We start from the raw sequence: 56,873 nt of genomic DNA on the forward strand, positions 1-56,873 counted from the left end.
CGGAGCCGCGGTCGGGCTGCTCTGCGGGCGCGGGGTCGGGGTCGGGCCGGGGCCCTGCTGCGCCTGCTGCCCGTCACCGGTCAGGGCCTCGGCGGCGTTGCGCACCATCGAGCGCCAGTCGGTGCCGCCCTGCGAGCCGGAACCATTCGCACCGGAACCGCCCGATGACGTCGTCTTGTCGAGAGCCTTCTGGGCCATCCCGAGCAGTCGCGAGAAGCCGCTCATCGGTGATCCTCCTTCGTGTCGGTGGTGCGGGTGTGGGTCGCATCGGTATCCGGAGCACCGAGTGCCTGCCCCTTGCGGGCGTCGCCGCGGGTCTTCGCGAGACTCGCGACCGTGGCCACCGTGATCGTGGCGCCGATGAACAGCAGCGAGAACCAGATCGGGATCTCGGGCACCCACTCCACGTGCTGCCCGCCGTTGATGAACGGCAGCTCGTTCACGTGCAGGGCGTGGAACACGAGCTTCACCCCGATGAAGGCGAGGATGACGGCGAGGCCCTGCGAGAGGTACACGAGGCGTTCGAGCAGTCCGCCGATGAGGAAGAACAGCTGCCGCAGGCCCATCAGTGCGAAGGCGTTCGCGGTGAACACGATGTACGCCTCGTTGGTGAGCCCGTAGATGGCCGGGATGGAGTCGACCGCGAAGATCAGGTCGATGAAGCCGATCGCGATGATCGTGAGGAACATCGGCGTCACGAAGCGCTTGCCGCTCTTCACGACGGTCAGCTTGTCTTTGTTGTACTCATCCGAGACCGGCAGGATGCGGCGCACGAGCTTCATGAAGCGCCCGTTGGCCGGGTCGGACTCGTGCGAGCTGAACGCCTGGCGGTAGGCCAGGAACAGCAGCAGCGCGCCGAAGAGGTAGAAGATCCAGCTGAGGTTCTCGATCAGCGTGGCGCCCACGGCGATGAACCCGCCGCGCAGGATGAGCGCGATCACGATGCCGATCATCAGCACCTTCTGCTGGTAGGCCTTGGGCACCGCGAAGGCGCCCATCACCAGGAGGAAGACGAAGAGGTTGTCGATCGACAGCGCCTTCTCGGTGAGGTAGCCGGCGAAGTACTCGCCGCCGTAGGTCCATCCGGAGACCACGCCGATACCCACGCCGAACAGCAGCGCGAGACCGATATAGAACGCCGACCAGCGGGCCGACTCGGCAATGGTGGGCTCGTGCGGCTTTCGCACGTGCGCAAAGAACTCGTAGACGAAGAACGCGATGGTGACGGCGATCGTGATGATCCACGTCAGGAAGGTGACCTGCACAGGGTGCTCCAAAGGGGTTGGCGAAACGATGACGCCAAGGTCTCCTCCGTTCTGACTTTCATCAGAACCGGCGGCCCGGGATGCGACTTCACATCCGTATTGACGGGCCGGCCGCAGCCGGGAGTACTCCCCTTGTTGCCGACAAGTCTACCAGACGGATCAGTAGCGGATGGCGTCGATCACCTTCACGCGCACGGCCACGAGTGCCGGCAGGAGGCCTGCGAGCGCCCCCACCACGGTCGCCGCGAGCAGCCCGAGCAGTGCGGCCTCCGCGGGGAACGGCGGGAAGTCGCTCACCATCCCCTGGCCCACGAACTCCATCGTGACCGGGTTCTGCACCAGCAGGACGGCGGCCACGACCCCCACGGCGCCGGCCGCGATGGTGGCCACCACGCTCTCCATCATCACGGCGAAGAACACCCGCCCCGCGGTCGCCCCGAAACTGCGCCGGATGCCGATCTCCCGCACTCGCTGCTTCACCGTCACGAGCGCGATGTTCACCAACCCCAGGGCTCCGAGCAGCAGCACGAGCACGGCGATCCCGCCGACCACGAGCTTCGTGACGAGGAACGGGTCGTCGCCGAACTGCGCGTAGTCCTGCCGGAACACGTCGACCTGCGCCCCGTCGCCGAGCGCCGCCGTGAAGTCGCGCTTCAGCACCTCCGTCAGCTGGTCGGAGATCTCGGGCGGAACCCACATCTCGTACTGCGTCTGCCCGCCGCCGAAGCCCGAGGGGTCGACCGCGCTGCCTGCCGGATCCGCCTCCCGCATCGCCTGGTAGTCGCCGGCGAGCAGGTACATGGCGGGCTCGGTCTCCCAGCCGGCAGCGGGATACACGCCGACGACGACCGCGGTCGTGCCGTCCTCCCCGCCGAGCCTGACCACCGGATGCGTCTGCAGATCCGGGCGCCCCAGCCTGTCCCAGAACACCTCGTTCACCACCAGCGGTGGGGCGAGCAGCTCCTCGTCGCCGGGCGCGAACCACGAGCCCTCGCTCACCTTCACGCGGTGCATGTCGCCGTAGGGCTGATCGACCGCCTGCACACCAACATTCGCGGCGCCGGTGACGAAGGGCACGAGCTCGCCGCCCTGCATCACGCGGCTGCCGTAGCGGATGTCGTAGCGGGCGAGCGTCTCGGCCCAGGTGGAGTCCATCGTCTCGGCGTCCACGGCCGATCCGTCGTTCGTGTACGCCGAGAGGTAGAGGGTGGCCGGCCGCCCGCTCGAACGCTCGCTGAGCTCTTCGTTGGCCTGCTGCACGATGCCGCCGAGCGCCACCACCGTGGTGAGCGAGCACACGGCCACCGCTACGCCGATCAGCGAGAGCAGCACCCGCGTGCGGTGCACGCGCAGCTCCTGCCAGGCCTCGAGCACCGCGCCGACGAAGCCGGTGAGCATCCGCTTCATGCCAGCACCTCCGCCCGGGTCAGCACGCCCCGGTCGAGCCGGAAGTGGTCGCGGGCGCGCCGGGCGATCGCCGGGTCGTGCGTGATCGTCACCAGCGCCGCGCCCGTTCCCGTCGCCACCTCGTCGATCAGTTCCATCACACTCTGCCCCGTGTCGAGATCGAGCGCGCCGGTGGGCTCGTCGGCGAGGATGAGCCGCGGACCGCGCACGAGCGACCGGGCGATCGCCACGCGCTGCTGCTCGCCGCCGGAGAGCCGGTCGGGCATGCTGTCGACCCGGTGTCCGAGACCCACCTGTTCGAGCATCCCGGCCGCCAGCGCCCGGCGACGCCAGAACTGCCGGCCCTCGGCGTAGAGCAGCGGCATGGCCACGTTCTCGAGCGCGGTGCGCCCGGGCAGCAGGTTGAACTGCTGGAAGATGAAGCCGATCTGCGCCCCGCGCACGCGGTCGCGGGCGGCTCCCGAGTACGACTTCACGGGCTTGCCGTCGAAGCTGAGCAGCCCGCTGGTGGGCACGTCGAGCAGGCCCATCAGGTTGAGCAGGGTCGACTTGCCCGATCCGGAGCGCCCCACGATCGAGATGCGGTCGCCCGGCTCCACGGTGAGGTCGACGCCGTTCAGGATGGTGAGGGCCGGCTGATCCGGCGGAAGCACCGTGCGGGTCACGTCTTCGAGCTGCAGCAGGCTCACGCGCAGGCCATCGAGCCGTCGGGGAACGTGGTGCAGCCGTCGGCGCCCGGGGTCACGGCGAGCGCGCCGGGCGCGAACTGCAGGATCTCCTCGCCCTCGGCCAGGCCGCCGGTCACCTCCACCTGGCTGCCGTCGCTGAGGCCGAGGCCCACCGCGCGCTCCTCGGTCGCGCCATCCGCGGTGCTCACCCAGACGGTGCCGCTCTGCGCCGCTCCGCGCACGGCGGTGGTGGGCACCACGAGCACGTTCTCGGCCTTTCCGCCGGCGATCGTCATTTCGGCCGCGAGGCCCGAGAACACGGTGACGCCGTCGGGCACCGGGCAGCTGACGGTCGTGGTCGAGCCGCCCGATCCGCCGCCGCCGGTCGCGCCGAGACCGGATGCGCCGCCCTCCGTGCCGCCTCCGCCCGATCCGCCGTCGCTGCCGGGCAGCGGGGTCACGATCCGTAGCCCGGTGCAGGTGAACGGCGCGGGCCCACCGGTGATGGCGATCGAGGCCTCGGTGGGCTGGTCGATCAGCCGGTACTGCTGCTCGGGCAGCAGCGATCCCGAGACCGAGAAGGTGGGCGGCGCGACCTGGCCGGCCACCATGCCGATGGTCACGTCCTGTCCGGCGATCACGCCGAGGGCGCTGAGGGTTCCGGATGCCGGCGCCAGCACCTGCTCGTAGCGGAAGATCGCCGGCAGCGGCTTGCCTTCGGCGTCGACGGTCTCGGTGGGATCGCGCTCGATCTGCACCTTCACGTCGAACACCACGTCGCCGGCCGCGACGGGAGCGCCCTGGGCCACGAAGATCTCGTCGACCGTGCCGGCCGCGGTCGATTTCACCGGGATCGCGGGATCGGCCGACACGGTGGCCTTCACCAGCACGTCGTTCACGATGGTGCCGAGCGTCGCAGCGGTGCGGGGCTCCACGATCTCGCCGGTCGGCACGGCCGGATCGGCCTCCACCGCCTGATCGGGGAAGAAGGCCAGCTTGGCGAGGGCCACGGCGATCACCGCGATGATGACGATCCTGAGGATCGGGAACACCCATTTCCGGACGACGCCCACGTGACTCCTCATCGCTCTACGACAGTGGTAGATCTACTCTCGCAGACCGATCGAACGCGTTCCCCTGGGCTCTGCAAAGGTGCCCCCGCTATGATCGGTCGCCATCCTAGACTCGGACGATGAACGAGGATGCAACCCGCCCCGCCTCCGATGCCGGCCGGCCGGCAGCTGCCGGGCCGGGCCGTGGGTTCATCGTGCGGCGCACCGTCGAGGCCGACTGGCCCGAGGTGCGGGCGCTGCGTCTGGAGATGCTGGCCGATACGCCGATCGCCTACCTCGAGACCCGCGCTCAGGCGCTGCGGCGGCCGGAGGCGCAGTGGCGGGCCTGGGCGCGCGACGGCTCCTCGCAGGCCTCCATCACGGTGGTCGCGATCACCGACGAGGGGCGCTGGGTGGCCACCATGATGTCGAAGGTGCCGCTCGGCGCATCCGGGGCCTACCTCTACGGCGTGTACGTGGCGCCCTCGCACCGCGGCCGGGCGATCGGCGTGACGGATGATCTGCTCGGCGTGATCGAGGAATGGGCGGCGACCCGGGGCGGCTCGCTCAGCCTCGAGGTGAACGAGGACAACGCGCGCGCCGTGGCCGCCTACCGCTCCCGCGGCTTCGTGGAGACGGGCGTCACCCGCCCCTACCCGCTCGACCCCGCCCAGCGCGAGCTCGAGATGCGCAAACCGCTCACCCTCGCCTCCCCGCCCGGTTCCCGGTGAGGTGCGGGCGGGGAGGCGCGGGCTACGCGAGGTGCTCGGCCGCGTAGGCGGCGAGCGCGTCGCGCACGAAGGCGCCTCCGGTGAGGCCGCCGTAGTGGGCGGCGAAGCGCTCGTCGGTGGCGTAGAGGTCGCCGAGGCCCACGAAGTAGTCCCTCGCGGGGCCACCTGTGGGGGCGGTGGGTGTGCCGGGCACACCGGCGAGCCAGTCGTACTGGCGCTGGGCCAGCTGCTGCGCTTCGGCTCCCGACGGGTCGGCGCCGCGGGCGGCGGCCTCGCGCCAGTCGCTCTGCAGCGCCTCGAGGCGCTGCTGCCACCGGGCCTTCTCGGCCGGCGACTTCGCGCGCCACCAGGCGTCGCTCGTCGCGTACGCGTCGGCACCCCAGCGCTCGGTCACCTCTTCTTTGTGAGCAGTGTGGTCGAAGCCGTCGAACATGGTGTCTGCCATCAGATCATCACCTCCTTCCATCATCTCGATCGTGGACTGCACGGAGGCGATCCGCCGTCCGAGCCGCTGCTGCTCGTCGCGCAGCAGCTCGAGGTGCCGGCGGAGCGCGGCCGGAGCATCCGTGTGCTTCTCGAGCACCTCGGCGATCGCCGGCAGCCCGAGGCCGAGTCCGCGCAGCAGCAGCACGCGCTGCAGCCGCACGAGCGCGGTCTGGTCGTAGTAGCGGTAGCCGTTCGCGCCGATCCGGCTGGGCTCCACGAGCCCGAGTTGGCCGTAGTGGCGCAGCGTGCGGCTCGTGACACCGGTAAGCCGGGCCACCTCCTGGATCGGCCAGTCGGTCGTCATGGTCATCATCTCCTCCACAGGCGAGACTACGAGTTGACGTCGCGTCAATGTCAAGGCCGGCCTGCGGGCTCGTAGTAACGTCGATCGAAAGCGCAACACCGGCGAAGTGCAGTACCGACGAATTCAGGAGACCGCCATGGCACGCATCGGATCGAGCGACCTCGAGGTGTTCCCGCTGTCACTCGGCGGAAATGTGTTCGGCTGGACGGCCGACCGTGACACCTCGTTCGACATCCTCGACGCCCACGCGGCCGGTGGCGGCAACTTCATCGACACCGCCGACACCTACATGGCCAGCGCCCCCGGCAACGTCGGCGGCGAGTCCGAGACGATCCTCGGCGAGTGGTTCACCCGCCGGGGGTCGCGCGACGCGACCGTGATCGCCACGAAGGTGGCGAAGCATCCGCAGTTCAAGGGACTGTCGGCCGCGAACATCGCCGCGGCGGCGGATGCCTCGCTGGGCCGCCTGCAGACCGACCGCATCGACCTGTACTACGCGCACGCCGAAGACCCCGAGACGCCGCTGGAGGAGACCGCCGCGGCGTTCGACGCCCTGGTGCGGGCGGGCAAGGTGCGCTACCTCGGCCTGTCGAACTTCTCGCCCGAGAACACCGTGCGCTACCTCGAGATCGCCGACGCGAACGGCTTCGCGCGGCCCGTCGCCCTGCAGCCGCACTACAACCTCGTGCACCGCAACGACGTCGAAGACCACCTCGTGCCCATCGCGCTGCGCGAGAGCCTCGGCATCATGCCGTACTTCGCACTGGCGAGCGGATTCCTCACGGGCAAGTACCGCTCGAAGAGCGACTTCGAGGGCAGCACCCGGGCGGCGTCGGCCTCGAAGTACGTCAGCTCGCAGGGTCTCGCCATCATCGACGCGCTGGAGCAGATCGGCACGGCGCACGGCGTCTCGATCGCCACCACCGCTCTGGCCTGGCTGGTCGCCAAGCCCGGCGTCACGGCTCCGATCGCGAGCGCCAGCCGTCTCGATCAGGTCGCCGACCTTCTCGCCGTCGGCTCGACGCAGCTCACCGCCGACGAGGTGGCCCGGCTCGACGAGGTCTCCGCGTGGAATCCGGGCGGCACCGCATGACTCCACCGTTCGGTCGCAAGAAGGTCGAGCCCACTCCGGCGGCTCCGGATGCCGCGGGGGCGGTGGCCTCGAGGCGCGCGTTCCTGAAGGCCGCCGCCGTCGGCGCGGCGGGAGCTGCCGCGGGCGGCGTGGCCGGTGCGGCCATCGGCGCGGGCGTCTACGCGCAGGAGTCCTCGCTCGACTTCGCACCCGAGACGCCGGAGGCCGAGCCCGGCTTCGAGCACCTCGTCGTGGTGATGTACGAGAACCGCTCCTTCGACAACCTGCTCGGCTGGCTCTACAAGAACGAAGAACTGAAAGACGGCCAGAGCTTCGAGGGGCTGCACCAGGGCGACCACTCGAACCCGGTGCCCGGCACCGACGAGGTGATCAAGGCGCACGCCTACACCGGCTCGACCGACGAGATCATGGGGAGCCCCAACCCCGATCCGGGCGAGGAGTACTCGCACGTGAACACGCAGCTGTTCCAGAAGGTCGACCCCGAAGGCAACAGCGACCTGCACGCCAACGGCCTGCAGTACCCCTACAACGCGCCCGGTCCGAACGAGAGCCCCACCATGAAGGGCTTCGTGCAGGACTACATCATCAACTACAAGCGGCTCACCAAGAACAAGAAGGAGCCCTCGCGCAAGGAGTACGAGCTGGCGATGGGCGGCTTCACGCCCGACATGCTGCCCGTGTTCAGCACGCTGGCCAAGAACTTCGCGGTCTACGACCACTGGTTCAGCGCGGTGCCCTCGCAGACCTTCTGCAACCGGGTGTTCTTCCACGCCTCCACCTCGCACGGCTACGTCACCAACAAGGGCGACGGCGGCTACGACAAGTGGCTCGACGCCGCGAACGATGCGCCCACCATCTTCAACCGCCTCGAAGAGGCCGGCCTCAGCTGGCGGGTCTACTACGACGCCGCGCAGCTGGTGTCGATGACGGGCGTGCTGCACGCACCGGTGCTCGAGCCGTACTGGAAGACGAACTTCCGGGTGATGGAGCAGTTCTACGACGACGTGGCGAACGGCGACCTGCCCGACTACTGCTTCATCGAACCGCGGATGATCTACAACCACAACGACATGCATCCGCCGCACGGCACCCTGCGGGAGAGCGACGACGCGACGGATGACGGCGATGTCGTGATCGACGGTGCGGTGTCGGATGCGCGCGCCGGCGATGCGCTGCTGCACGCCATCTACTCGGCCGTGCGCTCCAGCGACAGCCCGACCGGATCGAACGCGATGAACACCATGCTGCTCGTCACCTTCGACGAGCACGGCGGCACCTACGATCACGTGCCGCCGCCTTCCGCCACGCCACCCCGAACCGGCGAGGCGGGCGAGATGGACTTCACCTTCGACCGCCTGGGCTGCCGCGTGCCGGCGATCGCGATCTCGGCCTACACCGCGAAGAACACCATCATCAACGAGCAGATGGACCACGGATCGGTGATCGCCACGCTCACCAAGCTGCATGGGCTCAAGCCACTGACGCACCGTGACGTGAATTCGCGCGACATGTTCGACGCGGTGAACCTGAAGAAGCCGCGCCCCGCATCCGAGTGGCCGCAGACGCTGCCGCAGTACACGCCGCCGAACCCCGAGGTGAGCTTCGACGCCACCTCCGAAGACCAGCGGGCGAAGCCGATCAGCAACCCGGCGAAGGGCCTGCTGGGTCTGGTCATCGCCAAGTACGGGGTGAAGGGCGAACCCGAACCCGACACCTACGGCGAGGCCTACGCAGCGCTGATGGAGACGCAGAACGTCAACGGCCAGCTCTTCGGCACGCTCGACTCGATCGACGGCACCCCGACGCCGAAGGCCACTCCCGATCCTTCGCACTCCCCGACGCCCGGCGCCTGAGAGTCCTGCTCAGCACTCCGGAACGTTCACGGCGAGGCCGCCGCGGGAGGTCTCGCGGTACTTGTCGCTCATGTCGGCGCCGGTCTGGCGCATCGTCTCCACCACCTGGTCGAAGCTCACGTGGTGGGCGCCGTCGCCGCTGACCGCCAGCTTGGCCGCCGTGATGGCGGTGACCGCGGCCACGCCGTTGCGTTCGATGCACGGGATCTGCACGAGGCCGCCGATCGGGTCGCAGGTGAGGCCGAGGTGGTGCTCCATCGCGACCTCGGCCGCGTTCTCGACTTGGGCGGCGTTCGCGCCGAGCAGTGCCGCGAGGCCCGCAGCGGCCATCGCCGAGGCGGATCCCACTTCTCCCTGGCAGCCGACGTCCGCTCCGGAGATGGAGGCGCGCTGCTTGATGATGCCGCCGATGGCCGCAGCCGTGAGCAGGTAGACCTCGACGTCGCGTCGCGCGTCTGCCGAATCGAACGCATCCGGATGGCGGCGCCCGAGGGCGTGGTAGAGCGCGGCCGGCACGATTCCCGCGGCCCCGTTGGTGGGGGCGGTCACCACGCGGTTGCCCGCGGCATTCTCCTCGTTCACGGCCATGGCCGCGATGGTGGCCCACTCGGGCGAGTTACCGGCGCCGTCGGCCACGAGCGCCCGCGCCAGCCGGGCCGCGCGCCGCGGAACCCGCAGCCCGCCCGGCAGTTCGCCCTCGGTCGACAGCCCTGCCTCGATGCACTCGCGCATCACCGACCAGATGCGCTGCAGCCCCTCACTCACACCCTCGGCGCCCTGCTGATGCCGTGCGGCCTCGTTCGCGAGCACCACCCCGGCCACGCTCAGCCCGCTCTCCCGGCACACCGCGAGCAGCTCAGCGCCCGAGGCGAACGGATGCGGCTCGGCGGCGGGCGGCACGGCGGCGGGTGACGGGTCGGCGCCCTCGCGGAGGATGAAGCCGCCGCCGATCGAGAAGAAGGTCGCCGCCTGCACGGTGTCGCCGAAGCGCGCCGAGAAGGCGATCTCGTTCGCGAAGCGGCCTCGAACGACCAGCGGATGCTTCGCGATGTCGACGGTGCCGAACCGGATGCCGGCCGCCGGCGAACCGGCCAGCCGCAGGGGCGCGCCGGCGTCGATCTCGTCCACGCGCATCCGCCCGGCCTCGGGATCGATGCTCTCGGGTTCACCGCCCTCCAGGCCGAGCAGCACCGCCCCGAACGTGTTGTGCCCCTTACCGGTCGCGGCGAGCGACCCGTAGACGGCGACGCTCAGCGCGTCGGGAGCGACCCCCGGATGCGCCGCCGCGCACTCGAGGGCGAACTCGCGCGCCGCCCGCATCGGTCCCACGGTGTGCGAGCTCGAGGGCCCGATCCCGATCGAGAACAGCTCGAACACTCCCGCGATCCGCTCTCCGGAGGCGTCGGCGGCAGGAGCGGAGCGGGACGACAACGTCATCCCGCCACCCTAATCCGCTCGCATTCCGCCTCTGGAGCATCCTCCCGAACACGCAAGAACTCCTCGCGATCCGTCGATTTCGGCCCTGAAAACCAGGGTTTAGGGCTGAAATCGACGGGTCGCGAGGAGGAGGAAGAGAAGAGAGGAAGGGGAAGGGGCGTCAGGCTCCGACGAGCTTCTCGGCGAGGTAGCCGGTGAGGCGATCGAGCGAGATGCGCTCCTGCGCCATGGAGTCGCGCTCGCGCACGGTCACCGCGTTGTCGTCGAGCGAGTCGAAGTCGACCGTGATGCAGAACGGGGTGCCGATCTCATCCTGCCGGCGGTAGCGACGGCCGATGGCGCCGGCGTCGTCGAAGTCGACGTTCCAGTTCTTGCGCAGGTCGGCGGCCAGTGTCTTGGCCAGCGGCGAGAGCGCCTCGTTCCGCGACAGCGGCAGCACGGCGGCCTTCACCGGCGACAGGCGCGGGTCGAGCTTCAGCACGGTGCGCTTGTCGACGCCGCCCTTGGTGTTCGGGGCTTCGTCTTCATGGAACGCGTCGACCAGGAACGCCATCAGCGAGCGGGTGAGTCCGGCCGCGGGCTCGATCACGTACGGCGTCCACCGCTCGTTCGTGGTCTGGTCGAAGTACGACAGGTCGGTGCCGGAGGCCTTCGAGTGCGTGGTGAGGTCGAAGTCGCCGCGGTTGGCGACGCCCTCGAGTTCGCCGAAGGCCGATCCGGTGAACCCGAACTTGTACTCGATGTCGACGGTGCGCTTGGAGTAGTGCGACAGCTTCTCGGCGGGGTGCTCGTAGAGCCGCAGGTTCGACGGGTCGATGCCGAGGTCGACGTACCAGTTGAAGCGCTCGTCGATCCAGTACTGGTGCCACTCTTCGTCTTCACCGGGCTTGACGAAGAACTCCATCTCCATCTGCTCGAACTCGCGGGTGCGGAAGATGAAGTTGCCGGGCGTGATCTCGTTGCGGAAGCTCTTGCCGATCTGGCCGATGCCGAACGGCGGCTTCTGCCGCGAGCTGTTCAGCACCGCGTTGAAGTCGACGAAGATGCCCTGAGCGGTCTCGGGGCGCAGGTACGCCATCCCGCCCTCGTCGTCGACCGCGCCGAGGTAGGTCTTCATCAGGCCGGAGAAGTTCTTGGGCTCGGTCCACGAACCGGGCTGCCCGGTCTCGGGGTCGCGGATGTCGGCGAGGCCGTTGACCGGCGGATGCCCGTGCTTCTCTTCGTACTGCTCGAGCAGGTGGTCGGCCCGGTAGCGCTTGTGCGTGTGCAGCGACTCGACCAGCGGGTCGGAGAACACCTCGACGTGGCCGGAGGCCTCCCACACCGTGCGCGGCAGGATGACGGCCGAGTCGAGGCCCACGACGTTGTCGCGGCCCTGCACCATGGACTTCCACCACTGGCGCTTGATGTTCTCTTTGAGCTCGACGCCGAGTGGCCCGTAGTCCCAGGCCGACCGGGTACCGCCGTAGATCTCTCCTGTCGGGAAGACGAAGCCGCGGCGTTTGGCCAGGGCGATGACGGAATCGAGACGGGATGCAGGCATGGTGTGATCTCCGGTTGTTCCGCGCGGCCGGCTGCTCGTGCGGGATCAGCCACAACTCTACCGGGGCGGGCTGAAGCGCTCAGACGCCGTCGGTGCTCAGACGCCCTTCAGCTGGCCGGTGTGAGGATGGCGGCAGGCCCGGTCGACGCCGGCTCGCACCCAGCAGGAGGGGAATGGACGTACCCGTCTGGCTACTCGCCATCCGCATCGACCACGGCCCCGCGATCTGGGCCATCCGTCTGATCGCCGTCGCGTTCGTGCTGGTGCTCGTCATCCGACGCCCCACCCGCCGCTGGCTGCTCACGGCTCCGCTCGCCCTGCTCGGCGGCGCGCTGCTGGCCCTCGCCGCCACCTGGCTGCTGCAAGACGTGCTCGACGTCTTCGACTCGCCGATGGAGCGTGACGTGCGCCTATGGATCGCCGCGACCGGCGCGGCCGTCGGCCTCGCGATCGCGAACCTGTGGCTCTCCCGGTGGTGGCGCAAACTCGTGGCCGTGTTCGCCATCGCCGTCTTCGCCCTCTGCGGTGCGCTCGGCGTCGCCTCGGCCTCTGGCATCGCCAAGAACGTCGGCGACCTACTGGACATGCCCGTGGAGCAGCCGCTGAACGTCTCGTCGCTAGCCCCGCACTCCACGAACCCGCCCGGCGCGCTCGCCGCATCCTGGACCGCCCCGCCCGGCATGCCCACCACCGGCACCGAGGGCACGGTGACCATACCGGCCACCGCATCCGGCTTCCCGGCCCGCGACGCCATCGTCTACCTCCCGCCCGCCGCCCGGTTGCCGGATGCGCCGGCGCTTCCGGTGGTGGTCTTCATGAGCGGCCAGCCGGGAGCGCCCGACGTCTCCGACATCGGCGCGAGCCTGGACTCCTTCGCCGCCGAGCACGGCGGGCTCGCCCCCATCGTGGTGTCGGTCGACCAGCTCGGCGGAGACGGCGACGACAACCCGCTCTGCATCGACGGCTACGAGGGCAACGCGCAGACCTACGTCAACGTCGACGTGCCCGCCTACATCGCCAAGACCTTCAACGTGCTGACCGGGCCGGCGAACTGGACCATCGCGGGCTTCTCGAACGGCGGGGGCTGCGCTATCCGCTTCGCCGCCGCCTTCCCTGAGCTCTGGGGGAACGTGATCGACATCGCCGGCGAGCTCGGACCCGACCTCGGCAGCCCCGAGGAGACGATCGACGAGGGCTTCGGCGGCGACGTCAAGGCCTACGACCACGCGCAGGCCGGAGCGATGCTGGCCGCCGGGGCGCCCTTCGCCGACACCGACGCGATCTTCGCCGACGGCACCGACGACGAGCCCTTCCTCTCGGCCTCCCGCAGCGTCTCCGCGGCCGCCGCAGAGGCCGGCATGCGCACCTCGCTCTTCATCTCGCCCGGCACCGGGCACGACGTCGACACCATCGCCTACGGCTTCGATCACGCCTTCCCCCTGCTCTATCCGCGCTGGGGGCTCGCATCGACGGGCTGAAACGGCCGAGATCGGGTAGCTTCGTGCCATGGGGACGCACGAGATGACAGGACACCTCGGATGACAGGCCACCAACGATGACGCCCGACGAGATCTCCATCACCAACCTGCCGCTGGCCGGCATCGGGCTGGCCATCCTCGCCGCCGCCCTGCTGGCCATCGGCAACGAGCTGCAGTCACGCGGGGTGGCGAAGGTGCAGGCGCGCTCGGGTGCGGATGCCGCGCTCGGCGCCCGCCAGTTCACCCGGCTCCTGCGCAACCGGATCTGGCTGCTCGGCAGCGTCGCCTTCGCCCTCTCGATCATCGTGCAGCTGGCCAGCCTCTCGCTCGCGCCGCTGATCGTGGTGCAGCCCGTGGGCGTGACGGCGCTGGTGTTCGCGGCGCTGCTCACGGCGATCCTCACCCGGCACCGGCCCTCGCGGCGGGTGGCGCGCGCGATCCTGGTGAGCATCGTGGGCGTGGGCGTGTTCGTCACGGTGGCGGCGATCGTGGCCGAGCAGCACCCGATCGTCGAGACGCAGCTGGTCGCCATCCTGATCGTGCTCGCCGTGGTGCTTCTGCTGCTGGCCGGGGTCTTCGTGCTCTCGCGGGTGCGCGACCGCCCGGTGCATCCGATGGTCTACGTGCTCGCCGGCGGGCTGCTCACAGGGTTCGTGGCGACCCTCGGCAAGACCGTCATCCTGCGCGTGCAGACGGTGTTGAGCACGGAGTTCCACTTCGACGCCGCGACGGTGCTCACGCTGTTCTGCGTGCTGGGCATCCTGGTGGCCGGCGGGCTCTCGGTCTACTTCGTGCAGGTGGCGCACGCCTCGAACAACCCCGAGCTGGTCGTGGCGGGACTCACCGTGATCGACCCCGTGGTGGCGGTGGCGCTCGGCATCACGATCCTCGGCGAGGCCGCGGGCGCCCCGATCTGGGCGGTGATCGCGTTCGTGCTGGCCGGTGCGGTGGCCGTGGGCGGAGTCTTCCTGCTCTCGGCCGCGCAGAACAAGGACGCGGTGGAGGCCTCCGCCGAAGCTCACTGATCCAGCGGCAGCAGGATGCCCTTCACCGTCGGGTCGGTCGCCAGGAACTCCTGCACGGCCGGGTCTTGGAACGCGGCGATCAGGTTCTTGATGTTCGGGGTGTCGAGGTAGTCGGTGCCCACGGTGAGCTGGCCGGCGAAGTCGTCGGGCGCGGTGGGGGCGAAGATCTGCTGCTCGATCGGGATGCCGGCAGCGAGGTAGTACTCGGTGTAGCCGACGGCCGCGTCGAGGTCGGGCAGCGCGCGCGACTGGGCGGCGAAGTCCAGCAGCACGAACTGCAGGTTCTTCGGATTCTCGGCGATGTCATCCTGAGTCGCGTACGACTTGTCGATGCCGTCCTTCAGCGTGATCAGGCCGGCGTTCTCGAGGATCTGCAGGCCCTGCGCCTCGTTGGCCGGGTCGGAGTAGAGCGAGACCGTGCCGCCATCCGGAATCTGCGAGACGTCGGTGTACTTCTGCGACCACAGTCCGAAGCCCCAGCGGAAGACGGGCGTCGCCGCCGTCTCCTTGAAGTCGGGGTTGGCCTCGAGAACCTGGCTCAGCCAGAGCTTGTGCTGGTAGATGGTGCCGGCGACCTCGCCCGAGCTGACCGCGCTGTTCAGGGTGGTGCTGTCGGAGAGGCCGCGGAACTCGACTTTGATGCCGTACTTGGGCGCGACCTTCTCGGCCACGAACTCCACCAGCGCCTCCTCGGCCGCGTTGCCCTCGGCGGTGACGACGGTGAGGGTGGCGCCCTCGACCTCGTTGGCCGAGGTGGCGGGGCTCACCAGCGGGATCGTGATGGCGGCGGCGACACCGATCACCACGACCGCGCCGCCCGCGATCCAGGGCCAGCGGCGGCGCTTCTTCAGTTCGAAGCCGTGATCGGTCTCGGGCGAGGAGGAGGGAGGAGGGGTGGATGCGGACATGGCTGTGCTGTGCCTTTCGGTGGGTGGGAGTGATTTACGCCTGGACGGCGGTCTTGGTGCGGAGGGTGGTGGCGCGGCGGGAGCCGGCGCGGGTGGAGGTGCGCAGCTGGGGCGTGGTGAAGCGCACCAGGCGGTCACCGATCAGCTGCACCGCGGCGACGGTGGCGACCAGGATGACGATCGTCACGCCCATCACGGTGTTGTCGAAGCGCTGGTAGCCGTAGGTCACGGCGACGTAGCCGATGCCTCCGGCGCCGATCGTGCCCGCGATGGCCGAGTACTCGATCATCGCGATGGTGTTGATGGTGAGGCCACCGATGATCGAGGGCACCGCCTCGTTCAGCTGCGCGGTGCGGATCACCTGCAGGTTCGAGGCGCCGGATGCTTTGGCCACCCGGGCGTAGGAGGGCGGGATGCTCCGCAGCGAGTTCTCGACGATCCGGGTGAAGAACGCGATGCCCGCGATCGACATCGGCACGACGGCGGCCGGGATGCCGATGTTCGTGCCCGTCACGAAGCGGGTGAACGGGATGATCGCGGCCATCAGGATCAGGAACGGCAGCGAGCGCCCGATGCTGATCACCCAGCTGAGCACGGTGTGCAGCGAGCGGTTCTCGAACAGGCCTCCCGGTGCGAGATTGAAGATGATCGAGCCGAGCGGGATGCCCACGATCACGACGATGGCCATGGTGATGCCCACCATGATCAGCGTCTCGCCGAGGGCCGGGAACACCAGCGCGGGTATCTCGTTCAGCGGCACGGTCTGGTTGGCGAGAACCCCGAACCCGGCGAGCGCGCTCACGCGACCCGCTCCAGTTCGTCGATCTCGTCGCCGGCGCCCGCGCTCGCGCGCTCCGCTGCGAGCCCCAGTTCTTCGGCGGCGGCGACGACCCGGTGCGCCTCGATCGCCGGCAGGCCCACGGTCGCGTGGCCGACAGTGGCGCCGTTGATCGTCTCGATCGAGGCGCCGAGAAGCGAGACGGGCACGCCGAGGCGCTCGGAGAGCTGCGTGATCCAGTCGGTCGGAACCGCTTTCGCGGCGTAGGCGAGCTGCCACGCGGTCTCGCCGGTCTCGGGCTCGGTGTGGCCCCGCCACGGGCGGAGTGCGCGGCCGAGATCGGAGGCCGGATCCTGCAGCAGGTCCACGATGCGGCCCGACTCCACGATGTGGCCGTGGTCGAGGCGCGCGACCGAGTCGGCCACCTTCAGGACGGTGTCCATCTCGTGCGTGATGAACAGGATCGACAGTCCCAGGTCGTCGCGCAGCTCTTTCAGCAGCGACACGATGGCCTCGGTCGACTGCGGGTCCAGGCCCGAGGTGGCCTCGTCGGAGAGCAGCACGGAGGGCTTCAGGGCGAGCGCGCGGGCGATGCCGACGCGCTGGCGCTGGCCGCCGGAGAGCTGGTGCGGGTAGTGGCCGGCCCGATCCGCCAGTCCGACCCGGTCGAGCAGCTCGGCGACACGGCGCCTGGTCTCGGCGGCGGTGACGCCGAGGTACTGCAGCGGCAGGGCCACGTTCTGTGCGGCGGTGCGGCGGGCGAACAGGCCGTCGGACTGGAAGATCGTGCCGATCCGGCGCCGGGCGACCTGGAGCTCGGCCTCGGAGAGATCGGAGAGCACCTCGCCGTTCACCACGACGGAGCCGGAGGTGGGGCGTTCCAGCAGGTTCACGCAGGCGGCGAGGGTGCTCTTGCCGGCACCGCTCGGCCCGACCACCGCGAAGATCTCGGCGGTGTCGACGCGGAAGTCGAGGTGGTCGAGCACCACGGTCGCGTCGGCGCCGTGGCCGTAGACCTTGGTGAGCTGCTGGAGGCCGATCATGTCGTGATCGCCTCGCCGATGGTGAAGCGGGCGCCGTGGTGCTCCGCGGGCAGGCGGTCGCCGCGGCCGTGCAGCTTGTTGCGCAGGGTGCCGGGCGCGTAGCCCTCGGGGTAGGCGCCGCGGCGGCGCAGCTCGGGGATGATGAACTCCACCACGTCTTCGAAGGTGCCGGGCGTGATGGCGTAGGCCAGGTTGAAGCCGTCCACATCCGTCTCCTCGACCCAGGCCTGCAGGTCGTCGGCGATCTCGCTGGGCGAGCCGACGATGAACGGGCCGAGCCCGCCGATCGCGCCCAGCTTGGCGATGTCGCGCACCTTCCATTCGCCGCCGTCGTCGTTCGCGGCCTGGAAGTTCGAGACCGCCGACTGGATGGCGTTGCTCTTGACGTTGCCGATCGGCTCGTCGAGGTCGTACTGCGAGAGGTCGACGCCCATCCAGCCCGACATGAACACCAGGGCGCCCTCCTCGCTGGCGTAGCTGAGGTAGTCGGCGTGCTTGGCGTGGGCCTTCTCGGTGGTCTCGTCGGTGATGATCGTGATCAGCGTGTAGATCTTCGCCGAGTAGCGGTCGCGCCCGGCTTCTTCGAGGGCGTCGCGGATGTTCTTCACTACGCCCTTCAGCACCGTCTTGGTGGGCGCGGCCACGAAGATCGCCTCGGCGTTGCCGGCGGCGAAGGCGATGCCGCGGGGGCTCGCGCCGGCCTGGTAGATCACCGGGGTGCGCTGCGGCGAGGGCTCGGCGAGGTGGATGCCGGGAACCGTGTAGTGCTTGCCGTAGTGGCCGATCTCGTGCACCTTCGCGGGATCGGTGAACACGCCCGACACGCGGTCGCGGATGACGGCGTCGTCCTCCCACGAGCCCTCCCAGAGCTTGTAGAGCACCTCGAGGTACTCGTCCGCCACGTCGTAGCGCTCGTCGTGCTCGAGCTGGTCGTCGTGGCCCATGTTGCGGGCGGCGCTCGGCAGGTAGCCGGTCACGACGTTCCAGCCCACGCGGCCGCCGGTGAGGTGGTCGAGCGTCGACATCCGCCGGGCGAACGGGTAGGGGTGCTCGTACGCGGTGCCCGCGGTCACGCCGAATCCGAGGTTCTCGGTCACGGCGGCCATGGCCGAGATGAGCAGGATCGGGTCGTTCACGGGCACCTGGGCGCCGTGCCGGATCGCGGCCTCGTTCGAGCCGCCGTACACGTCGTAGGTGCCCAGCACGTCGGCGATGAAGATGCCGTCGAACGAGCCGCGCTCGAGCAGTTTCGCGAGGCCCGTCCAGTACGAGAGCTCCTTGTACCGCCACGACTGGTCGTCGGGGTGGCGCCACATGCCGGAGGACTGATGGGCGACGCAGTTCATGTCGAAGGCGTTGAATCGGATCTGCTTGGTCACGCCCGCCATGATTGCCGCCGCCTGCGGCCACGAAGGCGCTTATGACAGTTTGCGACGAAATCTCTCGTCGGATGAGGGCGACAGTGGAGGGCGTGGTGTTCGACGTGCGTCAAGGGGCGGGGGCGATGGCGGGCCAGCGGTCGGCGGCGTTAACGATGCCGGACGGGGCTGCAGAGGCGGACGGGGCCGTGACGGCGATCGCGGCGGCGGCCAGCCGGTGTGGTCGAGCACGGAGACTGCGACGGAGGCGAGGCCAGCCACGACGTCGCCGTCCTCCTCGGCGTAACCGCGGCGGCGAACGTCGTCGAGCAGGCGCTTCAGCGATCCGTAGTTCTGGGGACCGGTGTCGGTGCGGTGCGCGAAGGCGGTGCGGTCAAGGAAGAGCGCCCACAACTGCTTCGGGGGCAGGGCCGCGAGCATCGCGCGGCCAGTCGCCGTTGGGGGGCTAACATTTTCCTTCTGAAAGGGAGTCAATGACCGACAAGCGAGGATTCTGGCTAGCAGTCGGCGTCGCCTCCTTAGCCGCACTCGGATTCATAGCAATTCAATTCGTACGATCGACAATGGCGGGCGAATCTGAAACATTGATCCTTCCAGCATTGATGGCGATTTCGTTCGTGCCAATCGTCTTTCTTATCGCTTTCGTCCTTAAGACGATGTCCGGATGGGGCGGCCGGGCTGACGCACTCCGGGCCAGGGGAACATTCGATGTAGTCGCACCCGTGATCAGGACTGAGCAAACGCTGCAGGAACTGAGAAGAGTCAGCCCCGGAGGTCAACGGACCATGCCGAGGACACTCACTCTTACCGCCGACAGTTCGGGTGTGGGATTTTGGTCTGGCCGGAAAACCCCAGTCCTGGAAGTTTGGTTTCCGTGGAGCGACATCGTACAAATTCGGCCCACTATCACCAAGGACGTCTTCGAACGATACCGAGGGCTGGCTGTCACATCTCGATGGGGCGAAGCCACTGTCGAACTACCGTTCGCCGTAACCGGATCCTTTCCGTTCGGGACGCGGATAGCGACGTCTTCGGCGATCCAGGAGTTGATTGCCGATATCGAAAAGACCAATTCCGAAACCGGGTCAGCTGAAGGAACACCATAGAGGAACCGCACGAGTTTTTAGAGCCCAGAGAGTGACACAGCCTCTCCGTTTGCGAGGAGAGACTCTCATCACTCACAGTCAGGACGCCCCTCTGACTGGTTCGCGCTCTCAGGGGCGCTCTCCATCGCGCGCCGCATCGAGGATGACCACCTCGGGGTCGAGACGGACGGCTGCCGGCTGAGCCCTGCGGATGACAGCCGCGACAACCGAAGTGCCTGGGATCCCGAAGCTGCTCAAGTGGGCCAGAACCCGCCCGAACGCTCCCGCTGCTACGGTTCGCGCGCGTCCGGGTCGCTCATCGGGCCGCGGATGCGGCGGCTGAGTTCGCGGGCCGAGGTGGCGATCTCGTGGGCGATGGTGGGCCAGCGATCGGCGGCGACCGCATCGGCCGGGGAGGTGACCGCGATTGCGGCAGCGGGCCAGCCGGTGTGGTCGAGCACGGCGACCGAGACCGAGACGAGACCCTCCACCACGTCGCCGTCCTCCTCGGCGTAGCCGCGGCGGCGGACGTCGTCGAGCAGGCGCTTCAGCGATCCGTAGTCCTGCGGGCCGGAGTGGGGGCCGGCGTCGGTGCGGTGCGCGAAGGCGGTGCTGTCGGGGAAGAGCGCCCGCAGCTGCTTCGGGGGCAGCGCCGCGAGCATCGCGCGGCCGCTCGCCGTGAGGTGGCTCGGCAGGCGCACACCGACCTCGGTGACCAGCGCCGGGCGGTGCGGCGCGCGCTCGTCGACGAGGTAGAGCACGTCGCGGCCGTGCAGGATGGCGAGGTGGGCGCTCTCACCGATGCGGTCGACCAGCGTGGCGAGCAGGGGCGCTCCCAGGCGGGCCAACGGGGTCTGACGGGAGTAGCCCGAGCTCAGCTCGAAAGCCGAGACGCCGAGCCCGAAGCGGCGCGCCTCGGGGAGGTGCAGTACGAAGCCCTCCTCCTCGAGCACGGCGAGGATCTTGTAGGTGCTGGAGCGCGGGAGGCCCAGCGCGGTGGCGATCGTGGAGGCGGCGACCGGGCCGCGCTGGGCGGAGAGGAAGCGCAGCACCTGCAGGGTGCGCCGTGCGGCGGGCACCTCGTCGGCGACGAATGCCGTGGTCGCGCCGAGAGCAGTAGGCGCGGGCCCGATGGACAGCGCCTCGGTCGCGGGCAGCTCGGCGGGTGAGGGCGCCGCTTCGCCCGATCCGTTCGCCATGGGGGCCGCCTCTCGCGTCTCGTATACGAGACACTAACCGCGCGGGCGGCCTGTTCGCCCGATCGAACGGGCGATTGCATGGGTGCATGCCTGAATCCACCTCTGCAAGCACTGCTGCTGCCACTGCCGTTGCCACTGCGCCCGACCTCACGGCGGTCGTCGTCGGGGAGGGGCCTGTCTCGATCGACGAGGTCGTCGCAGTGGCCCGGAGAGGCGCGGCCATCACGATCGATCCCGCCGCCCTTGAGGCCGCAGCCCGCAGCCGTGCGGTGATCGAGGCACTGGCCGACGACCGCGATCCGCACTACGGCGTCTCGACCGGGTTCGGCGCGCTGGCGACCACATTCATCGAGCCCGAGCAGCGCATCCGGCTGCAGCAGAGCCTCGTGCGCTCGCACGCCGCCGGATCCGGGCCCGAGGTCGAGCGCGAAGTCGTGCGCGCCCTGATGCTGCTGCGCATCTCGACGCTCGCCACCGGCCGCACGGGCATCCGCCCGTCGACCCTGCAGAGCTACGCCGCCCTCCTGAACGCCGGCATCACGCCGATTGTGCAGGAGTACGGCTCGCTCGGCTGCTCGGGCGACCTCTCGCCGCTGGCCCAGTGCGCCCTCGCGCTGATGGGCGAAGGGATGGTGCGGGATGCCGCCGGCGAGGAGATGCCCGCGGCGACCGCCCTCGATGCGGCCGGCCTCGAGCCCGTGCTGCTGGCCGAGAAGGAAGGCCTCGCGCTCATCAACGGCACCGACGGCATGCTCGGCATGCTCTGCCTCGCCCTGCACGACCTCGACCTGCTACTGCGCACCGCCGACGTCTCCGCCGCGATGTCGGTCGAGGCCCTGCTGGGAACGGATGCCGCCTTCGCCGCCGATCTCGCCGCCCTGCGACCCCAGGAGGGGCAGGCGCAGAGCGCCGCCAACCTGCGCCGGCTGCTCGCAGGGTCACCGATCGTGGCGAGCCACAAGGGCCCCGATCACACCGTGGTCCAGGATGCGTACTCCCTGCGCTGCGCGCCCCAGGTGCACGGCGCGGCCCGCGACACGGTGTCGCACGCGCGGATGATCGCCGGGCGCGAACTGCGCTCGGCCGTCGACAACCCGGTGGTGCTCGCCGACGGGCGGGTGGAGTCGAACGGCAACTTCCACGGGGCGCCGGTGGGGTACGTGCTCGACTTCCTGGCGATCGCCGCCGCCGACGTGGCGAGCATGGCGGAGCGGCGCACCGATCGGATGCTCGACCGGGCCCGCAACCACGGCCTCCCGGCATTCCTCGCACACGACGCCGGCGTCGACAGCGGCCTGATGATCGCGCAGTACACCGCCGCCGGGATCGTCTCGAACCTGAAGCGGCTGGCCGTGCCGGCATCCGTCGACTCCATCCCGTCGTCGGCGATGCAGGAGGACCACGTGTCGATGGGGTGGCACGCCGCCCGCAAGCTGCGCTCGGCGATCGACGGGCTCGCGCGCGTGATCGCGATCGAGGCCATGACGGCGGGCCGGGCGCTCGACCTGCGAGCGCCGCTGCAGCCGGGGCCGGCCACCGGCGCGGTGCTCGAGCGGCTTCGCGTCGATGTCGCGGGGCCGGGGCCCGACCGGCACCTCTCCCCCGAGATCGAGGCGAGCGTGGCGCTCGTGCAGAGCGGGGAGCTGGCCGCGGCGGCGGAGTCGCGGGTCGGCGCACTCGACTGAGCTGACCGGCGGCCCGGCCGCATCCGTCGGCCTAGGAGGCTTTCGACGTCGCGGCCGGGGCCTTCTCGGCGATCACCCGGGTCGCTGACCGAAGACGCACCTGCGCGTCGACGGTCACGCGCCCGGAACCTCCGGGACGAGGGACACGACGAGCTTCGTCGAGGAGACGCCGCCGCGAAGCGCATCGAGCGCGCCCTGAACCGCGGGCAGGCCGCCCGGGATGACATGCGGTTCGGGGTAGAGCTGGTGGGTACCGGTGGCGAGCGCTTCGGGAAGGTAGGAGCGCCATACAGCCGGTCCGACGGGGGAACTCGCAATGGCGCTGCCCCAGATGAACGACGATCGCACCCCGGTGATGGGACTGCGCAGCTGCAGGAGCGCCGAACGGATTCCCAGCCGCAGGAACAGTCCGGTGCGTTCGAGGGAGAATCCCGCCCGGCGCGGCTGGTCGTAGAACGACACCGGCGGGCTCGCCATGGCCACCTTCTTCGCGCCGGTGGCGCGCGCGATCTTCACGCTCGGGACTCCCGAGCCGACCGCGAGGGCGAGGACACCGGCGACCGGTGCCGCGTCCACCGCCCGCACGACCTGATCCACGACATCGGGGTCGTGGTAGTCGAACACTGATTCCGCTCCCAGGCGACGCATCCGGTCGTGGTTCCGGGCCGAGGCCGTCGTGATCACGCGGTACCCGGCGGCGCGGGCGAGCTGGATGGCGTTGCCGCCGACGGATGTGGCGCCGCCCCAGATCACAACGATCTCAGCCCGTGGCTCGGCGTGCCCCAGTCGGCCGTAGTCCAAGCCGAGCTGCCGGGCCTCGAACAGGCCGGCGGCCGCCGTCGTGATCGCGAGTGGCAACACCGCCGCCTCCTCGAAGGCCACCCCGTGCGGCAGCGGCGAGGCCAGCGCAGCGTCGACCGCCACGTAGTTCTGGAAACCGCTCTCCGTGACCGCGTCGCGCCCCTTCTCCAGACCGATCGCGTAGGCCACCACCCGGTCACCGACGGCGAACCCCGCCACACCGGTTCCGGTCTCGACCACGATCCCCGCGACGTCCTCACCGAGCACGACGGGGTAGGGCAGCCAGCCGTACATCACCCGTCCGTTGGACTGGATGATCGCATCCAGGGGGTTCACGGCCACCGCGCGGACCTCGATCACGAGCTGCTCCGATTTCGCCGTCGGCATCGGCGCGTCCCGAACGGTCACGTTTGCGTACGGCGCATCGATCCACGCTGCGCTGTTGTCCACCATCATGACTCCGTCTCCCCGTGCGTGATGACACGCCGTGTCGTCACTGTACACGTCACGGCACGACGTGTCATCATGGCTCCATGCCCAGATGGTCTCCTGATGCGGCGCTCCGCCTGGAGGCGGCAGCGCTGGACTCATTCGAGGAGCACGGTTTTACCGACACCACCGTGCCGCAGATCGCGGCCAGGGCAGGCTTGACGACGCGCACGTTCTTCCGGCACTTCGCCGACAAACGCGACTCGCTGTTCCTGAGGGACCGGGAGTTCCCGCAGGCGGTGCGCGACTTCCTCCGGTCCGTGCCGGCGGAGAGCACTCCCGTGGCCACGGTGCAGCTGGGCCTGGCCTCGGCGTGCCGCGGCGTGCAGGGATGGCGCCCGCAGATCGCCCGGCGGCAAGCCATCATCCGCAGCGAGCCCGCACTGCAAGAACGCGACCTGCTCCGAAGTCACCGGCTCGGTCTCGCGATCGAGCAATCCCTGGTCGAGAGGGATGTGGCTCAGCCGCAGGCTCACACCCTGGCGGCCATCGCCGTCACCTGCTTCGATCTGGCGATCGCGCGATGGCTGGACGAACCACCGGACACCGACCTCGAAGAGAATCTCCTCGCCGTCTGGGACGATGTACGAGCGGTCATGGAGGAAGGGGCCGGTGACGGCCGAGGGCGCTAGGACGCGCGCGTGGCCTTCTTCGCCGGAGCCTTCGAGGTCGTCGACTCGGCAGCCGGAGCCTTCTTCGCCGCCGGCTTCTTCGCAGCGGGCTTCTTGGCAGCGGGCTTCTTCGCCGGAGCGGACGGTTCCTTGACCTTGGAGGTCACCCCGCCCGCGTCTTCGTCTTCGCCGTCGTCGTCGTCTTCCTTCTTCGAAGCCTTCGACTTCGAGCCCGAACCCGATCCGCCGCTCTTGCTCTTGTCGACCGAGCGCCGCAGCGCCTCCATCAGGTCGAGCACCTCCCCGCCGCCCTCGCCCTCGCCGGGCTCGCGGCCGAAGGTCTCGTCGGTGTCGATCGTGTCGCCCTGCTCGAGCTTGGCCTCGATCAGGGTGCGCAGCTGCTCCTGGTAGTCGTCGCTGAACTTCTCGGGGGCGAAGTCGGTGGCGAACTGGTCGACCAGCGAGAGCGCCATCTCGAGCTCCTGCGAGGAGACGCGCACCGGCTCGTCGAGGGCGGGGAAGGATGCCTCGCGCACCTCGTCGTCCCAGAGCAACGCCTGCAGCACCAGCACGTCGCCGCGCACGCGCAGGGCGCCGAGGCGGGTCTTCTGCCGCAACGCGTAGTGCACGATCGCGGTGCGATCGGTGGTCTCGAGGGTCTTGCGCAGCAGCGCGTAGGCCTTCGGCGACTTCGAGTCGGGTTCGAGGTAGTAGCTCTTGTCGAGCATGATCGGGTCGATCTGCTCGCTCGGCACGAACTCCACCACCTCGATCTCGCGGCTGCGCTCCTCGGGCAGCGACGCCAGATCCTCCTTGGTCAGGACGACCGTGCGCTCACCGTCGTCGTAGGCCCGCGCGATGTCCTGGTAGTCGACGATGTCGCCGTCGATCTCGCAGCGGCGCTGGTACCGGATGCGCCCGCCGTCTTTCTCGTGCACCTGGTGCAGCGAGATGTCGTGGTCCTCCGTGGCGCCGTAGACCTTCACGGGCACGTTGACGAGCCCGAAGGTGATCGCGCCTTTCCAGATGGATCGCATGCCCCATTCAACCGCGAAATCTCGCCGCCAGGGCAGAAACTTGCGGCCGATCGGCGGATGGCGCGCCCGCCCGACCGTCGGATGCCCCACTCGCCCGCCCGCGGATGATCTGGCCGCCCGCCCCGCGGGTGGACTATCGAACGGATGGAGTTCTGGGCCAGGTGCGCGTGCGGATGGACTCAGCCTCCGTCGCTGCGTATCGGCTCCATCCGTTCGGCGGTCGGCGGGCGGCGGGCGGCAGCGCGGCGACTCGCGGATCGACCGCACCCGTGGCGCACGCCGGCTGCTCGCGGGAGGATGAGGGCGGGCGAGGAGGACCGGATGGCCGGCACGAGCAGCAGCAGAGGCAAGGGCACAAGCAGCGAGCAGACCGTCACGGTCGGCGGGCATCGCCTGCGCATCTCGAACCTCGAGAAGGTGATCTATCCCGCCACCGGCACCACGAAGGCCGACATCCTGCGCTACTACGCCGAGATCGCACCCTTCCTCATCCCGCACGCGCGCAACCGGCCGGCCACCCGCAAGCGGTGGGTGCACGGTGTGGGTGACGACGAGCATCCGGGCGAGGTGTTCTTTCAGAAGAACCTCGGCGAGGGTACGCCGGAGTGGGTGCGGCGGGTGGAGATCCAGCACTCCGACCACGTGAACGTGTATCCGCTGGTCAACAACCAGGCCACGCTCGCCTGGCTGGCGCAGATCGCCGCGCTCGAGATCCACGTGCCGCAGTGGCGGGTGGATGCGCACGGCCGCCCCAAGAACCCCGATCGCTTCGTGATCGACCTCGATCCGGGCGAGGGCGCAGGGCTGCCCGAGTGCGTGGAGGTGGCGAACGCGGCGCGCGAGATCCTTACCGGTATGGGCCTGGAGCCGGTGCCCGTCACGAGCGGCAGCAAAGGCATCCACCTCTATGCAGCGCTGGACGGCAAGCAGACCTCCGACGAGGTGTCGGCCGTGGCGCACGAGCTGGCGCGCATCCTCGAGGCCGACCATCCGGATCTCGTCGTCTCCGACATGAAGAAGGCCCTGCGCACCGGAAAGGTGCTGGTCGATTGGAGCCAGAACAGCGCCAACAAGACCACCATCTGCCCGTACTCGCTGCGGGGGCGGTCGCACCCGACGGTCGCGGTGCCGCGCACCTGGCGGGAGCTCTCGGCGAAGAACCTGCGGCAGCTCGAGCTCGACGAGGTGCTCTCACGGATGCGCACGCGCGACGATCCGCTGGCCGTGAGTGCCGAAGCGCCCGGATCGGTCGAGGCGCCGGGCGGCGAGTGGCACTCGAACCGCGGGCCGCACGACCAGCCCGACCGCAACAGAGAGCCCGCAGCATCCGGCGGATCCGGCGAGCGCGACCGCCTCACCGTCTACCGCTCCAAGCGCGACCAGGCGAAGACGCCCGAGCCGGTTCCGGATGCCACGCCGCCCGCGTCGGACGGACGCTCCTTCGTCATCCAGGAGCACCACGCGTCGAGTCTGCACTGGGACTTCCGGCTCGAGCACGACGGCGTGCTCGTCTCCTGGGCGCTGCCGAAGGGCTTCCCGGTCGACGCGGGCAAGAACCATCTGGCCGTGCAGACCGAAGACCATCCGATGGAGTACGGCACCTTCGAGGGACATATTCCCAAAGGCGAATACGGAGCCGGCGCGGTCACGATCTGGGACTTCGGCAGCTATCAGCTCGAGAAGTGGCGCGACGGCGAGGAGATCATCGCGACGCTGCACGGGCAGCAGTCGGGTGGTCTGGGCGAGGGCCGGCGCTTCGCGCTCATCCATACCGGTGGCAAGAACGGCAAGGGCGCGAACCAGTGGCTGATCCACCTGATGAAGGATCAGGCGCCGGTCGACTGGTCGGCCGAGCCGGGTTCGCCGGGCGGGCCGCCGCTGAAGAAGGCGAAGGTGCGCGCCTCGAACCCGCCGCAGCCCGTCAAGCCCGCAGAGCCCTCCACCCGCGTGCCCAAGGCGATGCTCGCCACGCTCTCCGAGGCCGACACCCTGCCGGATCAGGAGGACTGGGCCTTCGAGATGAAGTGGGACGGCATCCGCGCGCTCGTGCGGGCGACCGCCGGCACCGTGACCCTCTTCACCCGCAACGGCAACGACGTGACCGCGGGCTACCCGGAGCTGGTCGAGGCGTTGGAGGAGGCATCCGAGGGCCGGGAGATGGTGCTCGACAGCGAGATCGTGGCTCTGGATGCCCGCGGCCGCCCGAACTTCGGCCGTCTGCAACAGCGGATGGGCCTCACCCGCCCGCGCGACGTCGAGGCGGCGCAGCGCCAGGTGAAGGTCGATCTGATGGTGTTCGACGTGCTCGAGCTCGACGGGGCATCGCTGGAGAAGTCGTCGTACGACGACCGGCGCGCGGTGCTCGACGAGCTGCTGCCGGCCTCGCGGGGCCCGCTGCACGTGCCGCCGGCGTTCGAGGGCGACCTCGCGCACGCGGTGCGGGCGAGCCGGGAGCTGGGCCTGGAGGGCGTGATGGCCAAGCGCCGTTCGAGCGGCTACGCGCCGGGCCGTCGCACGGGGTCGTGGCTGAAGATCAAGCACCATCTCACGCAGGAGGTCGTGATCGGCGGCTGGCGCCCCGGCAAGGGTGCCCGCGCGCGGCAGATCGGCTCGCTGCTGATGGGAGTTCCGGATGCCGACGGCCGGCTCGTCTACGTCGGTCGCGTCGGCACGGGCTTCAGCGACCGCGAACTCGACGCCATCACGAGCCGCCTAGCAGCCCTCGAGCGCAAGACGTCTCCGCTCGAGGACGTTCCGGCCGCCGACGCCCGCGACGCCCGCTGGGTGACCCCGAAGCTCGTCGCCGAGGTCGAGTTCGCCGAGTGGACGGGGCCCGGCCGCCTCCGCCAGCCCTCCTGGCGGGGCTGGCGCCCCGACAAGTCCCCCGCCGAGGTCACCCGCGAGGGCTGACGGTGACGGCGGCGGTCGCTACGCTATTGAGATGTTCTCAATTAAGCGTAGCGGTGCGGCTTTAGTAGCCGCGGTGGTTGTCAGCGTCGGGGTGATATCGCCTCTGGCCGCGCCGATTGCGTCGGCCTCCACCTTCGTCACCGCTACGATCCCGATCACATCGTCGACAAGACCAGATCCTGCTCCGGTCGATGTCGAGGTCGATCCCGCATCACGTCAGGCCTATGTCGCAAGCACGTTCGACGGGACGGTTTCGGTGATCGACACAGAGTCGAACCGCGTTACGGAGGTCATCCCGAATGGACCGACGAGCATCGGGGCCGGCCCATCCGGCGTTGCTCTGGACTCGGTGCACCATCAGGTCTTCGTCACCAACTACAACTCAGACACCGTCTCCGTGGTCGAAACAACGACCAACGACGTGACGGCGGTCATCCCGCACGACAGCGCAACGGGTATCGGATCAGGACCCGATGGGATCGGTGTCGATCCCGATCGGCACCGTGCATACGTGGCGAATGTCAAGGCCGGCACCGTCTCGGTGATCGACACCGACACGAACTCCGTCACGACCGTGCTCCCGCACGATTCCGCACACGGCATTGGGAAGTTCCCCCTCGGCGTCGCGGTCGATACCGCGTTGCACCGGGCCTACGTCACGAACCTCGACGACGGCACCGTCTCGGTGATCGACACCTCCAGCGACTCGGTCATTGCAGTCATCGCTCATGACAGCGCGACGGGCATCGGCAAAGCGCCGCGCCGGCTCGCGGTCGACAGCGTCGCACATCGCGCCTTCGTCACGAATGAGGGCGACAGCACGGTGTCGGTGGTCGACACCAACCGCAATTCTGTCATTGCGGTGATTCCGCACGACAACGTGAACGGCATCGGCGACGGCCCGGATGGCGTGGAAGTCGATCTGGCCAGCCACCAGGTCTACGTCGGAACGGAGCTCACGATCACCGCGATCAACACCGTCACTCTCTCTGTGACTCGCATCATCCGCAAGGCGGACGTCGACTACGGCAGCGGCCTGCAGGGGATCGCGATGGACGCTGATCACCGTCAGGCCTTCATCACCGGCACGACCTCGAACACGATCTCCGTGATCGATCTCGACAGCACTGCGCCGCTGTCTCGCAGGGGCGGAGCCGACCGGTTCGAGGTGTCGGCCCGGAATTCTGCGGCCGAGTTCGCCCCCGCGGTACCGGTCGCGTACGTCGCGTCCGGCACCGCCTTCGCCGATGCGCTGTCCGGATCAGCGGCAGCGGGATCGCGCGGCGCGCCCGTGCTGCTGACCGCCTCAGACAGCATCCCCACCACCATCGGGGCCGAACTCGCGCGACTCAAGCCCAAGCGGATCATCATCCTCGGCGGCACCACATCCGTCAGCAACTCCGTTCAGCGCGCGCTCGCCGGCTACGCGCCGACGGTCGACAGGCTGGGCGGCGCCGACCGGTATGCCGTCGCGGCCGCGGTGTCCCGGGACAACTTCTCACCCGGCATCCCGGTCGCCTACCTCGCCTCCGGGGCCGTGTTTCCTGACGCCCTCTCCGGATCGGCCGTCGCTGCCAACAACGGCGGGCCCGTGCTGCTCGCCACCCGAGACGCCATCCCACAGCCGACACTGGACGAGCTCGCCCGACTCAAGCCCGGCCGGATCGTCGTCCTCGGCGGCACCGACACCATTTCGGCCGCGGTCGAGAACCAGCTCAGGGCGTCGGTGCCCACCACGCGCATCGGCGGCGCCGACCGGTTCGAGGTCTCGGCCAACGCATCTGCGAGCAACTTCACCGGCGGCGTGAACATCGCGTACGTGGCATCCGGTCAGGTATTCGCCGACGCGCTGTCCGGCTCACCGGCCGCAGCTGCCAACGGAGCCCCGGTGCTGTTGGTGGCGGCCGACTCGATTCCCGCCTCCGTCGCGCGCGAACTCGATCGGCTCAATCCCGTGCAGATCGTCGTGCTCGGCGGCCCGAACACCGTCAGCGATAACGTCTACGAGCAGTTGCGCAGCTACCTGCGATGAAGCGGGGTCGCTGAGTGTGCTCGGTTCGGCCGTGCGAGCCTCTTACGACGGCGCGGGTGAGCAGCGGGGGGGGGCGCAGCGGGGGGCAGCGCGGGCGATGGCGGGGCGCAGACTGCACATCCGTGCGGATCGGCCGCCGGGGCCTGGCTCGGGCAGGCGGCAGGGTGTACTTTCGCGACAAGAGCCGCGGCTCCCAGCGACCACCGGCCAGACAATCGAGGAGGATCTCATGACCGAGAAGAAGGCGCGCGACGAGCGCGACGGTGAGTACACCGACAAGGACGACGAAGACGTGTCGGGCCCCGAGCCCGAGGCGGGCGAGTACACCGACAGCGAGATCCCCGGAGAGTAACCGGAGACCACGCTCAGCAGAGGCGCCGCACGGCGTGCCGAGAGGCACCTGTGCGGCGCTTTTCGCGGTGCCGGAGGCGCCCCGATGTCGCGCGGGAATAAAACGGACCCCGGTCAACTTGACAGTGGGTTGCCGCGGAGTAGTGTTCTCACTCGTGGTCAATGAACCCCGCTCGGCGAAACGCTGGTTGATCGGTGATCCGCTGCCGAGCGACAAGCTCGAAGGGCAGCTGCTCCCGAAGCGTTTGGCGCTCCCCATTTTCGCCAGCGACCCGCTCTCCTCCGTGGCCTACGCGCCGCAGGAGCTGCTGATGATCCTGCTCATCGGCGGGCTCGCCTTCCTGAGCTTCGCACCCTGGGTCGCAGCGGCCGTCGTGTTGCTGCTGGTCGTCGTCGTCGCCAGCTACCGGCAGCTAGTGAAGGCCTACCCCTCCGGCGGTGGCGACTACGAGGTGGCGCACAAGAACCTGGGTGAGAAGGCCGGGCTGGTGGTGGCATCCGCTCTGCTGGTCGACTACGTGCTCACGGTCGCGGTGTCGGTGGCATCCGGAGTCGACAACATCATCTCGGCGCTGCCGGTGCTCAACCCCTATCGGGTCGAGATCGCGGTGGGCTTCGTCGTGATCCTGATGGCCGTGAACCTGCGCGGTGTGGCCGAGTCGAGCAAGGCCTTCGCCATCCCCACCTACCTGTTCGTCGCCAGCGTCGCGGTGATGATCGTCACCGGGCTCGTGCGCACCGTGCTCGGCGACGCACCCGTCGCCGAGTCGGCCGGGTTCGATGTGAAGGCCGAGCAGCTCACGCAGGCGGCGATGATCCTGCTGCTGTTGCGCGCCTTCTCGAGCGGATGCTCCGCCCTCACCGGCGTCGAGGCCATCTCGAACGGCGTGCCCGCGTTCCGCACGCCCAAGGTGCGGAACGCCCAGCGCACCCTCGTGCTGATGGGTTCCATCGCCATCTGCCTCTTCGCCGGCCTCACCGCCCTCGCGCTGATCTCGAACGTGCACTACGCCGAAGACGCCTGCCACCTCGTGGGCTTCACCGACTGCGCCACCACACCGCAGCGCAGCCTGATGGCCCAGGTGGCGGCGGCCACCTTCGGCAACAACTCGATCCTGTTCTTCGTCATCCAGGCGGCCACGGCGGCCGTGCTGCTGCTGGCGGCGAACACGGCGTTCAACGGATTCCCGCTGCTCGGATCCGTGCTCGCCAAAGACTCCTACGCCCCCAAGGCGCTGCTCACCCGCGGCGACCGCCTCGTGTTCTCCAACGGCATGATCGTGCTGGCGCTGTTCGCGATCGCGATCCTGGTGGTCTACCAGGCCAGCCTCACGCAGCTGATCCAGCTCTACATCATCGGCGTGTTCGTCTCGTTCACCCTCGGCCAGTCCGGCATGGTCGTGCACTGGCTCCGGATGCTGCGCGAGGGCTGCAGCGACCGGGGGGCCGTGTACCGCGGCCTCGCCATCAACCTCCTGGGCGCCGTGTTCACCGCCGTGGTGCTCATCGTCGTCACCATCACGAAGTTCACGCACGGGGCATGGCTGGTGTTCGCGATCATGCCGATCCTGTTCATCCTGATGATGGGCGTGAACCGCTACTACCGCGACGTGAACACCGAGGTCGAGGTCGACCCGCACACCACGTTCGGGGCATCCGGCGACCACGCCATCGTGCTGGTGGGGCGCATGCAGAAGCCCGTGCTGAAGGCCCTCGACTACGCCATCGCCGCACGCCACGACTCGATCGAGGCGGTGCACCTCTCCATCGACGACGAGCAGACCTCGAAGCTCGAGGCCGACTGGCAGGAGATGAACATCGAGGTGCCGCTGAACATCATCGAGTCGCCGTACCGCGACGTGGCGGTGCCGCTGGCGAAATACATCATGAAGCACCAGGCCGAGCACGGATCCGAGGTCGTCACGGTCTACACGCCGATCTACATCGTGGGGCACTGGTGGGAGACCATCCTGCACAATCACAAGGCCCGTCGCATCCGCAAGAAGCTGATGCTGGTGCACGGGGTGACCATCGCGCTGGTGCCGTGGCTGCTGGATTCCTCGGAGCTGCTGTACGGCCGGCGCTCGCGACCGCTGCCCGGCCAGGAGCGTCGTGGTGAGCCGACGCGGCCGGTTCCGCGGCGCCCGCATGCCGAGCCGATGAGCACGCACAAGCGCAGCCGCAACTGATCGCGCCGATGCGGTGGTGACGGACCGCGAAGATGAACGGATGCGCACACCCTCGACAACGGGTCGTGTGATGCCTGCGTGCTAAACTGACCCAAGTTTTCGTAGTTATTCGTCTCATCCGGGCGGCGTGATCCCCCGGCCCGAATCGTGAGGGGGTCTCGCATGGGGCGTGGCCGTCAAAAAGCCAAGCACACGAAGGTCGCTCGCGAACTGAAGTACTTCAGTCCCGACACGAACTATTCGGCGCTGGAGCGTGAGCTCACGAGCAGCAACTCGGATGAGCCCGACTACTCGAAGTGGATCGATGACGACGACGACTCCGACGAGGCGTTCGAGCCGACCGACGAGCAGAAGCTCGCCTGACCGGCTGAGCGTTCGGGCCTGACTGCCGAAGGGCGGATCAGGCCTTTTCGTCGTCGGCAGCGGGGGCGGCGGTTGCGACGGCCGACGGCGCAGTTGCGGGTGACGCAGCCGCCTCGGGCACGGCCTCGACGTCGTGTTCTTCGACGCGCTGGGCCTCGACGGTGCGAGCGCGTCGACGGCTCGCGCGGTCGATCGCGATGGCCACGAGGGCGCCGAGCGCCACGGCGACCGCCACGATGAACAGTCCTGTGAAACCCAGCACCTGCAGGCGGCTGAAGTCCTCCTGCTCGGGGAACGAGAACGTCAGCGCGATCGACACCAGCACGCCGACGGCGGCTCCCACGGCCATGAAGCGGAAGTAGCGGGGCGCCCGCCGTACGGACACGGCTGCGCGGCTCTCACTGCTCGTGCGGGCCGGGTCGGGTTGATCACTCACCCCTCCATTGTCGCGCATCCCGCTGAACACCGGATGCGCGTCTGCGCAGGTGGTCGACCACCTCGTCGGGGCGGGGTGCGGGGTAGCGTGGAGGGATGGGTAAGGCACGGATCGCGGATGCAGCGGGGCGGGCGGCCGTGGCCGACGCTGTGGGGGACTTCGAGGGGGCCGCGCGGGAGACTCGGGCTACCGCGGTGCGGTGGCTGCTGCAGGTGCTGGCGGATGCGGCGGAGGGGAACTCCGTGGAGGTGCGGGTTCCGCCGTTCGGTGCCGTGCAGTGCATCGAGGGACCCGGGCACACCCGGGGCACGCCGCCGAACGTGGTGGAAATGGACGCGGCCACCTGGATAGCCCTCGCCACCGGATCTCTGCCCTGGGACGAGGGCATCGCCACCGCCCGCATCCGAGCGTCCGGCCAGCGGGCCGACCTCTCGGCCCAGGTGCCCCTGACGCTCTGAGGCCCTCCGCCCCACAGCCAACGACCGGCCCGCCCGAAACCTCGTAAGGGACCGAGGCACAAAGTCTCAGGCCGTACTCGACGACCCAAAGTGAGCGCGTGGCCGGAGGATGCGACCGCAGGCCGCGTCCTCCGACCGCGCGCTCACATGTCGCCCTGCGCCGGGCAGGGACCGGCGCAGCCCGGTCACGCCGAGCAAAGCCCGGCGCGACCGGCAGCTAACCCAGCAAGTCTCCGGCCTGACGAGAAGCCTCCCCCGAAATCCACCCCCTCACGGGTGCGAACACCGTTTCCGGGTACCCCCGTAAACTACAAAAGTGAAAATCCTGGTCCTCGGTTCGGGCGCGCGCGAGCACGCCATCATCACGGCGCTCCTGCGGGAGGGTGACGCGCACGAGATCGTGGCGGCGCCCGGGAACGCGGGTATCGCGGCCGATGTGCCGACGGTGCAGCTGGATGCCGAAGACCCGCACGCGGTCGCCGAGTACGCGCTGAGCGAGAACGTGCAGTTCGTCGTGATCGGGCCCGAGGCACCCCTGGTCGCGGGCGTCGCCGATGCCCTGCGCACCCGCGGCATCCCGGTGTTCGGGCCCGGAAAGAAGGCTGCCGCCCTCGAGGGCAGCAAGTCGTTCGCCAAGCGCATCATGGAGGCGGCCGGCGTGCCGACCGGCCGGGCCGCGAACGCCTCCACGCTCGCCGAGGCCGAGGCCACCCTCGCCGAGTACGGCGCCCCCTACGTGGTGAAGGCCGATGGGCTGGCCGCCGGCAAGGGCGTGCTGGTCACCACCGATCTCGCCGAGGCCACCGCGCACGCCGCGCACTGGCTGCAGCACGGCGAGGTGCTGATCGAGGAGTTCCTCGAAGGCGAAGAGGTCTCCCTGTTCCTGCTGAGCGACGGCCACTCGGTCGCTCCGCTCTCCCCCGCCCAGGACTACAAGCGCCTCGCCGACGGCGACGAGGGCCCGAACACCGGCGGCATGGGCGCCTACTCCCCTCTCCCCTGGCTCGACGAGCGCTTCGGCAGCGAGAAGGCCTTCGTCGACGAGGTGATCGACACCATCGCCCTGCCGACCGTGCGTCAGCTCGCCGCCGAGGGGACTCCCTTCATCGGCCTGCTCTACTGCGGCCTGATCCTCACGGAGAAGGGCATCCGGGTGATCGAGTTCAACGCCCGCTTCGGCGATCCCGAGACCCAGGTGGTGCTGCCGCGCCTCGAGACCCCGCTGAGCGGCCTGCTGCTGGCGGCCGCCACGGGCACCCTGGGTGAGCATCCGCGACCCGTGTTCGGCGACCAGGTGGGCGTCACCGTCGTGCTGGCCAGCGAGAACTACCCCGGATCCCCGGTGACCGGCCGGGTCATCACCGGTCTCGAGAACACCACCGGCCTCGAGGGCGTGAGCGTGATGCACGCGGCGACGGATCGCGACGGCGAGGTCATCCGCGCCACCGGCGGCCGCGTGCTGAGCGTCGTCGCCACGGCCGGCGACTTCGCCACCGCGCGCGATCGCGTGTACGGGGCGCTGGCCGGCATCCACCTCGAGAATTCGCAGCACCGCACCGACATCGCCGCCCGCGTGGCGGGGGTTCCGGATGCCGCGGGCGCAGCATCCGGAACCGACGGGGCCTCCTCGTGAGCGCCGTCGCCCCGCAGCCCGAGCTGACCGTGCCCGGCTGGCGTCACGTCTACAGCGGCAAGGTGCGCGACCTGTACGTGCCCGGCGACACCGCTCAGGATGCCCGCCCCGCCGCCCTGCTGGTGGTCGCGAGCGACCGGGTGAGCGCCTTCGACCACGTGCTCGAGCCGGGCATCCCGGGCAAGGGCGAGCTGCTCAGCACGCTCAGCCGCTGGTGGTTCCAGCAGCTGAGCGAAGTGCCGAACCACCTCGTCTCACCGGCGGAGGCCAAGGCGCTCGGGCTTCCCGCCGTTCCGGCCGGGATCGCCGGCCGCTCGATGGTGGTGCGCTCCCTGGAGATGTTCCCGATCGAGTGCGTGGTGCGCGGCTACCTCTCCGGCAGCGGCTGGAAGGAATACCAGGCGACGCAGAGCGTCTGCGGCGTTCCGCTGCCCAGCGGCCTCGCCGACGGCGACCGGCTGCCCGAGCCCATCTACACCCCCGCCTACAAGGCGCCCCTCGGCGAGCACGACGAGAACATCAGCTTCGAGAAGACCGTCGAGCTGATCGGGGCCGAGGATGCCGAGAGCCTGCGCACGCTGTCGCTGGCGGTCTACGGGCGCGCCTCGCAGATCGCCGAGAGCCGCGGCGTCATCCTCGCCGACACGAAGTTCGAGTTCGGGCGTGACGCCGACAGCGGCGAGATCGTGCTGGCCGACGAGGTGCTGACCAGCGACTCCAGCCGGTACTGGGATGCCGCCGCCTACGACTCGGGAGACCGCACCGCGAGCTTCGACAAGCAGATCGTGCGCAACTGGCTGGCCGCGAACTGGGACCAGGTGGGCGTGCCGCCGACGCTCCCGCACGAGATCGTGGAGCAGACCGTTCTGCGCTACCGCGAGCTGCTCGAGCGGGTGACCGGAGGACAGGCGCCCGGGCGGTAGCGCGATCCGGTAGGCTGGAGGCCTGATCGACCCCGTCTGGTCGGGGAGGCCGGTTCTGCCGGTCCGAGGCTTGAAACCTCCAGCACCTTCGCACAGAAGCCTGGAGGTTTCTTCATGTCCGGATCCACCCCCACATCCGCCACCGGAGCATCCGTCTCCCCCGCATCCGGCCGCCGGTGGTGGACGCTTGCCGTTCTCGCCCTGACCCAGCTCGTGGTGGTGCTCGACGCCACCATCGTGAACATCGCGCTGCCCCAGGCACAGGCCGAGCTCGGCCTGACCGACGGCCAGCGGCAGTGGGTGATCACCGCCTACGCGCTCGTCTTCGGCGCCCTGCTGCTGCTCGGCGGCCGCGTGGCCGATTACTGGGGCCGCAAGCGCAGCTACCTCGTGGGCATGGTCGGCTTCGGCGTGGCCTCGGCCTTCGGCGGACTGGCGCAGAACGGCACCGAGCTGATCGTGGCCCGCGGTTTCCAGGGACTGTTCGCGGCGCTGCTCGCGCCCGCCGCCCTGGGCCTGCTCACGGTGACCTTCCCCTCGGGGCGCGACCGCAACACCGCCTTCGCCGTGTTCGGCGCGATCGGCGGCAGCGGTGCGGCCGTGGGCCTCGTGCTCGGCGGCGTGCTCACCGAGTTCGCCGACTGGCGCTGGTGCCTGCTGGTGAACGTCGTCTTCGTGATCGTGGGCCTGATCGGCGGCCTCCTGCTGCTGGCCGAGAGCCGCGCCGAGGGCGACAACCGCTACGACGTGTGGGGCGCGGTCACGGCCTCCCTCGGTCTCGGCGCGCTGGTGTACGGCTTCACGCTCGCCGAAGACGGCTGGGGATCGCCCAGCACCATCGGGTTCCTCGCTCTCGGCGCGGGCCTGCTCGCCCTGTTCGTGTGGATCGAGTCGCGCGTGGCCCAGCCCCTGCTGCCGCTGCGTGTGGTGCTGAACCGGGTGCGCGGTGGCGCGTTCCTCATCCAGGCCGTCGTCGGCAGCGTGCTGCTCGGATCGACGCTCTACCTCACCTTCTACTTCCAGCTCGTGCTCGGCATGGAGCCGCTGGTCTCCGGGCTCGCCAACGTGGCGATGACCGTGGTCATCTTGATCTGCGTGCCGATCCTCACCAAGCTGCTGCCGCGGGTCGGACCGCGCCCGCTGATGATCGCCGGGCCGCTGATCTCGGCCGCCGGGCTGTTCCTGCTGGTGCGCATCACGGTCGACGGGAACTACTGGGTGCAGGTACTGCCCTCCCTGGTGCTGCTGGGCATCGGCCTGTCGATGCTGTTCGTGCCGCTGCAGAACCTCGCGCTGTCGGGCGTCGCCCCGCACGACGCGGGCGCGGCGGCGGCCACGGTGAACTCGGCGATGCAGATCGGCGGATCGATCGGGCTGGCCGTGTTCACCGTGCTCTACGCGGGCGCCTTCGAGGGGTCGATGGAGAGCGGATCGGGCCAGCTGGCCGCGTTCACCGACGGCTACGTGGCCACCTTCGTGGGGGCCGGGGTGGCGATGCTGATCGCCGCGGCCATCGCGGTGTTCTTCATCCGCGGGCCCAAGTCGGCTCTGCTGCCGCAGGGTGCGGGCGACGAGCGGGCGATGGTGCACCTGGGCTGATGTCGGGGGTGGGGCGTACTGTCTTGGCCATGGACGTCGTACTCATTGCAGGATTCTGGTTGCAGGGCGATTCGTGGAGCGCGGTCGCACCCGCCCTCCGCGAGGCCGGGCACACCGTGCACACACCGACACTGGCCGGGTTGCACTCGGTCGAGGAGGATCGCAGCGAGGTCACGCTCGCCTCACAGACCGCCGAGGTGATCGCGCTGCTCGATGCGCTGGATCCGTCGCGGCCGGTGGTGCTCGTCGGCCATTCGGGAGGCGGCGCGATCATCCACGGGGCGGTCGACGCCCGGCCGAACCGGGTGGCGCGGGCGATCTACGTCGACAGCGGGCCGACACCCGACGGGGTGGCCATCAACGAGCAGCTCGAGAGCGTGGGCTCGGATGTGCCGCTGCCGCCGTGGGACGAGTTCAGCGACACCGACCTGCGTGATCTCGACGACGACCTGCAGGAGCGCGTTCGGACGGCGGCGATCCCCGAGCCCGCGCGGGTGGCGCGCGATCCGCAGCGCCTGTCCGACGCGGCGCGCTACGGCGTGCCGATCACGCTCATCAGCTGCACCTTCAGCCGCGACGAGATCGCCGAGGCGATCGCGGCCGGCGTGCCGTACTTCGCCGAGGTCCCGTTGATGCTGAGCTCGAGCATCATCGAGCTACCCACCGGGCACTGGCCGCAATTCACCAAGCCCGACGAGCTGGCGGCGGCCATCCTGGAGGCCATCGGGGCCTGAGAGCTTTCTGGGCATCGGGGTTCGCCGGCCGGCTCAGCGGAAGGGTTGACGGAGGACAAGACCGATAGAAGGAGGCATCATGCCTGAACTCTCCGCGCTCTTCCCCATCCTCTTCGTGATCGTGGCGGCCGTCATCGTCGTGGTCTTCGTGGTGGTCATCGTGCAGGTGGTCGCCAACATACGGCGCGTGCGCGCCTCGGGTCACAACCCACTGACCCTGCAGAGCGATCTCGCCACCAAGCTGCTCGACAGCGAGATGCTGAGCGCCGGGCGCTCCACCGAAGAGCGGCTCGGCGAGCTCGACCGCCTGCACGGCAGCCGCGCGATCAGCGACGAGGAGTACCGCACCGCGCGGGCGCGCGTGCTCGCCGACCACTGAGCCGGCTGGGCTACGACGAGACCGGGGTGTCGATCGCGGTGGCCACCACGCGGGCCATGGGCTTGCGGATCATGTGGTCGCTCGCGTTCACCACGTGGGTGGTGACGTTGCGCATCTTCTCGACGATGGCGAGGTTCTCGGGCACCAGGAACTCGTCGAAACGGCCATAGACGACCTCCACGGGGATGTCGACGCGCGAGAGGTCGCTGATCACGGTCTGCTGCTCGATGCAGTTCTCCAGCGACAGCACGAAGGGCGTCCAGTTCTGCTCGGTGACCTCCATCACGTGTTCCACGGGGAGCAGGCGGGACACGATCGCCGCGTGGGCGAGGGTGAAGTCCTTGTTCTTGCGGAAGTACTGGTACGCCTGCAGATAGCCGGCCATCTTCAGCCGTGCGCGGGGGTCGCCGATCTCCGACGGCGCCAGGTAGACGGGCGGGCTCACCAGCACCAGCTTCTGCACGTGCGACTCATGGGTGGCGGCGTAACGGGTGGCGATCAGGCAGCCCAGCGAGTGCCCCACCAGCACGAAGGGGCGCGTGAGGTGCAGCGAGCGGACGGTGTGGGCCAGCGCGGCGACGTGTTCTTCGAGGGTGTACTTCGCGTTCTCCGGCTGCGGTGATCCGCCGAAGCCCAGCAGCTCGATCGCGATCACGCGATGGGTGGGCTCGATCAACGGCCGCACGAAGGTGAAGGTGGCCGCCGAGGAGGCGATGCCGTGGATCATGACGACGATCGGATGCTCGGCGGCCTCCCCGGAAGGCGCCGCCTGTTCCGGCGCGCCCGAGTCGTACGCGACGTGCAGCAGGGGGGCGTGCGGATCGCGCAGGCCTTCGATCACATCGGTGAGCCGTGACATGGGTCCACTCTGCCGCCTGCATCGACATCTGTCACGCGCGCCGGAGGGACCGGCGGCTGATCGCCGCCGTCAGCTGCCGCTCTGCGAGGCGGCCCACTCGGCGACCCGTCGGGCACCCTCCTCGGGTGACAGGTCTTCCACGCGGGTCATGATCGACCAGCGGATGCCGAAGGGGTCGAGCACCGAGGCGAAGCGGTCGCCCGACACGAACGTGGCGGGCTGCTCGCGCACCGTGGCCCCGGCCTTCTCGGCGGCGGCGGTGACCGCGTCGACGTGCGGAACATAGACCGCGAGCGAGTACGGATGCCCGGCGTCCGGGCTCAGCGCCACCAGGCCGTAGGGCTCGAGCGGATCGCTCAGCGTCATCATGCCGCTGCCGAAGTCGAGCACCGCGTGGGCCACGAGCTCGCCGCCGCCCTCGGCGGGGAAGCGCGTGACGTCGATCACGGTGGCGCCGAAGACGTCGCGGTAGAAGGCGATCGCGTCTTCGGCGGGGGTCACGACGATGTGCGGCGTGAGGGAGGTGGAGCCGTGCGGCAGGCCGTTCGTGGTGTGCGCGCCGGTGGCGGGTTCGATGGCGGATGCTGAGGGCGATTCGGTTTCGGATGTCATGAGCCCATGCTAGAAAGACCCCGGGCGTGCGTCTTGAACTTTTGCGACAGCGGCGCCGCGAGCGGAAGGAGCAGCGATGACGGCATCCGAACCCGTGTCGCTCGGGCACCTCAACCCGGGAGCCGACGGCGTGGCCTTCGACCGCTTCGAGCTCGGTTCCGGCGTGGGCGACCTGGTGCGGCACGTCTGGGTCGTGCGCTGGAGCGTGCCCGAGGGCGAGTCGCGACCGCAGCGCACGCTGTCGTATCCGGCCTTCAACGCGATCCTGCAGCCGGCCGGTGGGTCCGAGGCGAGCGGCACCCTGGGCGGGGCGGCGCTGGCGGGGCCCGATCCGAAGCTGTCGGTGGTGTCGCTGCGCGGGCGGTCGTGGGCGGTGGGCGTGCTGTTCCGGCCTGCGGCGGGGCCGCTGCTGCTGGGCGGAACGGATCCGCGATCACTCGCGGGTCGCGAAATGCCGCTGCCCGGCGCGCCCGAGAGCGCGGTCGAGGCGGCGATGACCCGGCTGCCGAGCGGCGACGTGGCCCGGCGCGCCCTGGTGGGAGCGCTGCGCGGTTGGCTCGCTCCGATCGCTGCGCGGGTCGACGACCGCGGCCGGCTGATGAACGAGGTGGGGCGGCTGGCGGAGACCGATCCGGAGATCCTGCGCGCGGCCGAACTCGCCGATCGGGCCGGACTCGGGGTGCGTTCGCTCGAGCGGCTCGTGCGCGAGCACGTGGGGGTGAGCCCGAAGTGGCTGATCGAGTGCCGCCGGCTTCAGGCCGCCTCCACCGCGCTCTACGCGCATCCGGAGACCGACCTCAGCGGGCTGGCCGCCGCACTCGGCTACGCCGACTACCCGCACTTCTCACGGCGCTACGCGCGCTTTCTGGGCGAGACGCCCGACGAGACCCGCCGAAACGGTTCACTCCAGCGAGCCTGACGCCGAGCTCCGCCACTATGGCGGAGGTGGGCCCCAGAATCGCTGGAGTGAACGGGAAAGGTGAGCCGGCGCTCAGCGTTCGTCGTACTTGCCCTCGTTGAGGATCTCGGAGACCTCGCCGAAGCGGTACTGGGCGGTGGCGGGGCCCTCGGAGTCGTCCGATCCGTCGGAGACGAGCTTGTAGACGAGCTGGCCCTCGCTGTACGGGAGGACGAGCTCTTCGGGGGCTCCGTCGTCGAGGGGGATGGTCTGGGCGTCGAGCGGGCCGCCGCTCAGGTGCGCAAGAGCAGGTGTAGTCATCTCCCCAGGCTACCCGGCGCTGGCGGATGTCGGCGGCATCCCGCAGGATGAACCCAGCGCACTCGGATGCTCCGGTGCCCGCCTCGAGGAGGCCCTGTTGAACGACGCCCGGGAGACCGCCTCCGCCGCATCGCGGGGCACGTTCACGATCGACCCGCGGGGGCCGTTCTCACTGGCGTCGAGCATCCGCTTTCTCGAGGGGTTCGCGCCGGCGGCGTACGAGGCCGCGTCCTCGGCCACACTCGACTTCGCCTTCTCCCTGGAGGGGTCGTGGCAGGTGGTGGGGGTGAGCCTCGAACAGGTGGGTACACAGGTGCGCGGCAGGCTGCATGCTTCTCGAGCCCTGAAGCGCGCCGAACTGTCGGCCGCGCGCACCCAGGTCGAGCGCATCCTCTCGCTCGACGTCGACGGCACCGCGTTCACGGCCGTGGGTGAGCGCGACGAGGTGGTGGCGGGCATGCAGCAGCGCTATCCGGGCCTTCGTCCGGTGTGCTTCTGGTCGTGGTACGAGGCGGCGGCCTGGGCCATCATCGGGCAGCGCATCCGCATGACGCAGGCGGCGCAGATCAAACAGCGGATGGCCGGCGAACTCGGCGAGACCGTGGTGGTCAACGGCGGCGCCCGGTCGGCGTTCCCGGCGCCCGCCGTGCTGGCCGGGCTCGAGGGGTTCCCCGGGCTCGTCGGCCCCAAGGTCGAGAGGCTGCGGGCGCTCGGCGAGGCCGCCCGGCGCAATGCGTTCGACAGCGAGTCGCTTCGCGGGATGCCGCGCGACGAGGCGCTCGAGGCGCTGAAATCGATGCCCGGCATCGGCCCGTTCTCGGCCGAGCTGATTCTGCTGCGCGGGGCGGGCGATCCCGATCATGCCCCGCTGCACGAGCCCCGCTTCATCACGGCGCTCACCCACGCCTACGGGCTGCCGTCGGCTCCGGATGCCGCGTCCCTCGACGAGATCACGGCCGCCTGGGCGCCGTTCCGCACCTGGGTCACCCTGTTGCTGCGCGTGCAGCTGGAGGACGACACGCACGAGAACGCGGGCTCTGCCGGCGGCGACGGCGGCTGATCAGCGGGCGCGCACGAATTCGACGGCGGCGAGCGCGAAGCGGATCCACTGGTCTGGAGCGCTCGGAGGGATGCTCACCCAGTCCTTGAACGGATGCCCCTTCTCTGACGGGTCGAACAGCTCGGCCTCGGGTATCCGCAGCGCCTCGGCGTGCTCGGGCGTGGTCGCGCCCAGCTTCAGCCCGAGCAGCTCGCCGTTCAGGCAGGCGAACATCGTGCCCTGCAGGGTCAGGATGGGCCGGCCCATCATCCGCCCGCGCACGATCGCCGGGTCACCGAGCTCGGCCACCACGAGGTCGAGGCGCTCGAGTGCGTCCTCCGAGGGAACCGGTGCCGCCATCCCGACCTCCTTCAGCTCTCCTGAGCCGGTGGACTCAGCTTAGGAGGCGTAGGTTCCGACGAGGCGGACGGCTCCGCCGTCGACGCCCTTGGCGCCCTGCTCGAAGCCCTCGAGGGACTCCGGGGAGCGGGGGGTGGTGGAGACGGTGCCGACCTGCCAGGTGCGGATGCCCTCCGCCTGGATCGCGGCGGTGACGCGGGCCGCGGCGGCGGCGTCCACCACGGCGAAGAAGCCGATGCTGAGGTTCCAGGTGCCCTCCGCGCTCTCCAGCGTGGAGCCCGCGATCGAGGAGAGCACGCGGAACACGGGAGCCGGCGACCACGTGGAGCGGTCGACCTCCACCCACGATCCGCGGGGCAGCACGCGCGCGAGGTTCGCCGCGATGCCGCCGCCGGTGACGTGCGAGAGCGAGTGGATGGCGCCGTTCAGCGCCGGGATCGCGAGCACGCGCACGAGCGGCCCGCTGTAGAGACGGGTGGGCTCGAGCAGCACCTCGCCCACCGTGCCGCCGAAGTCGTCGGAGTGCGAGGCGTAGTCCAGCGACGCCGACGCGAGGATGTGCCGCACGAGCGAGTAGCCGTTGGAGTGCAGTCCCGAGGATTCCAGCGCGAGCACGACGTCGCCGTCGCGCACCCGCTCGGCGCCGAGCACGGCATCCGCTTCGACGGCGCCCACCGCGGCACCCGCCACGTCGTAGTCGTCTTCGCCCATCAGGCCCGGGTGCTCGGCGGTCTCCCCGCCGACCAGTGCCGTACCCGTCTCGGAGCAGGCGCGCGCGATCCCCGCCACGATGGTGGCGATGCGCTCGGGAACCACCTTGCCGCAGGCGATGTAGTCGGTCATGAACAGCGGCTTCGCGCCCACCACGACGATGTCGTCGACCACCATGCCCACGAGGTCTTGACCGATGGTGTCGTGCTTGTCGAGGGCCTGCGCGATGGCGATCTTGGTGCCCACGCCGTCGGTCGAGGTGGCGAGCAGCGGATGCTCGAACGCTGTGAGCGCCGAGGCGTCGAACAAGCCGGCGAAGCCGCCCACCCCGCCCAGCACCTCGGGGCCGTGGGTGCGCTGCACCGCCGCCTTCATCAGCTCGACGGCGCGGTCGCCCGCCTCCGTGTCGACTCCGGCCTCGGCGTAACTGTTGCTCATGCGTCCATTCTCGCCTACCAGGCACAGGCGGTGAGCCCGGCGACGGCCGGGTTGAGCGAGTTCGGCCCGCCGAGCAGTACCACCTTCGACGCTTTCAGCTTCGTGATGTCGGCCAGCACGCCGCGCGGCACGCAGTCGGTCGGCACCACGTAGAGCGGCGATCCGTCTTTGCCGGCCAGCACTCCCCCGGCGAGCGCGTCGGGGAAGTTGTAGCCGGTGGCGAGATAGACGGTGGGGGCAGTCGTGAAGGCTGCGCGGTTGAGCGCGATCGAGGCCTGGAAGCGGTCGGCTCCGGCCACCCGGTTCACCGTGGCCGGGATGCCGCTCCCGAGCGAGTTCGTCACCGCATCCGACACCGAATTCACGCCGCCTACCACTGTGACCGAGGAGGTGCCGAGGGTCTGGAACAGCGAGAGCGTCGGCTTGTCGGCCGAGGGCGCGCCCCCGTTCACCAGCACGACAGGCTCTCCTTTGGAGCCGGCGGCGCCGCCTGCGGAGAGGGCATCCGGGAAGGTGCCGCCCGTCGCGGTGTAGGCGTGGGCGGCACCGCCCGTGCCGAAGGCGGACTCGACCACGGCACGGCTGGCCGCATAGCGGTCGGCCCCGGAGAGTCGCTCGACGGAGGCACCGGGCACGAGACCCTGCAGCGATTGCAGCACGGAGCCGCTCACCGAGTTGGGTCCGCCCACCACCACGATGCGCTGTGGTGCGAGCTGCTGCAGCTTGGCGGCGACCGCGGCGGGCACGGAATCACTCAGCACGAGCAGGAGAGGCCCGCCCTGCTCGACGGCCGCGGGGCCGGCGCTCAGCGCGTCCGGGTAGTTGTACCCGGTGGCCACGTACACCACGGGCACCCCCGCCGTATAGCCGCCCCGATTCGCCACCTCGACAGCAACATCGAAACGCGTGTCGCCCGTGATGCGGTCGACCGCGGGACGATCGGCCACCGTGAAGGTTCCGGTGACCTCGGCGGACTGCTGGATGCCCGACCGGTAGATGGTGTACATCGAGAAGGTGTGTGAACCGTTGGAAAGCGCCGAGCCGAGGCTCGCCGTCCAGGTGCCGTTCGCCGCGACCGGGATCACGTAGTGCTGGTCGGGGTCGCCGTCGACGGTGATCACGACGGTATGCCGCTTGCCACCGCCCAGAACGGTTCCGGTGGCCGGGGAACCACGGTACAACGGAGCGCCTCCGCCGAGTGTGGCACTGGCGGGAACGGCGACGTCGACGTCGAGCTCCCACTGCGTCTGCACGTCGAGCACGTCTTCGTACTTCGCGTCGATCGGGAACAGACCCGTGCGCGCACCGGGCTCGTTGCAGGTCTTCTGGAACGTGCCGAGCGACACGATGCCGAGAGCGTTCGACCCGGAGACCACCGATCCGCCGCTGTCTCCGCCGAGAGCGCAGATATCGCTCACGAAGACATTGATCATGGTTCCGTCGACGTTCGCAGCGGCGTCGAGCTCGAGCACCGTTCCGCAGGTCCAGCCGGTGGTGCGGCCGGACTTGCAGATCGGCTGCCCCACGATGGCGCGGGAGTAGTCGCGCACGGTGACGGATGACCCCGAGGTGACCGATCCCTGGTTGTTGTTCCAGGTGCCGACGGCGGGCTTCGCGTCCCAGCCCGTCAGTTCCTTCCAGTACAGGCTGGTGTCGTAGTAGTTCCCCAGGAAGGTGGAGCCGTAGGAGGGATAGCCGATGGCGTCGCCCGCCCGCGAGGGATCCTGATTCGGGCGGGACTGGCCGGTGTCGTAGATCTCGCCGCTGTTCTCGCCGCCCGGGATCGCGCAGTGACCAGCGGTGAGCAGCTGCGACGACCACGACGAGCCCGTGCTGATGCCGTTGAATCCGACCGAGCAGTAGTAGATGTAGGAACCGGCCACCGTGTAGAAGCCCTGGCCACCCACGAGGTCGCGCAACAGGGCCGCGCCCTCGAGGTCGGCGCTGCCGCGCTCTCCCTCTCGCTGCGTCTCAACCTCGCCGTCGAGCTCGGCCGTCGCACCGACCTCTTCGACCGCAGCGACATCCGCTTCCGTACCGACGTTCACGATCAGCCGGGTGCCCTCCACGCGAGAGTCGAGTACTGCGATCCCGGAGGCCTCCAGCCCGTCCACCACGTCGACGGCTACGGCTGCGGCGTCGGCCTGCGCGTAGTACTCCTCGGGCGTGATCCCGAGGTCGGACTGCAGAGCGGCGGTCAGCTCAGGCGGGGTGGCGGCGGCCTCCTCGACGTAGAACTGCGGATCGAAGTCGCCCATCACAGCGCGCTCGGTGGGTTGGGTCGGTTCGGGTGCCTCGTCCGCGCCGGCTGCGATGGGGGCGACGACCAGAGAGGCTGCCACCAGGGCGGAGACGGTGATTGCGCCGAGGAGGCCACGGCGGCGACGGGGATTCGACAAGCGAGGAGCCTCTCGGTCGGACCGAGAGCGCGGGTCGCCATCCGGGAGACGCATCGGCACCGACGCCTTGGCCCCCCTGGCTCGGATCGGCTACATCCTATCCGCAACGCATGTCGGATTCGGCTCCCGCGTCAGGCATCCGCGCTCGGGTCGGGCTCGAACCGGTAGCCCATCCCGGTCTCGGTGAGGATGTGCACGGGCCGCGACGGGTCGGGCTCGAGCTTCTTGCGGAGCTGGCCGATGTACAGCCGCAGGTAGCCGGTCTCGTGCACGTTGGGGGTGCCCCAGATCTCGGTGAAGAGATCGGCGTGGGTGAGCAGCCGGTGCGGGTTGCGCGCGAGCAGTTCGAGGATCTTCCACTCCGTCGGCGTGAGCCGGATGGCGCCCCGCTGGCCTTCCCGGGTGACGACGTGCGACACCAGGTCGATCGTCACTCCGCTGAGGGTGACGACCGGCCGGTTGAGCGTCGTGGGCGTGCGCCGGGTGAGCGCGCGCACCCGGGCGAGCAGCTCGTCGATGGCGAAGGGCTTGGTGACGTAGTCGTCGGCGCCGGCATCGAGGGCATCGACCTTGTCGGCGGCATCCGTTCGGCCCGAGACCACGAGGATCGGCAGCGACGACCAGGCCCGCACGGTGCGGATGACGTCGAGCCCGTCGAGGTGCGGCATGCCGAGGTCGAGGATGAGCAGCTCGGGCGGGGTCTTCGACGCCGCCGCGATGGTCTCCCTCCCGTCGGCGGCCGTGATGATCTCGTGCCCCTGTGAGCCGAGGGTCACCCGCAGGGCCCTCAGGATCTGCGGGTCGTCGTCGGCGATCAGGATCCTCACGCGCCGACCGCCCCGGAGGAGACCGCGCTCAGGGTGACCACCATCGTCGACCCGCCGAGCGGGGTCTCCTCGAACTCGAGCGTTCCGTTCATTCCTTCGACGAATCCTTTCGAGAGGGCGAGGCCGAGGCCCAGGCCCGTGGTGTTGTCGGTGTCGCCCAGGCGCTGGAACGGCACGAAGATGTCTTCCCGCCGGTCATCCGGCACACCCATCCCGCGGTCGATGATCCTGATCTGCACCGTGTCGTGGAACGCGGATGCGGCGATCACCACCTTCTGGTCGGCCGGCGAGTACTTCAGGCCGTTGGAGAGCAGGTTCACCAGCACCCGTTCCAGCAGCACGGGATCGGCCTCGATCTGCGGCAGCCCGGCCGGGATCTCGAGGTCGACGGCCTCGGGCCCCACCCCCAGCTCTTCGAGCGTCGCCGGCACGAGGTCGACCAGATCGACGCTCTCCAGCGCCACCGCGAGGGCCCCGGCCTGAACGCGACTGACGTCGAGCAGGTTGGTCAGCAGGTCGGTGAGCTGCTTGAGCGCGGTCTCGGCGGTGTCGAGCAGTTCCTCGCGGTCGTCGGCGGAGAGCTGCGGGCCCGAGGCGTGCAGCCCGGTCACCGCGGCGGTGGCGGCGGCCAGCGGGCGGCGCAGGTCGTGCCCGACGGCGGCGAGCAGCGCGCTGCGCACCTTGTCGGCCGCAGCCAGCGGCGCCATCTCGCGGGCGGTCTCCTCGAGGTCGGCGTGCTCCAGCGCGTTCGCGAGCTGCAGCACGATCACGCCGAGAAGCCGCCGGTCCGAGCCGTGCAGGGCGCGGCCGTGCAGTTCGAGCACGGCCTCGTCGTTGATCGGCACCCGGTCGAGGGAGTCGTCGCCCGCCGGCTCACCGTCGGAGGCGAGCAGGCGGTCGCCGATCAGGATGCGCACGCCCGTGAGCCCGAAGGCCTCCCGGGTGCGGGTCACGAACGCCTGGAAGGCGTCCTGCCCTCGCAGCACCTCGCCGGCGACCCCGACGATCAGCTCCGACTCCGCCGCGGAGCGCCGGGCGGCCCGGCTGCGGCGGGCGGCCTGGTCGACGACGATGCTCACGAGCACCGCGATCAGCACGTAGAGGAACAGGGCGAGCAGATGCAGCGGCTCGTCGACGGTGACGGTGTAGAGCGGATCGACGAAGAAGAAGTCGAGGGTGAAGCCGCTGAGCACGGCGGCGAACAGGGCCGGCCAGATGCCACCGACCAACGCGACGACCACCACGAGCAGCTGGTAGCTGAGCACGTCGGAGGTGATCGAGTCCTCGTTGCGGAACGACGCCAGCAGCCAGGTGAGCAGCGGCCCGCCGGCGAGCGCGAGCACGAAGGCGTAGATGCGGCGCCGCACGGTGAGCGAGCCGTGCGGGTGCGGGAGGGAGAGCCGTGAACCGCCGGCTGCGGCGTGGTTGACGATGTGCACGTCGATGTCGCCCGACTCGCGGATGACCGTGGCCCCGATCCCGGGGCCCGTCGCGGCGGCCAGGCGGCTGCGCCGGCTCACCCCGATCACCAGCTGGCTGGCGTTGGAGGCCTTGGCGAACTGCACCAGCGCCTGCGGGATGTCAGCGCCCACCACCTGATGGAAGCTGCCGCCGAGGCTCTCCACGAGCGAGCGCTGCGCGTCGAGGGCACCGGGGGCCGCCTGGCGGAGTCCGTCCTGACTGGTGACGTGCACGGCGAGCAGCTGGCCGCCGGCCGAGCGGGCGGCGATGCGCGAACCGCGCCGCAGCAGGGTCTCGCCCTCCGGCCCGCCGGTGAGGGCCACCACGACCCGCTCGCGGGCCTCCCACTTCTGTCCGATGCCGTGCTCGGTGCGGTACTTCTGCAGCGAGGAGTCGACCTCGTCGGCCAGCCAGAGCAGGGCCAGTTCGCGGAGGGCCGTGAGGTTGCCGAGCCGGAAGTAGTTCGACAGGGCCGCGTCGATCCGCGCCTCGGGATAGACGACGCCCTCGGAGAGGCGGTCGCGCAGGGCCTGCGGGGCCAGGTCGACGACCTCGATCTGGTCGGCGTCGCGCAGCACGGCATCCGGGATCGTCTCGCGCTGCGGCACCCCGGTGATCTGCTGCACGACGTCGTTGAGCGACTCGATGTGCTGGATGTTCACCGTCGAGATCACGTCGATGCCGGCGTCGAGCAGGGTCTCGACGTCACGCCAGCGCTTCTCGTGCGCGAGGCCGGGAGCGTTGGTGTGGGCGAGCTCGTCGACCAGGGCCACCTGAGGCGCCCGGGCGATCACGGCGTCGAGGTCCATCTCCTCCAGCTCAACGCCACGGTGCGAGACGCGGGTGCGCGGCACGATCTCGAAGCCGAGCGTCATCGCCCTGGTGGCCGTGCGGCCGTGGGTCTCCACCACGGCCACGACCACGTCTTTGCCCTGCGAGCGCAGCCGCCGGCCCTCCTCGAGCATGGCGTAGGTCTTGCCCACGCCCGGGGCGGCCCCGAGCAGTACCCGGAGCCGCCCCTGCTTCATCGCGCCTCCCGGGCGGATCGGCGCACCATCAGCTGCCGAGCTGCGCGAGCGCGACGTTCAGCTGCAGCACGTTGACGGTCGGCTCGCCGAGGTAGCCGAGGTCGCGGCCCTGCACGAAGGCGTCGACGAGACCGGTCACCTCGCTCTCGTCGAGGCCACGGGCATCCGCCACCCGGGCGACCTGCTCGTAGGCGTACTCGGGGCTGATGTGCGGGTCGAGCCCGGAACCGGACGTGGTGAGCGCGTCCACCGGGATGTCTCCCACGGCCACGCCGTCGCTGTCGGCGATCGCGGCCTGACGGGCCTGGATCTCGGCGATGAAGTCCTCGTTCTCGGGCCCGTAGTTCGAGCCCGCCGAGGCGCCGCCGTCGTAGCCGGCCGCGGAGGGCCGCGACTGGAACCACTCGGGGAGGGCGTTGCCGTCGTCGTCGGTGAACGACTGGCCGATCAGCGAGGAACCGACGGGCTCCCCGTCGACGGTCACGACGGATCCGTTGGCCTGGGCCGGCAGCGCGAGCTGACCGATGCCGAGGATCGCGACGGGGTAGGCGATGCCGAGCACGACCGTGGCGACGATCATGTAGCGGATCGCGACCCAGTAGGGGCGGGCGAACCCGCGATTGGTAGCCATGTGCGTTGTCCTGTTCTGGTCTGGTCTGGTCTGGTCTGGTCTAGAAGCCGGGGATGAGGCTGACGAGGAGGTCGATGATCTTGATGCCCACGAAGGGCGCGATCACCCCGCCGAGGCCGTAGATGAGGATGTTGCGGTTGAGGATGCGCGAGGCCGACATCGGCCGGTACTTCACGCCCCGCAGGGCGAGCGGGATGAGCACCACGATCACCAGCGCGTTGAAGATCACCGCCGAGAGGATGGCCGACGACGGCGAGTGCAGGCCCATGATGTTGAGCAGGCCGAGGCCCGGGAACACCGCGGCGAACATGGCCGGGATGATGGCGAAGTACTTCGCCACGTCGTTCGCGATCGAGAACGTCGTCAGGGCTCCGCGGGTGATGAGCAGCTGCTTGCCGATCGCCACGATGTCGATGAGCTTCGTGGGGTCGGAGTCGAGGTCGACCATGTTGCCGGCCTCCTTCGCGGCGCTCGTGCCCGTGTTCATGGCCACGCCGACATCCGCCTGGGCCAGGGCCGGGGCGTCGTTGGTGCCGTCGCCGGTCATGGCGACCAGCCGGCCGCCCTCCTGCTCCTTCTTGATCAGCGCGAGCTTGTCCTCGGGGGTGGCCTCGGCGAGGTAGTCGTCGACACCCGCCTCCTCGGCGATGGCCTTCGCGGTGAGCGGGTTGTCGCCCGTGATCATGACGGTGCGGATGCCCATCGAGCGCAGCTCGGCGAAGCGGGACGCCATGCCCTCCTTCACGATGTCCTTGAGGTAGACGACGCCCAGGATCTGGGCCGGCTTCCCGGGTTCGCGCGTCGCCACGACGAGCGGGGTGCCGCCCAGCCCGGCGATCGCGTCGGTCTGCTCCTGCAGCTCGTCGAACAGCGAGCTGCCCGCCGTGCCGCTCTCGCGCGCCCAGGCGGTGACGGCCGAGCCGGCGCCCTTGCGGATCTGGCGGCCGTCGGCGAAGTCGATCCCGCTCATCCGGGTCTGCGCGGTGAAGGGCACGATCTCGCCGTCGACCGTCGACGGGCGGCGGAAGCCCTGCTGCTCAGCCAGGTCGACGATCGACTTGCCCTCGGGGGTGGGGTCGGAGAGGGACGACAGCGCGGCCGCGTCGCGGAGAGCGATCCCGTCGACACCGGTCAGGGCGCGGAACTCGGAGGCGCGGCGGTTGCCGTAGGTGATCGTGCCCGTCTTGTCCATCAGCAGGGTGGTCACGTCGCCGGCGGCTTCGACCGCACGGCCCGACATCGCGAGCACGTTGCGCTGCACCAGCCGGTCCATGCCGGCGATGCCGATGGCCGAGAGCAGCGCGCCGATGGTGGTGGGGATGAGGCACACCAGCAGGGCGACCATCACGGCGATCGAGGGCGCAGCATCCGAATACCCGGCGATCGGGCCGAGGGTGAGCACCACGATCAGGAAGATGATCGACAGGCTCGCGAGCAGGATGTTGAGCGCGATCTCGTTCGGCGTCTTCTGGCGCGACGCGCCCTCGACGAGGCGGATCATCCGGTCGACGAAGGTCTCGCCGGGCTTCGAGGTGATCTTCACCACGACGCGGTCGGAGAGCACCCGGGTTCCGCCGGTGACGGCGCTGCGGTCGCCGCCGGATTCCCGCACCACGGGCGCGGACTCGCCGGTGATGGCCGACTCGTCGATGGAGGCGATGCCCTCGATGATGTCGCCGTCGCCGGGAACGAGCTCCCCGGCCACGACCACCACCACGTCGCCGAGTTTCAGATCAGCGGATGCCACGGCGGCGGTGCCGGCCTTCAGCGCCGCCGGGTCGCCCGCAGCGTCGTAGCCCACCACCCGGGCGGCCATCGTGCTCGTGCGGGTGGCCCGGAGCGTGGCGGCCTGCGCCTTGCCGCGGCCTTCGGCCACCGACTCGGCGAGGTTCGCGAACAGCACGGTGAGCCAGAGCCACACGGCGATGGCCCAGGTGAACGCCAGCGAGGTGGCCTGCGGCCCGGTCTCGGCGGGCAGGAAGGGCTGCGCGATGGCGATCACCGTGGTGAGGGCCGCGCCCACCTCCACGAGGAACATGACGGGGTTGTGCCACATCTCGCGCGGGTCGAGTTTGCGCACGGCGCCGGGCAGGCCCTTCGCCAGTTGGGCGAGGCTGAAGGTGCGCGCGCCGGGCGCACGCTGTTGTGCGGCTGAGTCGGCGGCGGCGGCGGGTCGGGTTGACGGCTCAGGTGAGCTGGTCGGGGTGAGTGTGGACATTACTGAAGCCCTTCGGCGAGCGGTCCGAGTGCGAGCACGGGGAAGTAGGTGAGAGCGACGACGATGAGAACAACGCCGACGAGGAGGCCCACGAACTGCGGGCGGTGGGTGGGCAGGGTGCCGGCGGTGACGGGCACCTTGCTCTGCGCGGCCAGCGAGCCGGCCAGGGCGAGCACGAACACGATCGGGATGAAACGGCCGAGCAGCATCGCCACGCCGAGCGCGGTGTTGAACCACGGGGTGTTGGCGGTGATGCCGGCGAACGCCGATCCGTTGTTGTTGCCGGCCGAGGTGAACGCGTAGAGCACCTCGGTGAAGCCGTGCAGGCCCGGGTTCCAGATCGAGGTGCCCTCGACGTCCTCCCGGATGGCCGGGATCGCGAAGCTGAGCGCGGTGCCGACGAGCACGATCGTGGGCGTGGCCAGGATGTAGAGGCTCGCCAGCTTGATCTCGCGCGGGCCGAGCTTCTTGCCCAGGTACTCCGGGGTTCGGCCGACCAGGAGGCCCGCGATGAACACGGTGATGATCGCGATGATCAGCATGCCGTAGAGACCCGATCCGACACCGCCGGGGGCGATCTCGCCGAGCATCATGTTGAACAGCGTCATCATGCCGCCGAGCGACGTGAAGCTGTCGTGCATCGAGTTCACTGCACCCGTGGAGGTGATCGTGGAGGTCGTCGCGAAGAGCGTCGACGCGGCGATGCCGAACCTCTGCTCCTTGCCCTCCATCGCCCCGCCGGCGAGCTGCGTGCCCGTTCCGGAGCCGATGATCTCGAACGTGGTGAGCGCGGCGAGCGAGACGAGGAACAGCGTGCCCATCGCGGCGAGGATCGCGAAGCCCTGGCGGGTGTCGCCGACCATCTTGCCGAAGGTGCGGGGAAGCGAGAACGGGATGGCGAGCATCAGCACGATCTCGAACAGGTTCGTCCAGGGGGTGGGGTTCTCGAACGGATGCGCCGAGTTCACGTTGAAGAAGCCACCACCGTTCGTGCCGAGCATCTTGATGGCCTCCTGCGAGGCCACGGGTCCGCCGGGAACGGTCGCGGTACCGCCGGTCAGCGACGTGACCTCGGTGAAGCCGTTGAAATTCTGGATCACCCCGCCCGCGATCAGCACGATGCTCGAGATCACCGCGAGCGGCAGCAGGATGCGGAACGTGGCGCGGGTCAGGTCGACCCAGAAGTTGCCGAGCGTGCCCGTGCTGCGGCGGGAGAAACCGCGGATGAGCGCGACGGCCACGGCGATGCCGACACCGGCCGAGACGAAGTTCTGCACGGCGAGGCCGGCGATCTGCACGGTGTAGCCCATGGTCACTTCGGGCGAGTACGACTGCCAGTTCGTGTTCGTCACGAACGAGACCGCCGTGTTGAACGAGAGCCCTTCGGGAACGGCGGGCAGGCCCAGCGAGTAGGGCAGCACCGCCTGCAGCCGCTGCAGGGCGTAGACGAACAGCACGCCGATGAGCGAGAAGGCGAGCACACCGCGGAGGTACGCGCCCCAGGTCTGCTCCCCGGCGGAATCGACGCCGACGACACGGTAGAGGCCGCGTTCGACCTTCAGGTCTTTGGCGGAGGTGAAGGTCCACGCCATGTAGTCGCCGAGGGGGCGGTGGATCACCGCGAGGATGATCGCGAGGGTCGCCAGTTGGGCGACCAGAAGCCAGGCTTCCATGTCAGAACTTCTCCGGCTTCACGAGGGCGACGATCAGGTAGGCCACGCCGGCCACCCCGAGTACCGCGGCGACGAGTTCGAGAACGATCACAGCTTCCCGACCCCCCAGGCGACCAGAGCGACCACGCCGAAGACGGCGAGGATCGCGACGATGTAGACGACGTCGAGCACGGTGATTTTCTCCATCCGACAGGCACCCGGAGTGGGTGCGGGGGTACGGATGACGATCATGCTCGCCCGATCGGCCCCGATCGGCGGTCCTAACGAGTTCCTGACGCCGGCGGGCCGCGAACGGCGAAAACCCATACGGGATCCTGTCGCGCACCCGGCCGTCGACCCCCGGGGAGGAGGATTCCCGTCAGGATTCGGGGCGTGGCCGCTCGTATCCCGTTAGGAGTGGCCCATCGCCCTCGCGAGCGGCGTAGACCTTCTCTCGTGACTCTCACCAGCATCCTCCCCACCCTCCGTGCCTCGATCCCCGACCCCCTCGCCATCGACCGGTGGCCCGAGTGGACCCACCCCACCACCACCGACGTCGTCGTCTCCGGCGTCTCGATGCTCCGCCTGGTCGGGATCTGCGACCCCCGTGCGTGCACATCGCCGCCGCCGTCATCCCGGGCACCCACGGCCGGCCCTCCGACCGGGAGCAGGCCTCCGTCGTCGTCGCCCGCGTCACCTCCCGTGAGAGCTCCGGTGCGCTGACGCTGGACGCCGACCTCGGCGCGGTCCCCGCACACCTCGACGAGGTGCGGATGATCGGGCGCGCGTCGACCAGGCGAATCCGCCCGTTCGAGATCGGCGGCGTGACCGTGACGCTGCCCGAGGATCTCGCCGTGGGCGACCTCGTGGCGGTGCCCTGTGCCGGGTCGGTCTGCTGCCGGCAGCTGCGCGCGGCGGTTGCGTCGTGAGCATGATCCACACCCTGAACTGGTACCGGCGCCATCACATCGAGCACCCGGATCTCGCGCTGTGGCCCCGAGCCGCCGCGGTCACCCGCGACGACGTGACGATCGCCGGCGAATCGATGACGGGCCTGGCCCGAGCCGTCGGCACCCCCTGCACCCGCGTCTCGGAATCGGCCGCGCACTCCTGGTCGGCGGCCGCCGGGGAACGCCATTGCGCGATCGTCGTGACCGCGGTGGAGGCGGTGACCGTCTCGCCCGAGGGCGAGGGCTACGACCTGTGGGTCGACGCCGAGCTCGACGGCTGCGAGCCGCTGGAGAGCACCTTCCGGTTGATCGGCCGGGCCTCACGAGCGCAGGATGCCCTGTTCGTGGCGCGGCCGTGCCGACGCTACGGTGACCTGCAGTGCATCCTGCCCGTCGACGTGCACGCCGGCGACCTCGTCGCCTTCGTGATCGCCCGCCCGGTCGCACTCCACGACATCCGCCGCCGCCCGCACCACCCGGAGCGGCTGAACTGACCTGTGAGGGCGCGGGCGGTCGCCCTACTGGGTGGGCGGGCCTTGGAAGGTGGTTCCGGTGCCGCCGCTGGGGAAGCTGGGGAAACCGGTGCCACCCGTCGTGGTGGAGGTGGACCCGCCGAGGCCGGTGAGGCCGGTGCTGTCGGAGGACTCGGTGTCGGAGTCGAGCACGTCGGAGTTCAGGTCGGCGAGCACGACCACGTCGCCCTCGGCGAGGCCGGAGGTGATCTCGGTGCGCTCCGAGCCCATGGCGCCGATCTCGACCGTGACGGGCTCGGATGATCCGCTCTGCAGAACGTCGACCGTGTAGGCCGAACCCTCGCGGTGCACCGCCGAGGTGGGCACGGTGAGCACCGCGTCCTGCGCGGCCACCGAGACGGCCAGCTGGGCCGAGGCGCCGTTCAGGACGGCCGCATCCGTGGGGTCGACGGCGATCGTGACGTCGTAGGACGGCGTGGCCGAGTCGCTCGAGACGTCGAGGATGCCGATCGAGCTGACCACACCGGTGAGCTGCGTGTCGGTGGAAGCGAGGGTGATCGCCGTGCTCTGGCCGACCGCGAGCTTCGCGACGTTCGCCAGGGTCACCGTGGACGAGACGACGTACCCGTCGT

52 protein-coding genes and 2 pseudogenes (1 of these 54 running past the window's edge) are annotated in these 56,873 nt (G+C 69.7%); 24 read left to right on the forward strand and 30 right to left on the reverse strand.

The genetic code is table 11. The features are described from left to right. The 5 genes and pseudogenes from Q0D75_RS08090 to Q0D75_RS08110 form a co-directional block, all read right to left on the reverse strand. Positions 1-225: pseudogene (locus tag Q0D75_RS08090) on the reverse strand (cation-transporting ATPase); the annotation flags it as partial. Then, positions 222-1,265, reverse strand: a complete 1,044-nt coding sequence (locus Q0D75_RS08095; protein WP_291051574.1) for a TerC family protein — start codon at positions 1,263-1,265, stop codon at positions 222-224. The gene Q0D75_RS08095 and the pseudogene Q0D75_RS08090, both read right to left, overlap by 4 nt. A 159-nt stretch (positions 1,266-1,424) precedes the next feature. After that, the gene (locus Q0D75_RS08100; RefSeq protein ID WP_291051577.1) at positions 1,425-2,672 is read right to left on the reverse strand and encodes an ABC transporter permease; all 1,248 of its coding nucleotides are present in this window, start codon (positions 2,670-2,672) and stop codon (positions 1,425-1,427) included. Beyond that, on the reverse strand, positions 2,669-3,361 hold the full coding sequence (locus Q0D75_RS08105) for an ABC transporter ATP-binding protein (RefSeq protein ID WP_291051579.1): 693 nt from the start codon (positions 3,359-3,361) through the stop codon (positions 2,669-2,671). The genes Q0D75_RS08100 and Q0D75_RS08105 overlap by 4 nt, the downstream gene beginning before the upstream one ends. Beyond that, positions 3,358-4,413: a hypothetical protein gene (locus tag Q0D75_RS08110; RefSeq protein ID WP_291051582.1), complete on the reverse strand. Its 1,056-nt coding sequence runs from the start codon at positions 4,411-4,413 to the stop codon at positions 3,358-3,360. Before Q0D75_RS08110 ends, Q0D75_RS08105 begins: the two co-directional genes overlap by 4 nt. A 119-nt stretch (positions 4,414-4,532) precedes the next feature. On the opposite strand from Q0D75_RS08110, the gene Q0D75_RS08115 reads away from it, so the two are divergent. Beyond that, positions 4,533-5,123 carry a GNAT family N-acetyltransferase gene (locus Q0D75_RS08115; RefSeq protein WP_291051585.1) on the forward strand — a complete coding sequence of 197 codons (591 nt, stop codon included), beginning with the start codon at positions 4,533-4,535 and terminating at the stop codon, positions 5,121-5,123. Positions 5,124-5,145: 22 nt separating this feature from the next. Here Q0D75_RS08115 and Q0D75_RS08120 read toward each other — a convergent pair whose 3' ends face one another. Continuing rightward, entirely contained in the window at positions 5,146-5,913 is a 768-nt protein-coding gene (locus tag Q0D75_RS08120) for a TipAS antibiotic-recognition domain-containing protein (RefSeq protein ID WP_291051588.1), read from the reverse strand. Between the two features lie 136 nt (positions 5,914-6,049). Between Q0D75_RS08120 and Q0D75_RS08125 the strand changes: the two genes are divergently transcribed. Both Q0D75_RS08125 and Q0D75_RS08130 read left to right on the forward strand, forming a co-directional pair. Then, positions 6,050-7,006, forward strand: coding sequence for an aldo/keto reductase (locus Q0D75_RS08125; protein WP_291051591.1), 957 nt, complete (start codon positions 6,050-6,052; stop codon positions 7,004-7,006). After that, a complete protein-coding gene (locus tag Q0D75_RS08130; RefSeq protein WP_291051594.1) occupies positions 7,003-8,859 on the forward strand; it encodes an alkaline phosphatase family protein in 1,857 nt (618 codons plus the stop codon). Before Q0D75_RS08125 ends, Q0D75_RS08130 begins: the two co-directional genes overlap by 4 nt. A gap of 9 nt (positions 8,860-8,868) precedes the next feature. Here the strand turns inward: Q0D75_RS08130 and Q0D75_RS08135 are convergent, their stop codons facing one another. Next, positions 8,869-10,296: an L-serine ammonia-lyase gene (locus Q0D75_RS08135; RefSeq protein WP_291051597.1), complete on the reverse strand. Its 1,428-nt coding sequence runs from the start codon at positions 10,294-10,296 to the stop codon at positions 8,869-8,871. Between the two features lie 160 nt (positions 10,297-10,456). Then, positions 10,457-11,839, reverse strand: coding sequence for a glycine--tRNA ligase (locus Q0D75_RS08140; protein ID WP_291051600.1), 1,383 nt, complete (start codon positions 11,837-11,839; stop codon positions 10,457-10,459). 173 nt (positions 11,840-12,012) lie between these two features. On the opposite strand from Q0D75_RS08140, the gene Q0D75_RS08145 reads away from it, so the two are divergent. Both Q0D75_RS08145 and Q0D75_RS08150 read left to right on the forward strand, forming a co-directional pair. Beyond that, a complete protein-coding gene (locus Q0D75_RS08145; RefSeq protein WP_291051603.1) occupies positions 12,013-13,317 on the forward strand; it encodes an alpha/beta hydrolase-fold protein in 1,305 nt (434 codons plus the stop codon). Positions 13,318-13,394: 77 nt separating this feature from the next. Beyond that, entirely contained in the window at positions 13,395-14,342 is a 948-nt protein-coding gene (locus Q0D75_RS08150) for a DMT family transporter (protein ID WP_291051605.1), read from the forward strand. Here Q0D75_RS08150 and Q0D75_RS08155 read toward each other — a convergent pair. The 5 genes from Q0D75_RS08155 to Q0D75_RS08175 are packed head-to-tail and all read right to left on the reverse strand — an operon-like array spanning position 14,336 to position 18,870. After that, positions 14,336-15,250, reverse strand: coding sequence for a MetQ/NlpA family ABC transporter substrate-binding protein (locus Q0D75_RS08155; RefSeq protein ID WP_291051608.1), 915 nt, complete (start codon positions 15,248-15,250; stop codon positions 14,336-14,338). The two genes, Q0D75_RS08150 and Q0D75_RS08155, sit on opposite strands and share 7 nt — an antisense overlap. A gap of 34 nt (positions 15,251-15,284) precedes the next feature. Further along, positions 15,285-16,052, reverse strand: a complete 768-nt coding sequence (locus Q0D75_RS08160) for a methionine ABC transporter permease (protein ID WP_291051611.1) — start codon at positions 16,050-16,052, stop codon at positions 15,285-15,287. Continuing rightward, positions 16,049-17,071, reverse strand: a complete 1,023-nt coding sequence (locus tag Q0D75_RS08165) for an ATP-binding cassette domain-containing protein (protein WP_291051614.1) — start codon at positions 17,069-17,071, stop codon at positions 16,049-16,051. The genes Q0D75_RS08160 and Q0D75_RS08165 overlap by 4 nt, the downstream gene beginning before the upstream one ends. Beyond that, positions 17,068-18,450, reverse strand: a complete 1,383-nt coding sequence (locus Q0D75_RS08170; protein ID WP_291051617.1) for an LLM class flavin-dependent oxidoreductase — start codon at positions 18,448-18,450, stop codon at positions 17,068-17,070. The genes Q0D75_RS08165 and Q0D75_RS08170 overlap by 4 nt, the downstream gene beginning before the upstream one ends. Positions 18,451-18,489: 39 nt before the next feature. Continuing rightward, positions 18,490-18,870, reverse strand: coding sequence for an IclR family transcriptional regulator C-terminal domain-containing protein (locus Q0D75_RS08175; protein ID WP_291051620.1), 381 nt, complete (start codon positions 18,868-18,870; stop codon positions 18,490-18,492). Between the two features lie 53 nt (positions 18,871-18,923). On the opposite strand from Q0D75_RS08175, the gene Q0D75_RS08180 reads away from it, so the two are divergent. After that, a complete protein-coding gene (locus Q0D75_RS08180) occupies positions 18,924-19,556 on the forward strand; it encodes a hypothetical protein (protein WP_291051623.1) in 633 nt (210 codons plus the stop codon). A gap of 269 nt (positions 19,557-19,825) precedes the next feature. Here the strand turns inward: Q0D75_RS08180 and Q0D75_RS08185 are convergent, their stop codons facing one another. Next, positions 19,826-20,734 (reverse strand): IclR family transcriptional regulator, encoded by a 909-nt coding sequence (locus Q0D75_RS08185; RefSeq protein WP_291051627.1) that lies wholly within the window; start codon positions 20,732-20,734, stop codon positions 19,826-19,828. 86 nt (positions 20,735-20,820) lie between these two features. Between Q0D75_RS08185 and hutH the strand changes: the two genes are divergently transcribed. Then, entirely contained in the window at positions 20,821-22,419 is a 1,599-nt protein-coding gene (hutH, locus tag Q0D75_RS08190) for a histidine ammonia-lyase (protein ID WP_291051630.1), read from the forward strand. A gap of 114 nt (positions 22,420-22,533) precedes the next feature. Here the strand turns inward: hutH and Q0D75_RS08195 are convergent, their stop codons facing one another. Further along, a complete protein-coding gene (locus Q0D75_RS08195) occupies positions 22,534-23,607 on the reverse strand; it encodes a zinc-binding alcohol dehydrogenase family protein (RefSeq protein ID WP_291051633.1) in 1,074 nt (357 codons plus the stop codon). 146 nt (positions 23,608-23,753) lie between these two features. On the opposite strand from Q0D75_RS08195, the gene Q0D75_RS08200 reads away from it, so the two are divergent. Further along, entirely contained in the window at positions 23,754-24,341 is a 588-nt protein-coding gene (locus Q0D75_RS08200; protein ID WP_291051790.1) for a helix-turn-helix domain-containing protein, read from the forward strand. Here Q0D75_RS08200 and Q0D75_RS08205 read toward each other — a convergent pair. After that, entirely contained in the window at positions 24,338-25,357 is a 1,020-nt protein-coding gene (locus Q0D75_RS08205; protein ID WP_291051636.1) for a Ku protein, read from the reverse strand. The genes Q0D75_RS08200 and Q0D75_RS08205 overlap by 4 nt on opposite strands. A gap of 321 nt (positions 25,358-25,678) precedes the next feature. On the opposite strand from Q0D75_RS08205, the gene Q0D75_RS08210 reads away from it, so the two are divergent. The 6 genes and pseudogenes from Q0D75_RS08210 to Q0D75_RS08230 all read left to right on the forward strand — a co-directional run bounded on the left by Q0D75_RS08210 (position 25,679) and on the right by Q0D75_RS08230 (position 33,202). Continuing rightward, on the forward strand, positions 25,679-28,267 hold the full coding sequence (locus Q0D75_RS08210; protein WP_291051638.1) for an ATP-dependent DNA ligase: 2,589 nt from the start codon (positions 25,679-25,681) through the stop codon (positions 28,265-28,267). 31 nt (positions 28,268-28,298) lie between these two features. Further along, positions 28,299-28,694, forward strand: a pseudogene (locus Q0D75_RS21030) (hypothetical protein); the annotation flags it as partial. Between the two features lie 84 nt (positions 28,695-28,778). Further along, entirely contained in the window at positions 28,779-30,299 is a 1,521-nt protein-coding gene (locus Q0D75_RS08215; protein ID WP_291051641.1) for a cell wall-binding repeat-containing protein, read from the forward strand. Between the two features lie 229 nt (positions 30,300-30,528). After that, the gene (locus Q0D75_RS08220; protein WP_291051645.1) at positions 30,529-30,651 is read left to right on the forward strand and encodes a hypothetical protein; all 123 of its coding nucleotides are present in this window, start codon (positions 30,529-30,531) and stop codon (positions 30,649-30,651) included. A 154-nt stretch (positions 30,652-30,805) separates the two neighbouring features. Next, complete coding sequence (locus Q0D75_RS08225; protein ID WP_291051647.1) at positions 30,806-32,839, forward strand: APC family permease; 2,034 nt, start codon at positions 30,806-30,808, stop codon at positions 32,837-32,839. Positions 32,840-33,001: 162 nt separating this feature from the next. After that, positions 33,002-33,202 carry a DUF3073 domain-containing protein gene (locus Q0D75_RS08230; RefSeq protein ID WP_291051649.1) on the forward strand — a complete coding sequence of 67 codons (201 nt, stop codon included), beginning with the start codon at positions 33,002-33,004 and terminating at the stop codon, positions 33,200-33,202. A gap of 37 nt (positions 33,203-33,239) precedes the next feature. Here Q0D75_RS08230 and Q0D75_RS08235 read toward each other — a convergent pair whose 3' ends face one another. Beyond that, positions 33,240-33,638, reverse strand: coding sequence for a hypothetical protein (locus Q0D75_RS08235; RefSeq protein WP_291051652.1), 399 nt, complete (start codon positions 33,636-33,638; stop codon positions 33,240-33,242). Between the two features lie 95 nt (positions 33,639-33,733). Between Q0D75_RS08235 and Q0D75_RS08240 the strand changes: the two genes are divergently transcribed. From Q0D75_RS08240 to Q0D75_RS08265, 6 genes are all read left to right on the forward strand, one after another. After that, positions 33,734-34,096, forward strand: coding sequence for a sterol carrier family protein (locus Q0D75_RS08240; RefSeq protein ID WP_291051655.1), 363 nt, complete (start codon positions 33,734-33,736; stop codon positions 34,094-34,096). A 316-nt stretch (positions 34,097-34,412) separates the two neighbouring features. After that, positions 34,413-35,729, forward strand: coding sequence for a phosphoribosylamine--glycine ligase (gene purD, locus Q0D75_RS08245; protein ID WP_291051656.1), 1,317 nt, complete (start codon positions 34,413-34,415; stop codon positions 35,727-35,729). Further along, positions 35,726-36,652 (forward strand): phosphoribosylaminoimidazolesuccinocarboxamide synthase, encoded by a 927-nt coding sequence (locus Q0D75_RS08250; protein ID WP_291051658.1) that lies wholly within the window; start codon positions 35,726-35,728, stop codon positions 36,650-36,652. The genes purD and Q0D75_RS08250 overlap by 4 nt, the downstream gene beginning before the upstream one ends. 114 nt (positions 36,653-36,766) lie before the next feature. Then, on the forward strand, positions 36,767-38,251 hold the full coding sequence (locus Q0D75_RS08255; protein ID WP_291051661.1) for an MFS transporter: 1,485 nt from the start codon (positions 36,767-36,769) through the stop codon (positions 38,249-38,251). A 29-nt stretch (positions 38,252-38,280) separates the two neighbouring features. Continuing rightward, the gene (locus Q0D75_RS08260) at positions 38,281-38,985 is read left to right on the forward strand and encodes an alpha/beta hydrolase (RefSeq protein WP_291051664.1); all 705 of its coding nucleotides are present in this window, start codon (positions 38,281-38,283) and stop codon (positions 38,983-38,985) included. Between the two features lie 79 nt (positions 38,986-39,064). Next, positions 39,065-39,364 (forward strand): hypothetical protein, encoded by a 300-nt coding sequence (locus tag Q0D75_RS08265; RefSeq protein ID WP_291051665.1) that lies wholly within the window; start codon positions 39,065-39,067, stop codon positions 39,362-39,364. A gap of 10 nt (positions 39,365-39,374) precedes the next feature. On the opposite strand, the gene Q0D75_RS08270 is transcribed toward Q0D75_RS08265, so the two are convergent. Together Q0D75_RS08270 and Q0D75_RS08275 are read right to left on the reverse strand one after the other, a co-directional pair. Continuing rightward, on the reverse strand, positions 39,375-40,223 hold the full coding sequence (locus Q0D75_RS08270) for an alpha/beta hydrolase (RefSeq protein ID WP_291051666.1): 849 nt from the start codon (positions 40,221-40,223) through the stop codon (positions 39,375-39,377). 69 nt (positions 40,224-40,292) lie between these two features. Then, positions 40,293-40,835 carry a glyoxalase/bleomycin resistance/extradiol dioxygenase family protein gene (locus Q0D75_RS08275; RefSeq protein WP_291051667.1) on the reverse strand — a complete coding sequence of 181 codons (543 nt, stop codon included), beginning with the start codon at positions 40,833-40,835 and terminating at the stop codon, positions 40,293-40,295. Positions 40,836-40,911: 76 nt separating this feature from the next. On the opposite strand from Q0D75_RS08275, the gene Q0D75_RS08280 reads away from it, so the two are divergent. Further along, on the forward strand, positions 40,912-41,754 hold the full coding sequence (locus tag Q0D75_RS08280) for a helix-turn-helix domain-containing protein (protein ID WP_291051669.1): 843 nt from the start codon (positions 40,912-40,914) through the stop codon (positions 41,752-41,754). Positions 41,755-41,826: 72 nt separating this feature from the next. Here the strand turns inward: Q0D75_RS08280 and Q0D75_RS08285 are convergent, their stop codons facing one another. Then, a complete protein-coding gene (locus tag Q0D75_RS08285) occupies positions 41,827-42,054 on the reverse strand; it encodes a response regulator (RefSeq protein ID WP_291051671.1) in 228 nt (75 codons plus the stop codon). 97 nt (positions 42,055-42,151) lie between these two features. Here Q0D75_RS08285 and Q0D75_RS08290 point away from each other — a divergent pair, with 97 nt between their 5' ends. Beyond that, complete coding sequence (locus tag Q0D75_RS08290; RefSeq protein ID WP_291051673.1) at positions 42,152-43,114, forward strand: hypothetical protein; 963 nt, start codon at positions 42,152-42,154, stop codon at positions 43,112-43,114. Here Q0D75_RS08290 and Q0D75_RS08295 read toward each other — a convergent pair whose 3' ends face one another. The 9 genes from Q0D75_RS08295 to Q0D75_RS08335 form a co-directional block, all read right to left on the reverse strand. Continuing rightward, positions 43,115-43,453 carry a hypothetical protein gene (locus Q0D75_RS08295; RefSeq protein ID WP_291051676.1) on the reverse strand — a complete coding sequence of 113 codons (339 nt, stop codon included), beginning with the start codon at positions 43,451-43,453 and terminating at the stop codon, positions 43,115-43,117. A 39-nt stretch (positions 43,454-43,492) separates the two neighbouring features. After that, positions 43,493-44,602: a phosphoribosylformylglycinamidine cyclo-ligase gene (purM, locus tag Q0D75_RS08300; RefSeq protein ID WP_291051679.1), complete on the reverse strand. Its 1,110-nt coding sequence runs from the start codon at positions 44,600-44,602 to the stop codon at positions 43,493-43,495. 14 nt (positions 44,603-44,616) lie between these two features. Beyond that, positions 44,617-47,001, reverse strand: a complete 2,385-nt coding sequence (locus tag Q0D75_RS08305; RefSeq protein ID WP_291051682.1) for a cell wall-binding repeat-containing protein — start codon at positions 46,999-47,001, stop codon at positions 44,617-44,619. A gap of 131 nt (positions 47,002-47,132) precedes the next feature. Then, on the reverse strand, positions 47,133-47,828 hold the full coding sequence (locus tag Q0D75_RS08310; RefSeq protein ID WP_291051685.1) for a response regulator transcription factor: 696 nt from the start codon (positions 47,826-47,828) through the stop codon (positions 47,133-47,135). Next, positions 47,825-50,317, reverse strand: a complete 2,493-nt coding sequence (locus Q0D75_RS08315; protein WP_291051688.1) for a DUF4118 domain-containing protein — start codon at positions 50,315-50,317, stop codon at positions 47,825-47,827. Before Q0D75_RS08315 ends, Q0D75_RS08310 begins: the two co-directional genes overlap by 4 nt. Positions 50,318-50,345: 28 nt before the next feature. Then, positions 50,346-50,948: a potassium-transporting ATPase subunit KdpC gene (gene kdpC, locus Q0D75_RS08320; protein ID WP_291051691.1), complete on the reverse strand. Its 603-nt coding sequence runs from the start codon at positions 50,946-50,948 to the stop codon at positions 50,346-50,348. Positions 50,949-50,988: 40 nt separating this feature from the next. Further along, positions 50,989-53,166, reverse strand: a complete 2,178-nt coding sequence (gene kdpB / locus Q0D75_RS08325; RefSeq protein WP_291051694.1) for a potassium-transporting ATPase subunit KdpB — start codon at positions 53,164-53,166, stop codon at positions 50,989-50,991. Next, positions 53,166-54,839, reverse strand: a complete 1,674-nt coding sequence (kdpA, locus tag Q0D75_RS08330; RefSeq protein ID WP_291051698.1) for a potassium-transporting ATPase subunit KdpA — start codon at positions 54,837-54,839, stop codon at positions 53,166-53,168. Before kdpA ends, kdpB begins: the two co-directional genes overlap by 1 nt. A 1-nt stretch (position 54,840) precedes the next feature. Next, positions 54,841-54,930, reverse strand: coding sequence for a potassium-transporting ATPase subunit F (locus Q0D75_RS08335; protein ID WP_137836632.1), 90 nt, complete (start codon positions 54,928-54,930; stop codon positions 54,841-54,843). A gap of 499 nt (positions 54,931-55,429) precedes the next feature. On the opposite strand from Q0D75_RS08335, the gene Q0D75_RS08340 reads away from it, so the two are divergent. Beyond that, positions 55,430-55,747: a hypothetical protein gene (locus Q0D75_RS08340; RefSeq protein WP_291051701.1), complete on the forward strand. Its 318-nt coding sequence runs from the start codon at positions 55,430-55,432 to the stop codon at positions 55,745-55,747. Between the two features lie 2 nt (positions 55,748-55,749). Beyond that, on the forward strand, positions 55,750-56,262 hold the full coding sequence (locus Q0D75_RS08345) for a hypothetical protein (RefSeq protein WP_291051704.1): 513 nt from the start codon (positions 55,750-55,752) through the stop codon (positions 56,260-56,262). 24 nt (positions 56,263-56,286) lie between these two features. Here Q0D75_RS08345 and Q0D75_RS08350 read toward each other — a convergent pair whose 3' ends face one another. After that, positions 56,287-56,873 carry the 3' end of an HlyD family efflux transporter periplasmic adaptor subunit gene (locus tag Q0D75_RS08350; RefSeq protein ID WP_291051706.1) on the reverse strand. Its footprint extends 1,609 nt past the window's final position, so 587 of the gene's 2,196 nt are visible here — the last part of the coding sequence; its start codon lies beyond the right edge, outside the window — the gene reads right to left on this strand; it ends in the stop codon at positions 56,287-56,289.

Origin of the sequence: Herbiconiux sp., from assembly GCF_023264855.1 — a bacterium.
In the GTDB taxonomy this organism is placed as follows: domain Bacteria; phylum Actinomycetota; class Actinomycetes; order Actinomycetales; family Microbacteriaceae; genus Herbiconiux.

Coding starts and splice junctions, on each gene's coding strand:
- Q0D75_RS08100 (WP_291051577.1), bottom strand. CDS start 2,672: ATGAAGCGGATGCTCACCGGCTTCGTCGGCGCGGTGCTCGAGGCCTGG.
- Q0D75_RS08115 (WP_291051585.1), top strand. CDS start 4,533: ATGAACGAGGATGCAACCCGCCCCGCCTCCGATGCCGGCCGGCCGGCA.
- Q0D75_RS08120 (WP_291051588.1), bottom strand. CDS start 5,913: ATGACGACCGACTGGCCGATCCAGGAGGTGGCCCGGCTTACCGGTGTC.
- Q0D75_RS08125 (WP_291051591.1), top strand. CDS start 6,050: ATGGCACGCATCGGATCGAGCGACCTCGAGGTGTTCCCGCTGTCACTC.
- Q0D75_RS08130 (WP_291051594.1), top strand. CDS start 7,003: ATGACTCCACCGTTCGGTCGCAAGAAGGTCGAGCCCACTCCGGCGGCT.
- Q0D75_RS08135 (WP_291051597.1), bottom strand. CDS start 10,296: ATGACGTTGTCGTCCCGCTCCGCTCCTGCCGCCGACGCCTCCGGAGAG.
- Q0D75_RS08140 (WP_291051600.1), bottom strand. CDS start 11,839: ATGCCTGCATCCCGTCTCGATTCCGTCATCGCCCTGGCCAAACGCCGC.
- Q0D75_RS08145 (WP_291051603.1), top strand. CDS start 12,013: ATGGACGTACCCGTCTGGCTACTCGCCATCCGCATCGACCACGGCCCC.
- Q0D75_RS08150 (WP_291051605.1), top strand. CDS start 13,395: ATGACGCCCGACGAGATCTCCATCACCAACCTGCCGCTGGCCGGCATC.
- Q0D75_RS08155 (WP_291051608.1), bottom strand. CDS start 15,250: ATGTCCGCATCCACCCCTCCTCCCTCCTCCTCGCCCGAGACCGATCAC.
- Q0D75_RS08165 (WP_291051614.1), bottom strand. CDS start 17,071: ATGATCGGCCTCCAGCAGCTCACCAAGGTCTACGGCCACGGCGCCGAC.
- Q0D75_RS08175 (WP_291051620.1), bottom strand. CDS start 18,870: ATGCTCGCGGCCCTGCCCCCGAAGCAGTTGTGGGCGCTCTTCCTTGAC.
- Q0D75_RS08180 (WP_291051623.1), top strand. CDS start 18,924: ATGACCGACAAGCGAGGATTCTGGCTAGCAGTCGGCGTCGCCTCCTTA.
- Q0D75_RS08185 (WP_291051627.1), bottom strand. CDS start 20,734: ATGGCGAACGGATCGGGCGAAGCGGCGCCCTCACCCGCCGAGCTGCCC.
- hutH (WP_291051630.1), top strand. CDS start 20,821: ATGCCTGAATCCACCTCTGCAAGCACTGCTGCTGCCACTGCCGTTGCC.
- Q0D75_RS08195 (WP_291051633.1), bottom strand. CDS start 23,607: ATGCCGACGGCGAAATCGGAGCAGCTCGTGATCGAGGTCCGCGCGGTG.
- Q0D75_RS08200 (WP_291051790.1), top strand. CDS start 23,754: ATGCCCAGATGGTCTCCTGATGCGGCGCTCCGCCTGGAGGCGGCAGCG.
- Q0D75_RS08205 (WP_291051636.1), bottom strand. CDS start 25,357: ATGCGATCCATCTGGAAAGGCGCGATCACCTTCGGGCTCGTCAACGTG.
- Q0D75_RS08210 (WP_291051638.1), top strand. CDS start 25,679: ATGGCCGGCACGAGCAGCAGCAGAGGCAAGGGCACAAGCAGCGAGCAG.
- Q0D75_RS08220 (WP_291051645.1), top strand. CDS start 30,529: ATGACCGAGAAGAAGGCGCGCGACGAGCGCGACGGTGAGTACACCGAC.
- Q0D75_RS08230 (WP_291051649.1), top strand. CDS start 33,002: ATGGGGCGTGGCCGTCAAAAAGCCAAGCACACGAAGGTCGCTCGCGAA.
- Q0D75_RS08240 (WP_291051655.1), top strand. CDS start 33,734: ATGGGTAAGGCACGGATCGCGGATGCAGCGGGGCGGGCGGCCGTGGCC.
- Q0D75_RS08255 (WP_291051661.1), top strand. CDS start 36,767: ATGTCCGGATCCACCCCCACATCCGCCACCGGAGCATCCGTCTCCCCC.
- Q0D75_RS08260 (WP_291051664.1), top strand. CDS start 38,281: ATGGACGTCGTACTCATTGCAGGATTCTGGTTGCAGGGCGATTCGTGG.
- Q0D75_RS08265 (WP_291051665.1), top strand. CDS start 39,065: ATGCCTGAACTCTCCGCGCTCTTCCCCATCCTCTTCGTGATCGTGGCG.
- Q0D75_RS08270 (WP_291051666.1), bottom strand. CDS start 40,223: ATGTCACGGCTCACCGATGTGATCGAAGGCCTGCGCGATCCGCACGCC.
- Q0D75_RS08275 (WP_291051667.1), bottom strand. CDS start 40,835: ATGACATCCGAAACCGAATCGCCCTCAGCATCCGCCATCGAACCCGCC.
- Q0D75_RS08280 (WP_291051669.1), top strand. CDS start 40,912: ATGACGGCATCCGAACCCGTGTCGCTCGGGCACCTCAACCCGGGAGCC.
- Q0D75_RS08285 (WP_291051671.1), bottom strand. CDS start 42,054: ATGACTACACCTGCTCTTGCGCACCTGAGCGGCGGCCCGCTCGACGCC.
- Q0D75_RS08295 (WP_291051676.1), bottom strand. CDS start 43,453: ATGGCGGCACCGGTTCCCTCGGAGGACGCACTCGAGCGCCTCGACCTC.
- purM (WP_291051679.1), bottom strand. CDS start 44,602: ATGAGCAACAGTTACGCCGAGGCCGGAGTCGACACGGAGGCGGGCGAC.
- Q0D75_RS08315 (WP_291051688.1), bottom strand. CDS start 50,317: ATGAAGCAGGGGCGGCTCCGGGTACTGCTCGGGGCCGCCCCGGGCGTG.
- kdpC (WP_291051691.1), bottom strand. CDS start 50,948: ATGGCTACCAATCGCGGGTTCGCCCGCCCCTACTGGGTCGCGATCCGC.
- kdpB (WP_291051694.1), bottom strand. CDS start 53,166: ATGTCCACACTCACCCCGACCAGCTCACCTGAGCCGTCAACCCGACCC.
- kdpA (WP_291051698.1), bottom strand. CDS start 54,839: ATGGAAGCCTGGCTTCTGGTCGCCCAACTGGCGACCCTCGCGATCATC.
- Q0D75_RS08345 (WP_291051704.1), top strand. CDS start 55,750: ATGATCCACACCCTGAACTGGTACCGGCGCCATCACATCGAGCACCCG.